At 51.5% G+C, this 57,671-nt stretch carries 51 protein-coding genes, 1 other RNA gene and 1 other annotated feature (2 of these 53 running past the window's edge); of the genes, 31 read left to right on the top strand and 21 right to left on the bottom strand.

All coding sequences use genetic code 11. The features are described 5' to 3' along the window. The 3 genes from cyoA to AB4H76_RS17275 all read right to left on the bottom strand — a co-directional run. A protein-coding gene (gene cyoA, locus AB4H76_RS17285) for a cytochrome o ubiquinol oxidase subunit II (RefSeq protein WP_001239434.1) crosses the window boundary here: on the bottom strand, nucleotides 1–742 show its 5' portion. Its footprint begins 206 nt before the window's first position; 742 of the gene's 948 nt are visible here — the first part of the coding sequence; the start codon lies at nucleotides 740–742; its stop codon lies off the left edge, out of view. 459 nt (nucleotides 743–1,201) lie between these two features. Further along, nucleotides 1,202–2,677 carry a muropeptide MFS transporter AmpG gene (gene ampG, locus AB4H76_RS17280; RefSeq protein ID WP_077492566.1) on the bottom strand — a complete coding sequence of 492 codons (1,476 nt, stop codon included), beginning with the start codon at nucleotides 2,675–2,677 and terminating at the stop codon, nucleotides 1,202–1,204. Nucleotides 2,678–2,720: 43 nt separating this feature from the next. After that, complete coding sequence (locus AB4H76_RS17275) at nucleotides 2,721–3,299, bottom strand: lipoprotein (RefSeq protein ID WP_001295326.1); 579 nt, start codon at nucleotides 3,297–3,299, stop codon at nucleotides 2,721–2,723. 304 nt (nucleotides 3,300–3,603) lie between these two features. Between AB4H76_RS17275 and bolA the strand changes: the two genes are divergently transcribed. The 9 genes from bolA (at nucleotide 3,604) to fadM (ending at nucleotide 13,932) form a co-directional block, all read left to right on the top strand. Next, nucleotides 3,604–3,921, top strand: a complete 318-nt coding sequence (bolA, locus tag AB4H76_RS17270) for a transcriptional regulator BolA (protein WP_000973448.1) — start codon at nucleotides 3,604–3,606, stop codon at nucleotides 3,919–3,921. Nucleotides 3,922–4,264: 343 nt separating this feature from the next. Further along, nucleotides 4,265–5,563, top strand: a complete 1,299-nt coding sequence (gene tig, locus AB4H76_RS17265) for a trigger factor (protein WP_001198386.1) — start codon at nucleotides 4,265–4,267, stop codon at nucleotides 5,561–5,563. A gap of 245 nt (nucleotides 5,564–5,808) precedes the next feature. Further along, nucleotides 5,809–6,432, top strand: a complete 624-nt coding sequence (gene clpP / locus AB4H76_RS17260; RefSeq protein WP_000122253.1) for an ATP-dependent Clp endopeptidase proteolytic subunit ClpP — start codon at nucleotides 5,809–5,811, stop codon at nucleotides 6,430–6,432. Nucleotides 6,433–6,557: 125 nt separating this feature from the next. Beyond that, a complete protein-coding gene (clpX, locus tag AB4H76_RS17255; protein WP_000130305.1) occupies nucleotides 6,558–7,832 on the top strand; it encodes an ATP-dependent protease ATP-binding subunit ClpX in 1,275 nt (424 codons plus the stop codon). 187 nt (nucleotides 7,833–8,019) lie between these two features. Further along, nucleotides 8,020–10,374 (top strand): endopeptidase La, encoded by a 2,355-nt coding sequence (gene lon, locus AB4H76_RS17250; protein WP_001295325.1) that lies wholly within the window; start codon nucleotides 8,020–8,022, stop codon nucleotides 10,372–10,374. A gap of 190 nt (nucleotides 10,375–10,564) precedes the next feature. Next, nucleotides 10,565–10,855, top strand: coding sequence for a nucleoid-associated protein HU-beta (hupB, locus tag AB4H76_RS17245; protein WP_254892905.1), 291 nt, complete (start codon nucleotides 10,565–10,567; stop codon nucleotides 10,853–10,855). 191 nt (nucleotides 10,856–11,046) lie between these two features. After that, nucleotides 11,047–12,918 (top strand): peptidylprolyl isomerase, encoded by a 1,872-nt coding sequence (gene ppiD / locus AB4H76_RS17240; protein ID WP_000969372.1) that lies wholly within the window; start codon nucleotides 11,047–11,049, stop codon nucleotides 12,916–12,918. Between the two features lie 150 nt (nucleotides 12,919–13,068). Further along, complete coding sequence (locus AB4H76_RS17235; protein WP_000680312.1) at nucleotides 13,069–13,440, top strand: helix-hairpin-helix domain-containing protein; 372 nt, start codon at nucleotides 13,069–13,071, stop codon at nucleotides 13,438–13,440. Between the two features lie 93 nt (nucleotides 13,441–13,533). After that, nucleotides 13,534–13,932 carry a long-chain acyl-CoA thioesterase FadM gene (gene fadM, locus AB4H76_RS17230; protein WP_001194534.1) on the top strand — a complete coding sequence of 133 codons (399 nt, stop codon included), beginning with the start codon at nucleotides 13,534–13,536 and terminating at the stop codon, nucleotides 13,930–13,932. 51 nt (nucleotides 13,933–13,983) lie between these two features. Here fadM and queC read toward each other — a convergent pair whose 3' ends face one another. After that, entirely contained in the window at nucleotides 13,984–14,679 is a 696-nt protein-coding gene (gene queC, locus AB4H76_RS17225; protein WP_000817229.1) for a 7-cyano-7-deazaguanine synthase QueC, read from the bottom strand. A 64-nt stretch (nucleotides 14,680–14,743) separates the two neighbouring features. Next, nucleotides 14,744–16,444, bottom strand: a complete 1,701-nt coding sequence (locus tag AB4H76_RS17220; protein ID WP_001238231.1) for an SgrR family transcriptional regulator — start codon at nucleotides 16,442–16,444, stop codon at nucleotides 14,744–14,746. Between the two features lie 99 nt (nucleotides 16,445–16,543). Here AB4H76_RS17220 and cof point away from each other — a divergent pair, with 99 nt between their 5' ends. The 6 genes from cof to amtB all read left to right on the top strand — a co-directional run bounded on the left by cof (nucleotide 16,544) and on the right by amtB (nucleotide 23,384). Then, nucleotides 16,544–17,362, top strand: a complete 819-nt coding sequence (gene cof, locus AB4H76_RS17215; RefSeq protein WP_000113027.1) for an HMP-PP phosphatase — start codon at nucleotides 16,544–16,546, stop codon at nucleotides 17,360–17,362. Nucleotides 17,363–17,514: 152 nt separating this feature from the next. After that, on the top strand, nucleotides 17,515–17,973 hold the full coding sequence (gene decR / locus AB4H76_RS17210; protein WP_000884589.1) for a DNA-binding transcriptional regulator DecR: 459 nt from the start codon (nucleotides 17,515–17,517) through the stop codon (nucleotides 17,971–17,973). A 29-nt stretch (nucleotides 17,974–18,002) separates the two neighbouring features. Beyond that, nucleotides 18,003–19,775, top strand: coding sequence for a SmdA family multidrug ABC transporter permease/ATP-binding protein (locus AB4H76_RS17205; RefSeq protein WP_001235579.1), 1,773 nt, complete (start codon nucleotides 18,003–18,005; stop codon nucleotides 19,773–19,775). Then, on the top strand, nucleotides 19,768–21,549 hold the full coding sequence (locus AB4H76_RS17200) for a SmdB family multidrug efflux ABC transporter permease/ATP-binding protein (RefSeq protein ID WP_075700091.1): 1,782 nt from the start codon (nucleotides 19,768–19,770) through the stop codon (nucleotides 21,547–21,549). The genes AB4H76_RS17205 and AB4H76_RS17200 overlap by 8 nt, the downstream gene beginning before the upstream one ends. A gap of 180 nt (nucleotides 21,550–21,729) precedes the next feature. Further along, entirely contained in the window at nucleotides 21,730–22,068 is a 339-nt protein-coding gene (gene glnK, locus AB4H76_RS17195; protein WP_000780338.1) for a P-II family nitrogen regulator, read from the top strand. A 29-nt stretch (nucleotides 22,069–22,097) separates the two neighbouring features. After that, nucleotides 22,098–23,384 carry an ammonium transporter AmtB gene (gene amtB, locus AB4H76_RS17190; RefSeq protein ID WP_000685029.1) on the top strand — a complete coding sequence of 429 codons (1,287 nt, stop codon included), beginning with the start codon at nucleotides 22,098–22,100 and terminating at the stop codon, nucleotides 23,382–23,384. A gap of 48 nt (nucleotides 23,385–23,432) precedes the next feature. Here amtB and tesB read toward each other — a convergent pair whose 3' ends face one another. Then, entirely contained in the window at nucleotides 23,433–24,293 is an 861-nt protein-coding gene (gene tesB / locus AB4H76_RS17185; RefSeq protein WP_000075876.1) for an acyl-CoA thioesterase II, read from the bottom strand. Nucleotides 24,294–24,510: 217 nt separating this feature from the next. Here tesB and AB4H76_RS17180 point away from each other — a divergent pair, with 217 nt between their 5' ends. Next, nucleotides 24,511–25,083, top strand: coding sequence for a YbaY family lipoprotein (locus tag AB4H76_RS17180; protein ID WP_000779826.1), 573 nt, complete (start codon nucleotides 24,511–24,513; stop codon nucleotides 25,081–25,083). Between the two features lie 30 nt (nucleotides 25,084–25,113). On the opposite strand, the gene AB4H76_RS17175 is transcribed toward AB4H76_RS17180, so the two are convergent. Beyond that, complete coding sequence (locus AB4H76_RS17175; protein WP_000409911.1) at nucleotides 25,114–25,425, bottom strand: MGMT family protein; 312 nt, start codon at nucleotides 25,423–25,425, stop codon at nucleotides 25,114–25,116. A gap of 162 nt (nucleotides 25,426–25,587) precedes the next feature. Here AB4H76_RS17175 and ffs point away from each other — a divergent pair. Beyond that, nucleotides 25,588–25,684: signal recognition particle sRNA small type (ffs, locus tag AB4H76_RS17170), an RNA gene on the top strand. 119 nt (nucleotides 25,685–25,803) lie between these two features. Further along, nucleotides 25,804–26,157: a DUF1428 domain-containing protein gene (locus tag AB4H76_RS17165; RefSeq protein WP_000878140.1), complete on the top strand. Its 354-nt coding sequence runs from the start codon at nucleotides 25,804–25,806 to the stop codon at nucleotides 26,155–26,157. A gap of 41 nt (nucleotides 26,158–26,198) precedes the next feature. On the opposite strand, the gene pdeB is transcribed toward AB4H76_RS17165, so the two are convergent. The 7 genes from pdeB to acrA all read right to left on the bottom strand — a co-directional run bounded on the left by pdeB (nucleotide 26,199) and on the right by acrA (nucleotide 34,751). Continuing rightward, a complete protein-coding gene (gene pdeB, locus AB4H76_RS17160) occupies nucleotides 26,199–27,749 on the bottom strand; it encodes a cyclic-guanylate-specific phosphodiesterase PdeB (RefSeq protein WP_001299455.1) in 1,551 nt (516 codons plus the stop codon). A gap of 163 nt (nucleotides 27,750–27,912) precedes the next feature. Then, complete coding sequence (locus AB4H76_RS17155; protein WP_000136192.1) at nucleotides 27,913–28,383, bottom strand: YlaC family protein; 471 nt, start codon at nucleotides 28,381–28,383, stop codon at nucleotides 27,913–27,915. A 115-nt stretch (nucleotides 28,384–28,498) separates the two neighbouring features. Continuing rightward, nucleotides 28,499–29,050, bottom strand: coding sequence for a maltose O-acetyltransferase (maa, locus tag AB4H76_RS17150; protein ID WP_000102564.1), 552 nt, complete (start codon nucleotides 29,048–29,050; stop codon nucleotides 28,499–28,501). 171 nt (nucleotides 29,051–29,221) lie between these two features. Further along, a complete protein-coding gene (locus AB4H76_RS17145; protein ID WP_001291435.1) occupies nucleotides 29,222–29,440 on the bottom strand; it encodes an HHA domain-containing protein in 219 nt (72 codons plus the stop codon). Between the two features lie 25 nt (nucleotides 29,441–29,465). Beyond that, complete coding sequence (gene tomB, locus AB4H76_RS17140) at nucleotides 29,466–29,840, bottom strand: Hha toxicity modulator TomB (RefSeq protein ID WP_000344800.1); 375 nt, start codon at nucleotides 29,838–29,840, stop codon at nucleotides 29,466–29,468. A gap of 545 nt (nucleotides 29,841–30,385) precedes the next feature. Further along, nucleotides 30,386–33,535: an efflux RND transporter permease AcrB gene (gene acrB / locus AB4H76_RS17135; protein WP_001132469.1), complete on the bottom strand. Its 3,150-nt coding sequence runs from the start codon at nucleotides 33,533–33,535 to the stop codon at nucleotides 30,386–30,388. Nucleotides 33,536–33,557: 22 nt separating this feature from the next. Continuing rightward, nucleotides 33,558–34,751 (bottom strand): multidrug efflux RND transporter periplasmic adaptor subunit AcrA, encoded by a 1,194-nt coding sequence (gene acrA / locus AB4H76_RS17130; RefSeq protein WP_001295324.1) that lies wholly within the window; start codon nucleotides 34,749–34,751, stop codon nucleotides 33,558–33,560. 141 nt (nucleotides 34,752–34,892) lie between these two features. Here acrA and acrR point away from each other — a divergent pair, with 141 nt between their 5' ends. Beyond that, nucleotides 34,893–35,540 carry a multidrug efflux transporter transcriptional repressor AcrR gene (gene acrR, locus AB4H76_RS17125; RefSeq protein WP_000101737.1) on the top strand — a complete coding sequence of 216 codons (648 nt, stop codon included), beginning with the start codon at nucleotides 34,893–34,895 and terminating at the stop codon, nucleotides 35,538–35,540. Between the two features lie 127 nt (nucleotides 35,541–35,667). After that, entirely contained in the window at nucleotides 35,668–39,030 is a 3,363-nt protein-coding gene (mscK, locus tag AB4H76_RS17120) for a mechanosensitive channel MscK (RefSeq protein WP_001399996.1), read from the top strand. Nucleotides 39,031–39,241: 211 nt separating this feature from the next. Here the strand turns inward: mscK and rsmS are convergent, their stop codons facing one another. Both rsmS and priC read right to left on the bottom strand, forming a co-directional pair. After that, complete coding sequence (rsmS, locus tag AB4H76_RS17115) at nucleotides 39,242–39,403, bottom strand: pleiotropic regulatory protein RsmS (protein WP_000051146.1); 162 nt, start codon at nucleotides 39,401–39,403, stop codon at nucleotides 39,242–39,244. 13 nt (nucleotides 39,404–39,416) lie between these two features. Beyond that, nucleotides 39,417–39,944 carry a primosomal replication protein N'' gene (gene priC / locus AB4H76_RS17110; protein ID WP_000844876.1) on the bottom strand — a complete coding sequence of 176 codons (528 nt, stop codon included), beginning with the start codon at nucleotides 39,942–39,944 and terminating at the stop codon, nucleotides 39,417–39,419. Nucleotides 39,945–40,013: 69 nt separating this feature from the next. Here priC and AB4H76_RS17105 point away from each other — a divergent pair, with 69 nt between their 5' ends. From AB4H76_RS17105 to hemH, 8 genes are all read left to right on the top strand, one after another. Continuing rightward, nucleotides 40,014–40,391 carry a DUF454 family protein gene (locus tag AB4H76_RS17105; RefSeq protein ID WP_001188905.1) on the top strand — a complete coding sequence of 126 codons (378 nt, stop codon included), beginning with the start codon at nucleotides 40,014–40,016 and terminating at the stop codon, nucleotides 40,389–40,391. A 152-nt stretch (nucleotides 40,392–40,543) separates the two neighbouring features. Next, nucleotides 40,544–41,095, top strand: a complete 552-nt coding sequence (apt, locus tag AB4H76_RS17100; RefSeq protein WP_000127356.1) for an adenine phosphoribosyltransferase — start codon at nucleotides 40,544–40,546, stop codon at nucleotides 41,093–41,095. A gap of 128 nt (nucleotides 41,096–41,223) precedes the next feature. Further along, complete coding sequence (gene dnaX, locus AB4H76_RS17095; RefSeq protein ID WP_000122010.1) at nucleotides 41,224–43,155, top strand: DNA polymerase III subunit gamma/tau; 1,932 nt, start codon at nucleotides 41,224–41,226, stop codon at nucleotides 43,153–43,155. After that, nucleotides 42,488–42,552 (top strand) — a sequence feature (DnaX frameshifting element). It overlaps the preceding gene by 65 nt. A gap of 52 nt (nucleotides 43,156–43,207) precedes the next feature. Continuing rightward, nucleotides 43,208–43,537: a YbaB/EbfC family nucleoid-associated protein gene (locus AB4H76_RS17090; RefSeq protein WP_000467098.1), complete on the top strand. Its 330-nt coding sequence runs from the start codon at nucleotides 43,208–43,210 to the stop codon at nucleotides 43,535–43,537. Continuing rightward, nucleotides 43,537–44,142, top strand: coding sequence for a recombination mediator RecR (gene recR / locus AB4H76_RS17085; RefSeq protein ID WP_001195025.1), 606 nt, complete (start codon nucleotides 43,537–43,539; stop codon nucleotides 44,140–44,142). Before AB4H76_RS17090 ends, recR begins: the two co-directional genes overlap by 1 nt. Nucleotides 44,143–44,251: 109 nt before the next feature. Further along, nucleotides 44,252–46,126 carry a molecular chaperone HtpG gene (gene htpG / locus AB4H76_RS17080; RefSeq protein ID WP_000678201.1) on the top strand — a complete coding sequence of 625 codons (1,875 nt, stop codon included), beginning with the start codon at nucleotides 44,252–44,254 and terminating at the stop codon, nucleotides 46,124–46,126. 180 nt (nucleotides 46,127–46,306) lie between these two features. Then, nucleotides 46,307–46,951: an adenylate kinase gene (gene adk, locus AB4H76_RS17075; protein WP_001220233.1), complete on the top strand. Its 645-nt coding sequence runs from the start codon at nucleotides 46,307–46,309 to the stop codon at nucleotides 46,949–46,951. 235 nt (nucleotides 46,952–47,186) lie between these two features. Continuing rightward, the gene (gene hemH / locus AB4H76_RS17070; protein WP_001250103.1) at nucleotides 47,187–48,149 is read left to right on the top strand and encodes a ferrochelatase; all 963 of its coding nucleotides are present in this window, start codon (nucleotides 47,187–47,189) and stop codon (nucleotides 48,147–48,149) included. On the opposite strand, the gene aes is transcribed toward hemH, so the two are convergent. Continuing rightward, nucleotides 48,146–49,105 carry an acetyl esterase gene (gene aes, locus AB4H76_RS17065; protein WP_000801813.1) on the bottom strand — a complete coding sequence of 320 codons (960 nt, stop codon included), beginning with the start codon at nucleotides 49,103–49,105 and terminating at the stop codon, nucleotides 48,146–48,148. The two genes, hemH and aes, sit on opposite strands and share 4 nt — an antisense overlap. A gap of 151 nt (nucleotides 49,106–49,256) precedes the next feature. Between aes and gsk the strand changes: the two genes are divergently transcribed. Beyond that, a complete protein-coding gene (gene gsk / locus AB4H76_RS17060) occupies nucleotides 49,257–50,561 on the top strand; it encodes an inosine/guanosine kinase (RefSeq protein ID WP_000671574.1) in 1,305 nt (434 codons plus the stop codon). 132 nt (nucleotides 50,562–50,693) lie between these two features. Here the strand turns inward: gsk and ybaL are convergent, their stop codons facing one another. Further along, the gene (gene ybaL, locus AB4H76_RS17055; protein WP_077491504.1) at nucleotides 50,694–52,370 is read right to left on the bottom strand and encodes a YbaL family putative K(+) efflux transporter; all 1,677 of its coding nucleotides are present in this window, start codon (nucleotides 52,368–52,370) and stop codon (nucleotides 50,694–50,696) included. A gap of 237 nt (nucleotides 52,371–52,607) precedes the next feature. Next, nucleotides 52,608–53,828 carry a fosmidomycin MFS transporter gene (gene fsr / locus AB4H76_RS17050; protein ID WP_001251608.1) on the bottom strand — a complete coding sequence of 407 codons (1,221 nt, stop codon included), beginning with the start codon at nucleotides 53,826–53,828 and terminating at the stop codon, nucleotides 52,608–52,610. Between the two features lie 217 nt (nucleotides 53,829–54,045). Between fsr and ushA the strand changes: the two genes are divergently transcribed. Continuing rightward, the gene (gene ushA / locus AB4H76_RS17045) at nucleotides 54,046–55,698 is read left to right on the top strand and encodes a bifunctional UDP-sugar hydrolase/5'-nucleotidase (RefSeq protein WP_000771748.1); all 1,653 of its coding nucleotides are present in this window, start codon (nucleotides 54,046–54,048) and stop codon (nucleotides 55,696–55,698) included. Between the two features lie 36 nt (nucleotides 55,699–55,734). On the opposite strand, the gene ybaK is transcribed toward ushA, so the two are convergent. Next, the gene (gene ybaK / locus AB4H76_RS17040; RefSeq protein WP_000186631.1) at nucleotides 55,735–56,214 is read right to left on the bottom strand and encodes a Cys-tRNA(Pro)/Cys-tRNA(Cys) deacylase YbaK; all 480 of its coding nucleotides are present in this window, start codon (nucleotides 56,212–56,214) and stop codon (nucleotides 55,735–55,737) included. A gap of 203 nt (nucleotides 56,215–56,417) precedes the next feature. Further along, entirely contained in the window at nucleotides 56,418–57,212 is a 795-nt protein-coding gene (locus AB4H76_RS17035; RefSeq protein WP_000365173.1) for a TraB/GumN family protein, read from the bottom strand. A gap of 137 nt (nucleotides 57,213–57,349) precedes the next feature. Between AB4H76_RS17035 and AB4H76_RS17030 the strand changes: the two genes are divergently transcribed. Further along, on the top strand, nucleotides 57,350–57,671 hold the 5' portion of the coding sequence (locus AB4H76_RS17030) for a HigA family addiction module antitoxin (protein ID WP_001338329.1). 20 nt of this gene lie beyond the right edge of the window; only the first 322 of its 342 coding nucleotides appear in the window; the start codon lies at nucleotides 57,350–57,352; the stop codon falls past the right edge of the window.

The raw sequence follows: 57,671 nt of genomic DNA, 5'->3' as shown, positions 1-57,671 counted from the left end.
TGTCAGACATGGAGTTCGGCGACTGTTTCGCTTTTGCGACCCATTGGTCGAATGCGGCGCGATCCGGTGTTGCAATAGCTTTGAACTTCATGCCTGAGAAGCCCGGGCCGCTGTAGCTGGCGGAGATACCGTCATAAGTGCCGGGTTCGTTGGCGATCAGATGCAGGCGAGTCTGCATACCGGCCATGGCATAAATCTGGCTACCCAGACGCGGAATGAAGAAGGAGTTCATCACGGAGTTGGAGGTCACTTTGAAGTACACCGGAGTGTTCGCCGGGAAAGCGATTTCATTCACGGTAGCAATGCCCTGTTCCGGGTAGATGAAGAACCATTTCCAGTCCATGGAAACCACTTCGATGGTAATGGGCTTCTCGTCGTGTGCCAGCGGCTTGCTAGGCTCAAGAGCGTGAGTGGTTTTCCAGGTCAGTACCGCAAGGAAGATGATGATTAAGATAGGTACCGTCCAGACCACAGCTTCCACTTTATTGGAGTGTGACCAGTTCGGGCTGTACTTAGCATCTTTATTGCTCGCACGGTACTTCCAGGCGAAACCAACAGCCATCAAGATTGCGGGAATAACGACAATCAACATCAGGCCAAATGCCGTCAGTATCAGTGAACGTTGCTCCAGACCAATCTGTCCTTTGGGATCTAACAGCGCAGAATTACAGCCACTGAGCAATACAGTGCCTGCAAATAATGACAACCATCCCAAACTTTTATTGTATTTCCTGAGTCTCATTTAACGACCTCAATTCCACGGGATCTGGTGGCGTTTAAAGTGTGTGGGCATTTTACGGGAAGGTTACATTGCTGTAAATATGATTAAATTCCTGTTACTTGGATTTGGCTGCCAGGTCACATATGTTGCAAAACATATCAGGTTGATTTTAAGAAGCTGTTGCAAAAGGGCGTTATAACAAAAGGGGAGTGCTGAAGGAGTCTGGGCGGGCAATTGGTATAACCAATGTGAAATAAAACAATTATTTAACAAATAATTATCATTAGAGTGACAACTGGGTGATGAGAAAATAAAGACTCATTAGCTGAATCGTGTAAGAAAAATAGAATTTATAAATGGCGCCAATAATTTCCAAACGCTAAGCCGCATAAAAGAACAAATATTAATAAGCGATGCTGATGTTTATTTAGCCGTAATAATTACGGCGAGTGATTACTACAGCTAAATAATATTTACAGATTACGTCAGATGCGTTTTTCGTAGCGCCAGATAATCCAGCAAACCACCAAGCACGACGCCAGAAAGGGCGACTAAAACCCCGACTTCCAGCAGAGCAGGCAGGAAAGAGAAGTGCGTCAAATCCAGCGCGTCCATCGTCAACAGCAGTAACCACACGGCCAACAGGCTGATGCCCGCCGCCAGTATCCACATGGCAAAGGCATAACCTGCCGGATATTCGGTACGGGAGATAAAGTTGTCATTTACTCGTGTATATTCAAGCGTCTGGCGGCAAACCAGCAGCAAAATAAGCCCCGGTACGGCAGCGGCGACGGAGAATAGATAGAATGTCGACCAGCCGTGTGCTTCAACAAACCAACCCGCCACGGGGCCGACATAAACTCGCCCTACAGCAGAAAGCGCTGAGAGCAGGGCAAATTGAGTAGCGGAAAATGACTTATTACATAGCGTCATTAACAGCGCGACAAAGGCTGATGTGCCCATCCCGCCACAGAGGTTTTCGAAAAAGACGGCTGCGCCCATGCTGTAGAGATGCTTATCAGTAATCGACAGCAGCCAGTAACCAGCGTTAGACGCACCTTGTAAAATGCCGAAAATCAGCAGTGCCCGGAATAGTGACAGGCGCTGCATCAAAATCCCACCGTACAATGCGCCCACAATGGTCGCCAGTAAGCCAAGCGTTTTGTTTACCACGCCTACTTCACCCGCATCAAACCCGACGCCGCGAATCAAAAACGTGGTTGTCAGGCTCATGGCGAATGCGTCGCCCAGCTTATACAGCACGATAAGAAGCAAAATAAGCCAGGCATTATTGCGACCAAAGAAATCTCGCAGAGGTGCAACAACCGCTTGTTCCAGCGTTTTGGGCACAGGAATGGTGTCGGTTGGTTCTGGTGCAAGCAACGTCGCGATAATACAGGGGATCAACAGCGCCGCCATCAACCAGTACATGCCCTGCCAGCCCAGCCATTTATCTGCCAGCCACAGGGCTAGGCCGCCGGAAACCAGCATCCCTAAACGGTAACCCAGAACGCTGATTGCCGCGCCCGCACCACGTTCTTCTGCCGGGAGCACATCGGTTTTCCACGCATCGAAGACAATATCCTGGGAGGCAGAGCAAAAAGCGATCACCACCGCCAGCGCCGCCATCCAGCGGAGTTGGGTGCCTGGTTCGAGAAAACCCATCGCCGCAATGGCGACTAATAACAGGATTTGCGTGGCGAGCAGCCAACCGCGCCGCCGCCCAAAAAATGGAGGCGTGTAGCGGTCCATCAGCGGTGACCAGAGGAATTTAAAAACGTAAGCCTGGCCTACCAGAGAGAAGAAACCAATGGTTTTGAGATCGATATTCTCGACCGTCATCCAGGCCTGTAAGGTGCCGGATGTCAGGGCGAGCGGTAGCCCGGAAGCAAAACCCAGGATCAGCAATATGGCTGAACGCGGCTGTTGAAGAATACGTAAATATTGACTGGACATGGGCGTCTACAGGCCCGGCTTGCACCGGGCCAGAGGGCAGAAATTAACGCGCGTTCTGCTTGATGAATTCGTGAATGCTGGTGTCCTGAGACATATCAGCGATGGTATCGGTCAGCACACTGTTAACCGCATCGGCGATATTTTTGTTGGAGGCCTGGAACGCACCTTCAACGTTGTAGCTGGCACGATAGTTTTTGGTCATTTTGTTGCCATTCTGCGCGGTAGCGATGATGGCGATATCCGCTTTGGTCGCGATGTTGTAGCGCACGTTGCCCTGGGACACGTCAGCATACAGTTGGCTAACGATGATTTGCAGATTAACCGGGCCATTCGGACCAACCATGTAACCACGCGCGGTCATCTGTTTTTCCAGCACTTCTTGCAGCAGGAAACGCAGATCGCGGGAGGCGGTCAGGGTAACGATTTGATTATCGCGGGTGACTTTTGCCAGCGCCTGATCGGTACGCTGATCGGCACCATTAATGCTTACGGTGACGCCCATCAGGCTTGGATCCTGCTGTGGCAGTGTAATCGTCGGGGAAACTTCAATAGTTGTTGGCGGTTTTGCGCATCCTGCAAGCATAAACAGAGCAACTAACGGGAAGAGGATTTTTTTGAACATGTTCGGGCTCTCAGAGACTCTTAAGCGTGTTTGGTAAAAATTCCCGCCATCATAACATTGCCAACGGCGAGGGGAAGTGGGTAAGGCATGTAAATTCATCATGTTGACGAAATAATCGCCCCTGGTAAAAGAAACGCTGATGCGAGGCCTGTGTTTCAATCTTTAAATCAGTAAACTTCATACGCTTGACGGAAAAACCAGGACGAAACCTAAATATTTGTTGTTAAGCTGCAATGGAAACGGTAAAAGCGGCTAGTATTTAAAGGGATGGATGACATCTCAGCGTTGTCGGAGGAGATATTTCATGATGATACGTGAGCGGATAGAAGAAAAATTAAGGGCGGCGTTCCAACCCGTATTCCTCGAAGTAGTGGATGAAAGCTATCGTCACAATGTCCCAGCCGGCTCTGAAAGCCATTTTAAAGTTGTGCTGGTCAGCGATCGTTTTACGGGGGAACGTTTTCTGAATCGTCATCGAATGATTTACAGTACTTTAGCGGAGGAACTCTCTACTACCGTTCATGCGCTGGCTCTGCATACTTACACTATTAAGGAGTGGGAAGGGTTGCAGGACACCGTCTTTGCCTCTCCTCCCTGTCGTGGAGCAGGAAGCATCGCGTAAAAACGCATTTGCAACTGTCGGCGCTTTTCCAGTATGTTGCTAAAGATTTTATGAAAAACGGCCTGCGGGCCGTTTTGTTTTGTCTGGATTTTGCGCTTTTTGCCCAGCATTCAGACGAAAATTGCCCGGGAATTGTGAAAAAATACGCGACAGCGCGCAATAACCGTTCTCGACTCATAAAAGTGATGCCGCTATAATGCCGCGTCCTATTTGAATGCTTTCGGGATGATTCTGGTAACAGGGAATGTGATTGATTATAAGAACATCCCGGTTCCGCGAAGCCAACAACCTGTGCTTGCGGGGTAAGAGTTGACCGAGCACTGTGATTTTTTGAGGTAACAAGATGCAAGTTTCAGTTGAAACCACTCAAGGCCTTGGCCGCCGTGTAACGATTACTATCGCTGCTGACAGCATCGAGACCGCTGTTAAAAGCGAGCTGGTCAACGTTGCGAAAAAAGTACGTATTGACGGCTTCCGCAAAGGCAAAGTGCCAATGAATATCGTTGCTCAGCGTTATGGCGCGTCTGTACGCCAGGACGTTCTGGGTGACCTGATGAGCCGTAACTTCATTGACGCCATCATTAAAGAAAAAATCAATCCGGCTGGCGCACCGACTTATGTTCCGGGCGAATACAAGCTGGGTGAAGACTTCACTTACTCTGTAGAGTTTGAAGTTTATCCGGAAGTTGAACTGCAGGGTCTGGAAGCGATCGAAGTTGAAAAACCGATCGTTGAAGTGACCGACGCTGACGTTGACGGCATGCTGGATACTCTGCGTAAACAGCAGGCGACCTGGAAAGAAAAAGACGGCGCTGTTGAAGCAGAAGACCGCGTAACCATCGACTTCACCGGTTCTGTAGACGGCGAAGAGTTCGAAGGCGGTAAAGCGTCTGATTTCGTACTGGCGATGGGCCAGGGTCGTATGATCCCGGGCTTTGAAGACGGTATCAAAGGCCACAAAGCTGGCGAAGAGTTCACCATCGACGTGACCTTCCCGGAAGAATACCACGCAGAAAACCTGAAAGGTAAAGCAGCGAAATTCGCTATCAACCTGAAGAAAGTTGAAGAGCGTGAACTGCCGGAACTGACTGCAGAATTCATCAAACGTTTCGGCGTTGAAGATGGTTCCGTAGAAGGTCTGCGCGCTGAAGTGCGTAAAAACATGGAGCGCGAGCTGAAGAGCGCCATCCGTAACCGCGTTAAGTCTCAGGCGATCGAAGGTCTGGTAAAAGCTAACGACATCGACGTACCGGCTGCGCTGATCGACAGCGAAATCGACGTTCTGCGTCGCCAGGCTGCACAGCGTTTCGGTGGCAACGAAAAACAAGCTCTGGAACTGCCGCGCGAACTGTTCGAAGAACAGGCTAAACGCCGCGTAGTTGTTGGCCTGCTGCTGGGCGAAGTTATCCGCACCAACGAGCTGAAAGCTGACGAAGAGCGCGTGAAAGGCCTGATCGAAGAGATGGCTTCTGCGTACGAAGATCCGAAAGAAGTTATCGAGTTCTACAGCAAAAACAAAGAACTGATGGACAACATGCGCAATGTTGCTCTGGAAGAACAGGCTGTTGAAGCTGTACTGGCGAAAGCGAAAGTGACTGAAAAAGAAACCACTTTCAACGAGCTGATGAACCAGCAGGCGTAATTTACGCAGCATAACGCGCTAAATTCGCACAAAGGCCCGTCACCGCCAGGTGGTGGGCTTTTTTTTGTCATGAATTTTGCATGGAACCGTGCGAAAAGCCTCTTTCGGTGTTAGCGTAACAACAAAAGATTGTTATGCTTGAAATATGGTGATGCCGTACCCATAACACAGGGACTAGCTGATAATCCGTCCATAAGGTTACAATCGGTACAGCAGGTTTTTTCAATTTTATCCAGGAGACGGAAATGTCATACAGCGGCGAACGAGATAACTTTGCACCCCATATGGCGCTGGTGCCGATGGTCATTGAACAGACCTCACGCGGTGAGCGCTCTTTTGATATCTATTCTCGTCTACTTAAGGAACGCGTCATTTTTCTGACTGGCCAGGTTGAAGACCACATGGCTAACCTGATTGTGGCGCAGATGCTGTTCCTGGAAGCGGAAAACCCAGAAAAAGATATCTATCTGTACATTAACTCCCCAGGCGGGGTGATCACTGCCGGGATGTCTATCTATGACACCATGCAGTTTATCAAGCCTGATGTCAGCACCATCTGTATGGGCCAGGCGGCCTCGATGGGCGCTTTCTTGCTGACCGCAGGGGCAAAAGGTAAACGTTTTTGCCTGCCGAATTCGCGCGTGATGATTCACCAACCGTTGGGCGGCTACCAGGGCCAGGCGACCGATATCGAAATTCATGCCCGTGAAATTCTGAAAGTTAAAGGGCGCATGAATGAACTTATGGCGCTTCATACGGGTCAATCATTAGAACAGATTGAACGTGATACCGAGCGCGATCGCTTCCTTTCCGCCCCTGAAGCGGTGGAATACGGTCTGGTCGATTCGATTCTGACCCATCGTAATTGATGCCAGAGGCGCAACTGTGCCGCTATACTTATCCAGGGCGGCACAACGCTGTAAGCGGCTTGCGCCTGAGAATGGCATTTGCGTCGTCGTGTGCGGCACAAAGAACAAAGAAGAGGTTTTGACCCATGACAGATAAACGCAAAGATGGCTCAGGCAAATTGCTGTATTGCTCTTTTTGCGGCAAAAGCCAGCATGAAGTGCGCAAGCTGATTGCCGGTCCATCCGTGTATATCTGCGACGAATGTGTTGATTTATGTAACGACATCATTCGCGAAGAGATTAAAGAAGTTGCACCGCATCGTGAACGCAGTGCGCTACCGACGCCGCATGAAATTCGCAACCACCTGGACGATTACGTTATCGGCCAGGAACAGGCGAAAAAAGTGCTGGCGGTCGCGGTATACAACCATTACAAACGTCTGCGCAACGGCGATACCAGCAATGGCGTCGAGTTGGGCAAAAGTAACATTCTGCTGATCGGTCCGACCGGTTCCGGTAAAACGCTGCTGGCTGAAACGCTGGCGCGCCTGCTGGATGTTCCGTTCACCATGGCCGACGCGACTACACTGACCGAAGCCGGTTATGTGGGTGAAGACGTTGAAAACATCATTCAGAAGCTGTTGCAGAAATGCGACTACGATGTCCAGAAAGCACAGCGTGGTATTGTCTACATCGATGAAATCGACAAGATTTCTCGTAAGTCAGACAACCCGTCCATTACCCGAGACGTTTCCGGTGAAGGCGTACAGCAGGCACTGTTGAAACTGATCGAAGGTACGGTAGCTGCTGTTCCACCGCAAGGTGGGCGTAAACATCCGCAGCAGGAATTCTTGCAGGTTGATACCTCTAAGATCCTGTTTATTTGTGGCGGTGCGTTTGCCGGTCTGGATAAAGTGATTTCCCACCGTGTAGAAACCGGCTCCGGCATTGGTTTTGGCGCGACGGTAAAAGCGAAGTCCGACAAAGCAAGCGAAGGCGAGCTGCTGGCGCAGGTTGAACCGGAAGATCTGATCAAGTTTGGTCTGATCCCTGAGTTCATTGGTCGTCTGCCGGTTGTCGCAACGTTGAATGAACTGAGCGAAGAAGCTCTGATTCAGATCCTCAAAGAGCCAAAAAACGCCCTGACCAAGCAGTATCAGGCGCTGTTTAATCTGGAAGGCGTGGATCTGGAATTCCGTGACGAGGCGCTGGATGCTATCGCTAAGAAAGCGATGGCGCGTAAAACCGGTGCCCGTGGCCTGCGTTCCATCGTAGAAGCCGCACTGCTCGATACCATGTACGATCTGCCGTCCATGGAAGACGTCGAAAAAGTGGTTATCGACGAGTCGGTAATTGATGGTCAAAGCAAACCGTTGCTGATTTATGGCAAGCCGGAAGCGCAACAGGCATCCGGTGAATAATTAACCATTCCCATACAATTAGTTAACCAAAAAGGGGGGATTTTATCTCCCCTTTAATTTTTCCTCTATTCTCGGCGTTGAATGTGGGGGAAACATCCCCATATACTGACGTACATGTTAATAGATGGCGTGAAGCACAGTCGTGTCATCTGATTACCTGGCGGAAATTAAACTAAGAGAGAGCTCTATGAATCCTGAGCGTTCTGAACGCATTGAAATCCCCGTATTGCCGCTGCGCGATGTGGTGGTTTATCCGCACATGGTCATCCCCTTATTTGTCGGGCGGGAAAAATCTATCCGTTGTCTGGAAGCGGCGATGGACCATGATAAAAAAATTATGCTGGTCGCGCAGAAAGAAGCTTCAACGGATGAGCCGGGTGTAAACGATCTTTTCACCGTCGGGACCGTGGCCTCTATATTGCAGATGCTGAAACTGCCTGACGGCACCGTCAAAGTGCTGGTCGAGGGGTTACAGCGCGCGCGTATTTCTGCGCTCTCTGACAATGGCGAACACTTTTCTGCGAAGGCGGAGTATCTGGAGTCGCCGACCATTGATGAGCGGGAACAGGAAGTGCTGGTGCGTACTGCAATCAGCCAGTTCGAAGGCTACATCAAGCTGAACAAAAAAATCCCACCAGAAGTGCTGACGTCGTTGAATAGCATCGACGATCCGGCGCGTCTGGCGGATACCATTGCTGCACATATGCCGCTGAAACTGGCTGACAAACAGTCCGTTCTGGAGATGTCCGACGTTAACGAACGTCTGGAATATCTGATGGCAATGATGGAATCGGAAATCGATCTGCTGCAGGTTGAGAAACGCATTCGCAACCGCGTTAAAAAGCAGATGGAGAAATCCCAGCGTGAGTACTATCTGAACGAGCAAATGAAAGCTATTCAGAAAGAACTCGGTGAAATGGACGACGCGCCGGACGAAAACGAAGCCCTGAAGCGCAAAATCGACGCGGCGAAGATGCCGAAAGAGGCAAAAGAGAAAGCGGAAGCAGAGTTGCAGAAGCTGAAAATGATGTCTCCGATGTCGGCAGAAGCGACCGTAGTGCGTGGTTATATCGACTGGATGGTACAGGTGCCGTGGAATGCGCGTAGCAAGGTCAAAAAAGACCTGCGTCAGGCGCAGGAAATCCTTGATACCGACCATTATGGTCTGGAGCGCGTGAAAGATCGAATCCTTGAGTACCTTGCGGTTCAAAGCCGTGTCAACAAAATCAAGGGACCGATCCTCTGCCTGGTAGGGCCGCCGGGGGTAGGTAAAACCTCTCTTGGTCAGTCTATTGCCAAAGCCACCGGGCGTAAATATGTCCGTATGGCGCTGGGCGGCGTGCGTGATGAAGCGGAAATCCGTGGTCACCGCCGTACTTACATCGGTTCTATGCCGGGTAAACTGATCCAGAAAATGGCGAAAGTGGGCGTGAAAAATCCGCTGTTCCTGCTCGATGAGATCGACAAAATGTCTTCTGACATGCGTGGCGATCCGGCCTCCGCACTGCTTGAAGTGCTGGATCCAGAGCAGAACGTAGCGTTCAGCGACCACTACCTGGAAGTGGATTACGATCTCAGCGACGTGATGTTTGTCGCGACGTCGAACTCCATGAACATTCCGGCACCGCTGCTGGATCGTATGGAAGTGATTCGCCTCTCCGGTTATACCGAAGATGAAAAACTGAACATCGCCAAACGTCACCTGCTGCCGAAGCAGATTGAACGTAATGCACTGAAAAAAGGTGAGCTGACCGTCGACGATAGCGCCATTATCGGCATTATTCGTTACTACACCCGTGAGGCGGGCGTGCGTGGTCTGGAGCGTGAAATCTCCAAACTGTGCCGCAAAGCGGTTAAGCAGTTACTGCTCGATAAGTCATTAAAACATATCGAAATTAACGGCGATAACCTGCATGACTACCTCGGTGTTCAGCGTTTCGACTATGGTCGCGCTGATAACGAAAACCGTGTCGGTCAGGTAACCGGTCTGGCGTGGACGGAAGTGGGCGGTGACTTGCTGACCATTGAAACCGCATGTGTTCCGGGTAAAGGCAAACTGACCTATACCGGTTCGCTCGGCGAAGTGATGCAGGAGTCCATTCAGGCGGCGTTAACGGTGGTTCGTGCGCGTGCGGAAAAACTGGGGATCAACCCTGATTTTTACGAAAAACGTGACATCCACGTCCACGTACCGGAAGGTGCGACGCCGAAAGATGGTCCGAGTGCCGGTATTGCTATGTGCACCGCGCTGGTTTCTTGCCTGACCGGTAACCCGGTTCGTGCCGATGTGGCAATGACCGGTGAGATCACTCTGCGTGGTCAGGTACTGCCGATCGGTGGTTTGAAAGAAAAACTCCTGGCAGCGCATCGCGGCGGGATTAAAACAGTGCTAATTCCGTTCGAAAATAAACGCGATCTGGAAGAGATTCCTGACAACGTAATTGCCGATCTGGACATTCATCCTGTGAAGCGCATTGAGGAAGTTCTGACTCTGGCGCTGCAAAATGAACCGTCTGGTATGCAGGTTGTGACTGCAAAATAGTGACCTCGCGCAAAATGCACTAATAAAAACAGGGCTGGCAGGCTAATTCGGGCTTGCCAGCCTTTTTTTGTCTCGCTAAGTTAGATGGCGGATCGGGCTTGCCCTTATTAAGGGGTGTTGTAAGGGGATGGCTGGCCTGATATAACTGCTGCGCGTTCGTACCTTGAAGGATTCAAGTGCGATATAAATTATAAAGAGGAAGAGAAGAGTGAATAAATCTCAATTGATCGACAAGATTGCTGCAGGGGCTGATATCTCTAAAGCTGCGGCTGGCCGTGCGTTAGATGCTATTATTGCTTCCGTAACTGAATCTCTGAAAGAAGGGGATGATGTAGCACTGGTAGGTTTTGGTACTTTTGCCGTTAAAGAGCGTGCTGCCCGTACTGGCCGCAACCCGCAGACCGGTAAAGAGATCACCATCGCTGCTGCTAAAGTACCGAGCTTCCGTGCAGGTAAAGCACTGAAAGACGCGGTAAACTAAGCGTTGTCCCCAGTGGGGATGTGACGAAGTTCAAGGGCGCATCTACTGATGTGCCTTTTTTATTTGTATTCGGTGACTTTCTGCGTCTTGTGGGCTGACAATTGCCCCCGTTTCTTGTCACAATAGGCCTTTGCGCGCATCGATACGTTGCGTGAGGTACACAGTCATCTACAGCGGAGTGTTGTTACACCATGATGGACAGCTTACGCACGGCTGCAAACAGTCTCGTGCTCAAGATTATTTTCGGTATCATTATCGTGTCGTTCATATTGACCGGCGTGAGTGGTTACCTGATTGGCGGAGGCAATAACTACGCCGCAAAAGTGAATGACCAGGAAATCAGCCGTGGGCAATTCGAGAACGCCTTCAACAGCGAGCGTAATCGCATGCAGCAACAGCTGGGCGATCAATACTCCGAGCTGGCAGCGAACGAAGGCTATATGAAAACCCTGCGTCAACAGGTGCTGAATCGTCTGATCGACGAGGCGCTGCTGGATCAGTACGCACGTGAGCTGAAACTGGGTATCAGCGATGAGCAGGTTAAACAGGCGATTTTCGCGACCCCAGCCTTCCAGGTTGACGGCAAATTTGATAACAGCCGCTATAACGGTATCCTCAACCAGATGGGGATGACCGCCGATCAGTACGCCCAGGCGCTGCGTAACCAGCTCACTACCCAACAGCTGATTAACGGCGTTGCCGGTACCGATTTTATGCTGAAAGGTGAAACCGACGAGCTGGCGGCACTGGTCGCGCAACAACGCGTGGTGCGTGAGGCGACTATCGATGTTAACGCGCTGGCGGCGAAGCAGCCTGTGACCGAACAGGAGATTGCCAGCTACTACGAACAAAACAAAAACAATTTCATGACGCCGGAACAATTCCGCGTGAGTTACATCAAGCTGGATGCCGCAACGATGCAGCAACCGGTTAGCGATGCGGATATCCAGAGCTACTACGACCAGCATCAGGATCAATTCACCCAGCCGCAGCGTACCCGCTACAGCATCATCCAGACCAAAACTGAAGATGAAGCGAAAGCGGTACTTGATGAGCTGAATAAAGGCGGTGATTTTGCTGCATTAGCCAAAGAAAAATCTGCCGATATTATCTCTGCTCGTAACGGCGGCGATATGGGTTGGTTAGAAGATGCCACTATCCCGGACGAACTGAAAAATGCTGGTCTGAAAGAAAAAGGCCAACTGTCTGGTGTCATCAAATCTTCGGTCGGTTTCCTGATTGTACGTCTGGACGACATTCAGCCAGCGAAAGTGAAATCGTTAGACGAAGTACGTGACGACATTGCGGCGAAAGTGAAACACGAAAAAGCCCTCGATGCGTACTACGCGCTGCAGCAGAAAGTGAGCGATGCGGCAAGCAACGACACCGAGTCTCTGGCCGGTGCAGAGCAAGCTGCCGGCGTTAAAGCCACTCAGACGGGTTGGTTCAGCAAAGATAACCTGCCGGAAGAGTTGAACTTCAAGCCGGTTGCCGACGCTATCTTTAACGGCGGTCTGGTAGGTGAAAACGGCGCGCCGGGCATCAACTCTGACATCATCACCGTAGACGGCGACCGCGCATTCGTGCTGCGCATCAGCGAGCACAAACCGGAAGCGGTGAAACCGTTGGCAGATGTTCAGGAACAAGTTAAGGCACTGGTTCAGCACAACAAAGCTGAACAACAGGCGAAAGTGGATGCTGAGAAACTGCTGGTTGATTTGAAAGCCGGCAAAGGTGCGGAAGCTATGCAGGCTGCCGGTCTGAAATTTGGCGAGCCGAAAACCTTAAGCCGTTCCGGTCGTGACCCGATTAGCCAGGCGGCGTTTGCACTGCCACTGCCAGCGAAAGACAAACCGAGCTACGGTATGGCGACCGATATGCAAGGTAATGTGGTTCTGCTGGCGCTGGATGAAGTGAAACAAGGTTCAATGCCGGAAGATCAGAAAAAAGCGATGGTGCAGGGTATCACCCAGAACAACGCACAAATCGTCTTTGAAGCTCTGATGAGTAACCTGCGTAAAGAGGCGAAAATCAAAATTGGCGATGCGCTGGAACAGCAATAATCCTGAAGCCGCCTCGCAAAAAAATGCGTTGCAGCTGTAACAAGAAAAGGTCGCTTTCGCGGCCTTTTCCATTTCTGAACATTGCCATTTGTTTACTGTTTTCACTGCCGTTAAGGTGATTCCACTGTTAACAAACAAGGAGAAAACAGTATGAAACACGGAATTAAAGCACTGCTCATTACCCTGTCCCTGGCCTGTGCCGGAATGTCTCATAGCGCGCTGGCGGCAGCTTCTGTGGCGAAACCGACGGCGGTAGAAACCAAAGCGGAAGCTCCTGCAGCACAAAGTAAAGCAGCAGTACCGGCGAAAGCCAGTGACGAAGAAGGCACCCGGGTCAGCATTAATAATGCCAGCGCGGAAGAGCTAGCCCGCGCGATGAATGGCGTTGGCCTGAAGAAAGCGCAGGCGATTGTCAGTTATCGCGAAGAGTACGGTCCGTTTAAAACTGTGGAGGATCTAAAGCAGGTGCCGGGGATGGGCAATTCGCTGGTGGAACGTAATCTGGCGGTATTAACCCTGTAATTAATTTGCATAGTGGCAATTTTTTGCCAGACTGAAGAGGTCATACCAGTTATGACCTCTGTACTTATAACAACAACGTAAGGTTATTGCGCTATGCAAACACAAATCAAAGTTCGTGGATATCATCTCGACGTTTACCAGCACGTCAACAACGCCCGCTACCTTGAATTTCTCGAAGAAGCCCGCTGGGATGGGTTGGAAAATAGCGACAGTTTTCAGTGGATGACGGCCCATAACATCGCCTTCGTCGTGGTCAATATCAATATTAACTATCGTCGCCCAGCGGTATTAAGTGACCTGTTAACTATTACCAGTCAGTTGCAGCAATTAAACGGTAAAAGCGGCATCTTAAGCCAGGTCATTACACTGGAGCCGGAAGGGCAGGTGGTAGCGGATGCGCTTATTACGTTTGTTTGTATTGATCTTAAAACGCAGAAAGCATTAGCTCTGGAAGGGGAATTGCGCGAAAAGCTGGAGCAGATGGTTAAGTAAACGTTTTGTGGTGCCGGATGCTCAAGCCGCATCCGGCGACACCCGGAATAATTACCTCAACCCGGTTTTCTGCTTCATCGCTGCCATCACCGTCGGTTTATCGGCCAGATAATGATTCAAACCGTTGGCGCGTAAATTACATGCCGCACAATGACCGCAACCGTCGCCTTTAATGCCGTTATAGCAGGTCAACGTTTCGTTACGGACTAAATCCAGTTTGCCGTAATAATCTGCCAGCGCCCAGGTTTCCGCTTTATCAATCCACATCAGCGGCGTTTCAAAACGAATATCTTTCGCCATGCCCAAACTGACGGCATGGTTTAGTGCTTTCACAAACTCATCGCGGCAATCCGGGTAGCCGGAGAAATCCGTTTCACAGACGCCGGTAATTACGGCTTCTGCTTTTACCTGATACGCATATATTGCCGCCAGCGTCAGGAACAAAATATTACGCCCTGGGACAAACGTATTCGGGATGCCATCGGCTTCAGGTTCATAATCAGGCACCGGAATGCTGTCACGTGTCAGGCTGCTGACCGCCAGCTCGTTGAGCAGCGTTACATCAAGAACCTTATGCGCGCGTGCTCCCAGTTTCAGCGCCAGTTCGCGTGCCACGTCGATTTCTGCGCGATGTCGCTGACCGTAATCGAACGTCACGCAATGGACTTCATCATATTGTTGTAATGCCTGCACCAGACAGGTGGTGGAATCCTGGCCTCCACTGAACACAACGACAGCACGTTTCATAGATAATCCTGCTTGAACAATAAAAGCGTTATGGTAACGCCTGCGATTAACCCGGACCAGCTATTCATTGCGACGGCGCGGGAAGCCAGGCTTCGGTAAATTCAAACCAGCCGCGCGGTGTCAGTCGCACACCGTTCACGCCGGGAGGGGCACTAATGCGATAGTGATAGTTGAACAGCGGCGTCAGCGTCGCGTCTGCCATTAACTGGCTAAAAACCGCTTTCAGGGCATTAAATCGGTTTTCCTCATCAGGCATTACTTGCACCGCGTCCAGCGTCGATTGCAGATGTGCATATGCTGGAGCGTCGAAAACATGTGGCCACAGTGGATCGCAACGTAGCCATTGCTCCAGAGTATATTCCGGTGCTTCGCCAATTAATCTGTCGCCCATCATGAGGTCTGCGTGTGCCAGTAGGGTCGTGTCGTCCCAGTTTTTTGCGTTATGAAAAATAATTGTGAGTTCACAGCCTTCCGCTGCCAGTGTCGCCTGTAGGCGTTCTGCCATGGTATGAAGTTCTATCGGTAGGTGATAAACCAGCGTCAAGGTTTTCGGTAGTTTGACTTCATCCGGTACTTGCCAGTGCGGAATAGTCCAGCCTGGCAGTAATGCATGACTGGCGGTGATCAGGTTTTCTCCGACTTCTAACGTTTGTAATAAACCGGATTGATGAATAATGGAGATCACTTTTCGCGCCTGCCAGAGGGAGAGTCGGGGACTTTTGCGCAACGTTAAATAGCAAAAACCTAAACTGATGCCACTACTGACCTGGCTGACCCGTTGCAGCTCCTCCGGTTTGCCGATGGTGATTTGCACGGGATGCCGACAACTGGTTCCCAAATCTTTTTCGAAAAGCGGCGGAGTTATCCAGTACTCAACCGCTTTAAGCAGCGGATGACGCAAATGGTAATAATCATGGCTCTCCAGGCGCACCAGCTCCGCTGTGAATTGTGTTAAGCGAAAAGGACCAGTGCCGATCAGTGGGAATTGCGGATGCGCCAGATGGCTGCAATAGCTCGCCAGCCGGTGCGCAAGCCAGTAATCGGGGCGATGTAAAAAGAAGGTCAGACACTGCGGATGGGTGACTTCAATACGCTTCACGCTAATAAATAATTGATCCAGTGCTGGCAGTTGTAACAGCATCAATAATCGCTGGTGTAAGTGTGAGGCTTTTACTGCATCGCCGTTATGCCAGTGTAGGGTTGAACGAAGATAAAAGTCCCAGCGTAACCCGTCAGTAGAGGTTTCCCAGTGATGCGCTAAATCGCCAATCGGGCGCTGAGTATTATTATCGAAGCGGGTCAGGCCGGAAAATATCTGCCCGGCGAGATGCTGCTCGGCACGGCCGGGCAAAAAGCCTGGTTGTAGCGGTTCGAGCGGGCGATAGTAGGGAATACGCAACGTGGGTGTATCGTTTTGCCATTGTCCGCCCATAAACGGCTGTAACAGAGTGCGCAGCTCACCTGGGGCCAGTTGCGCCAGCTCCAGCACATCTTGCTGCTTTCCGGTTTCCAGTGCCTGTTCCATCATCGCATTGCGTAGCGATTCCGGCGTGACCAGAAAGCGTAATTGTCCGCGCTTTCCGCGTCCTGACTGCGCCTGCCACTCCAGCCATCCCGCCTCCTGTGCCTGACGCAACAGCGTACGAACATGGCGTTCGCTGCAAAAACAGCGTTCGGCCAGTTCGCTGACGGTGACGGTTTGCGGCTTTCCGGCGGAAGGTTGCCACAGACGTTGATACTGGTTAAGACGGTTGAGCAATCGCATATAAACCCGGAACAATATTATTTAACTATTCACTATTACTTCCGTATATATCAGGTGATACTCAATCACCATTAACCGTGTCACAGAGTGGAGAAAGAAATGGCTCGTCTGGCAGCATTTGATATGGATGGCACTTTATTGATGCCTGACCATCATTTAGGTGAGAAAACCCTCTCTACTTTGGCGCGACTGCGTGAACGCGACATTACCCTCACTTTTGCCACGGGGCGTCATGCGCTGGAGATGCAGCATATTCTCGGGGCGCTATCGCTGGATGCGTATTTGATTACCGGCAACGGAACGCGCGTGCATTCTCTGGAAGGTGAACTTTTACATCGTGATGATTTACCTGCGGATGTCGCGGAGCTGGTGCTGTATCAGCAATGGGATACCCGAGCCAGCATGCATATCTTCAATGACGACGGTTGGTTTACCGGGAAAGAGATCCCTGCGTTGTTGCAGGCATTTGTCTATAGCGGTTTTCGTTATCAGATAATCGATGTCAAAAAAATGCCACTCGGCAGCGTCACCAAGATCTGCTTCTGTGGCGATCACGACGATCTTACACGCTTGCAGATCCAGCTATACGAAGCATTAGGCGAGCGTGCACATTTGTGTTTTTCCGCCACGGATTGCCTCGAAGTGCTGCCGGTGGGCTGCAATAAAGGCGCTGCATTGACGGTGCTGACCCAACATTTAGGTTTATCGTTGCGCGATTGCATGGCCTTTGGTGATGCGATGAACGATCGCGAAATGTTAGGCAGCGTCGGTAGCGGGTTTATTATGGGCAATGCGATGCCGCAACTGCGCGCGGAGCTCCCGCATTTACCGGTGATTGGACATTGCCGAAATCAGGCTGTCTCTCACTATTTGACGCACTGGCTGGACTATCCACATCTACCTTATTCCCCCGAATAACGAGATCCCTTCCAGCACCGGGCAATTGCCCGGTTTTTTTTGCGTTGAATTTGTCATTTTGTGCCGTGGTGTTTAAACCGCACAGAATAAATTGTCGCGATTTCACCTTTAAAATAGAATTAAAAGAGAAAAAAATTCTCCGTGGAAGGGCTATGTTAGATAAAATTGACCGTAAGCTGCTGGCCTTACTGCAGCAGGATTGCACCCTCTCTTTGCAGGCACTGGCTGAAGCCGTTAATCTGACAACCACCCCCTGCTGGAAGCGCCTGAAACGGCTGGAGGACGACGGTATCCTTATCGGCAAAGTCGCCCTGCTGGATCCGGAAAAAATAGGCCTCGGCCTGACCGCCTTTGTGCTGATAAAAACGCAACATCACAGCAGCGAATGGTATTGCCGCTTTGTCACGGTGGTTACCGAAATGCCAGAAGTGCTGGGGTTCTGGCGCATGGCTGGTGAATACGATTATCTGATGCGCGTCCAGGTTGCCGACATGAAACGCTACGACGAGTTTTATAAGCGTCTGGTAAACAGCGTGCCGGGGCTGTCGGACGTCACTTCCAGCTTCGCGATGGAACAGATTAAATACACCACTTCTTTACCCATCGAATAAATATCCAGAATCAGGTCAGGACACAACGCGTGCGATTATTTGCTCAATTAAGCTGGTATTTCCGTCGGGAATGGCGTCGCTATCTCGGGGCTGTCGCCTTGCTTGTCATTATCGCGATGCTGCAACTGGTTCCGCCAAAAGTGGTTGGTATTGTTGTCGATGGCGTGACAGAACAACACTTTACTACCGGGCTGATCCTGATGTGGATCGCCACCATGGTGCTGATTGCCGTTGTGGTTTATCTCCTGCGTTATGTCTGGCGCGTATTGCTGTTTGGCGCGTCTTACCAACTGGCTGTTGAACTGCGTGAAGATTATTACCGTCAGCTAAGCCGGCAGCACCCGGAGTTTTACCTGCGTCATCGCACGGGTGATCTCATGGCTCGTGCGACCAATGACGTCGATCGCGTCGTGTTTGCCGCCGGAGAAGGGGTGCTGACGCTGGTGGATTCACTGGTAATGGGCTGCGCTGTGTTGATTATGATGTCTACGCAAATTAGCTGGCAGTTGACCTTATTTGCCCTGTTACCGATGCCAGTGATGGCGATCATGATTAAGCGCAACGGCGATGCCTTGCATGAACGCTTTAAGCTGGCACAGGCGGCGTTTTCCAGTCTTAATGACCGCACCCAGGAAAGCCTCACCAGTATCCGCATGATCAAAGCCTTTGGTCTGGAAGATCGCCAGTCGGCGTTATTTGCCGCGGATGCCGAAGATACCGGCAAAAAAAACATGCGGGTGGCGCGTATTGATGCTCGTTTCGACCCGACAATCTATATCGCGATTGGTATGGCGAACTTGCTGGCGATTGGCGGCGGTAGTTGGATGGTGGTGCAGGGCAGTTTAACGCTGGGCCAGCTCACCAGTTTTATGATGTATTTAGGTCTGATGATTTGGCCAATGCTGGCGCTGGCATGGATGTTTAACATTGTGGAACGTGGTAGTGCTGCGTACAGCCGTATTCGTGCGATGCTGGCGGAAGCGCCGGTGGTGAACGATGGTAGCGAACCCGTGCCGGAAGGGCGTGGCGAACTTGATGTAAATATTCACCAGTTCACGTATCCGCAGACTGACCATCCTGCGCTGGAAAACGTCAATTTCGCCCTGAAACCCGGTCAGATGCTGGGTATCTGCGGGCCGACTGGTTCCGGCAAAAGTACCCTGTTGTCGCTCATTCAGCGTCATTTCGACGTCAGCGAGGGGGATATTCGCTTTCATGATATTCCTCTGACGAAGTTACAACTCGATAGCTGGCGTAGCCGCCTGGCGGTAGTTAGCCAGACACCGTTCCTTTTTTCCGACACCGTAGCGAACAACATCGCGTTGGGTTGCCCGAATGCCACCCAGCAAGAGATTGAGCATGTCGCGCGGTTAGCCAGCGTACATGACGATATTTTGCGTTTACCGCAAGGTTACGATACAGAGGTGGGCGAGCGCGGCGTGATGCTTTCCGGCGGGCAAAAACAGCGTATCTCTATTGCTCGTGCGTTATTAGTCAACGCGGAAATCCTCATCCTTGATGATGCGCTTTCGGCGGTGGACGGACGCACAGAGCACCAGATCCTGCATAACCTGCGTCAGTGGGGACAGGGTAGAACGGTAATCATCAGTGCCCATCGCCTTTCGGCACTGACGGAAGCCAGTGAAATTATTGTGATGCAGCACGGACATATCGCCCAGCGTGGCAATCATGATGAGCTGGCGCAACAAAGCGGCTGGTATCGCGATATGTATCGCTATCAACAACTGGAGGCGGCGCTCGACGACGCTCCGGAAATTCGCGAGGAGGCCGTCGATGCGTAGTTTTAGCCAACTGTGGCCGACTCTCAAGCGTCTGTTAGCGTACGGTTCGCCGTGGCGTAAACCGCTGGGGATTGCGGTCCTGATGATGTGGGTTGCGGCAGCGGCAGAAGTCAGTGGGCCGCTGCTTATCAGCTATTTTATCGACAATATGGTAGCGAAAAATAACCTGCCGTTGAAAATGGTTGCAGGGCTGGCTGCGGCGTATGTTGGGCTACAACTGTTTGCCGCCGGGCTACATTACGCGCAGTCGCTGCTGTTTAATCGGGCGGCAGTAGGCGTAGTGCAACAGTTGCGTACCGACGTGATGGATGCCGCATTGCGCCAGCCATTAAGCGAGTTTGATACCCAACCCGTCGGGCAGGTGATTTCCCGCGTCACTAATGACACTGAAGTGATCCGCGATCTCTACGTTACCGTAGTGGCAACTGTCCTGCGTAGCGCCGCACTGGTGGGCGCGATGCTGGTGGCGATGTTCAGCCTCGACTGGCGAATGGCGCTGGTGGCGATAATGATTTTCCCGGTGGTGCTGGTGGTAATGGTGATATACCAGCGTTACAGCACGCCGATTGTCCGTCGTGTGCGCGCCTATCTAGCGGATATCAACGACGGCTTTAACGAAATCATCAATGGCATGAGCGTTATCCAGCAGTTCCGTCAGCAGGCGCGATTTGGCGAACGTATGGGGGAGGCCAGTCGTTCACACTATATGGCCAGGATGCAAACCCTGCGCCTCGACGGTTTTCTGCTGCGTCCGCTGCTGAGTCTGTTTTCATCGCTCATTCTTTGTGGCTTGTTGATGCTGTTTGGCTTCTCCGCTAGCGGCACCATTGAAGTGGGCGTGCTGTATGCGTTTATCAGCTATCTTGGGCGACTTAACGAACCATTAATCGAACTGACCACGCAACAGGCGATGCTGCAACAGGCTGTTGTTGCTGGTGAGCGCGTGTTTGAACTGATGGACGGACCGCGCCAGCAATATGGCAATGATGATCGCCCGTTACAGAGTGGCACCATCGAAGTCGATAACGTGTCATTTGCTTATCGCGATGACAATCTGGTGCTAAAGAACATTAATCTCTCTGTGCCTTCGCGTAACTTTGTGGCACTGGTCGGGCATACCGGCAGTGGCAAAAGCACCCTCGCCAGTTTATTGATGGGCTATTACCCGCTAACGGAAGGTGAGATTCGCCTTGATGGTCGTCCATTAAGTTCGCTAAGTCACAGCGCGCTGCGCCAGGGCGTGGCAATGGTGCAGCAAGATCCGGTGGTGCTGGCGGATACCTTCCTCGCCAACGTGACGCTGGGGCGTGATATCTCCGAAGAACGCGTCTGGCAGGCGCTGGAAACCGTGCAACTGGCGGAGCTGGCACGCAGTATGAGCGACGGGATTTATACGCCGCTGGGCGAGCAGGGAAATAATCTCTCAGTCGGGCAAAAGCAACTGCTGGCACTGGCACGCGTGTTGGTGGAGACGCCGCAAATCCTGATCCTTGATGAGGCAACCGCCAGCATTGACTCCGGTACTGAACAGGCGATTCAATATGCTCTGGCGGCGGTGCGTGAACATACCACGCTGGTGGTGATTGCTCACCGCTTATCGACCATTGTTGATGCCGACACCATTCTGGTGCTTCATCGTGGGCAAGCCGTGGAGCAGGGCACTCACCAGCAACTGCTGGCGGCCCAGGGACGCTACTGGCAGATGTATCAACTGCAACTTGCGGGCGAAGAGCTGGCAGCCAGCGTGCGTGAAGAGGAATCATTGAGCGCCTGAATAGCGCAATATTTCATCGTTGGTGCAAAAATGTAACGCACTGTGCACTGTCATAGTGCGTTTTCATTTTCAAACTTCTTAACTTCCTGCTCTCTTTCTCGTTTTTCATTTCTGGCACACCGCTTGCAATACCTTCTTCGTGTAGCAGAACCATTACCGAATTCTGACCGGAGGGGATCTATGAAGCTGGTGACCGTGATAATCAAACCATTCAAGCTGGAAGACGTTCGTGAAGCGTTATCTTCCATTGGTATTCAGGGCCTGACCGTCACCGAAGTGAAAGGTTTCGGGCGTCAGAAAGGGCATGCCGAGCTGTACCGGGGGGCGGAATACAGCGTCAACTTCCTGCCAAAAGTAAAAATTGATGTGGCGATTGCTGATGACCAACTCGATGAAGTGATCGATATCGTCAGTAAGGCGGCTTACACCGGAAAAATTGGCGACGGCAAAATCTTCGTCGCTGAATTGCAACGCGTCATTCGTATTCGTACCGGCGAAGCCGACGAAGCGGCGCTGTAATCTCTGGCACACAGCAACAGGAACGAAAAATGAAGATAGCGACGATAAAAACTGGGCTTGCTTCACTGGCGATGCTGCCGGGACTGGTAATGGCTGCACCTGCGGTGGCCGATAAAGCCGACAATGCGTTTATGATGATTTGTACTGCGCTGGTGCTGTTTATGACTATTCCGGGGATTGCCCTGTTTTACGGTGGGTTGATTCGCGGCAAAAACGTGCTGTCGATGCTGACGCAGGTGACGGTGACGTTTGCACTGGTCTGTATTCTCTGGGTGGTTTACGGTTACTCGCTGGCGTTTGGTGAGGGCAACAACTTCTTCGGCAACATTAACTGGTTGATGCTAAAAAACATCGAACTGACGGCGGTGATGGGCAGCATTTATCAGTATATCCACGTGGCGTTTCAGGGCTCGTTTGCCTGCATTACCGTCGGCTTGATCGTTGGGGCGCTGGCGGAACGAATCCGCTTCTCAGCTGTGTTGATTTTCGTGGTGGTATGGCTGACGCTCTCTTACATTCCGATTGCGCATATGGTGTGGGGCGGTGGTTTGCTGGCTTCTCACGGTGCGCTGGATTTCGCGGGTGGCACGGTGGTGCATATTAACGCCGCAATCGCCGGTCTGGTGGGCGCGTATCTGATAGGCAAACGCGTGGGCTTCGGCAAAGAGGCGTTTAAACCGCACAACCTGCCAATGGTCTTCACCGGTACTGCCATTCTCTATATTGGTTGGTTTGGCTTTAACGCCGGGTCAGCGGGCACGGCGAATGAAATCGCGGCACTGGCATTTGTGAATACTGTGGTCGCAACGGCGGCGGCAATTCTTGGCTGGATCTTCGGTGAATGGGCGCTGCGTGGTAAGCCTTCTCTGCTGGGAGCGTGTTCTGGCGCGATTGCCGGTCTGGTCGGCGTGACGCCAGCGTGTGGCTACATTGGGGTTGGCGGCGCGTTGATTATCGGCGTGGTAGCTGGTCTGGCGGGCTTGTGGGGCGTTACTATGCTCAAACGCTTGCTGCGGGTGGATGATCCCTGCGATGTCTTCGGTGTGCACGGCGTTTGTGGCATTGTCGGCTGTATCATGACTGGGATTTTTGCCGCCAGTTCGCTGGGTGGCGTGGGCTTCGCTGAAGGCGTGACGATGGGCCATCAGTTGCTGGTACAGCTGGAAAGCATCGCCATTACGATCGTCTGGTCCGGTGTGGTGGCATTTATTGGCTACAAACTGGCGGATCTGACGGTTGGTCTGCGTGTACCGGAAGAGCAGGAGCGAGAAGGGCTGGATGTCAACAGTCACGGCGAGAATGCCTATAACGCGTAACAAGCACTGCAAAAAACAGCCGGACGGTTTTCACCTCCGGCTATTTTTTTAATTGTGATTACGCATCACCCCTTCCTGAACGGTCGAGGCAACCAGTACGCCGTCCTGGGTATAAAACTCACCGCGCACAAAGCCACGTGCGCTGGACGCCGAGGTGCTCTCCACGCTATACAGCAGCCATTCATTCAAATTAAACGGGCGATGGAACCACATGGAATGGTCAATGGTGGCAATCTGAATCCCCGGTTCGAGAAAACCGATGCCGTGCGGCTGTAGAGCTACCGGCAGGAAGTTAAGATCAGAAGCGTAACCGAGCAGATACTGATGAACGCGCAGGTCATCCGGCACGCTACCATTTGCGCGGATCCACACCTGACGATGTGGTTCTGCGACGTGACCTTTCAGTGGGTTATGAAACTCCACCGGACGGACTTCCAGCGGACGATCGCAGATGAATTTATCTTTAAGCACTGGCGGCAGCAGGTGCGCCAGCGATTGGGCGATTTGCGTTTCCGAAGGCAGGCCATCAGGCGCTGGCGCGGACGGCATTGTTTTTTGATGTTCGAAACCCGCTTCTGGTGCCTGGAAAGAGGCCGTCATATAAAAAATCGGTTTGCCGTTTTGAATAGCAGCAACCCGGCGGGCGCTGAAGCTGTTACCGTCACGCAGCGTTTCGACATCATAAATAATCGGTTTCTTACTATCGCCTGGGCGAAGAAAGTAGCTGTGAAACGAATGTACCAGCCGCTCTTCCGGGACGGTCTCTTTTGCAGCATACAAGGCCTGACCCACGACCTGGCCGCCAAACACCTGGCGTAAACCTAAATCTTCACTCTGGCCGCGAAAGAGTCCTTCCTCAATTTTTTCCAGATTTAACAATGTCAGTAAATTTTTGAGCGCCTGACTCATATAACTCTCCAGTAACAAAGCTGCCGCAGCAAGCCAAAGTGAGTTGAGTATAACGCAAATTTGCCACTGGTCCGATGGGTGCAATAATCTGAATTACGGGCTAATTACAGGCAGAAATGCGTGATGTGTGCCACACTTATTGACGTTACTATTTTGTTAACCACTCTTCCGGCGAGGAAAGTTAGCCCGCTGGTGCATTGATAATAAGGAGAAATGAATGAAACTCGTGCACATGGCCAGTGGTTTAGCGGTTGCGATTGCGTTGGCGGCTTGCGCAGATAAAAGCGCGGATATTCAGACGCCAGCCCCGGCTGCAAATACGTCTATTTCAGCAACACAACAACCTGCTATCCAGCAACCGAATGTCTCCGGTACCGTCTGGATCCGGCAGAAAGTCGCACTGCCGCCTGATGCTGTGCTGACCGTGACACTTTCTGACGCGTCGTTAGCCGATGCACCGTCAAAAGTGCTGGCGCAGAAAGCGGTGCGTACCGAAGGTAAACAGTCACCATTCAGCTTTGTTCTGCCATTTAATCCGGCAGATGTTCAGCCGAACGCGCGTATTCTGTTGAGTGCGGCGATTACCGTGAATGACAAACTGGTATTTATTACCGATACCGTTCAGCCGGTGATCAACAAGGGCGGAACTAAAGCCGACCTGACATTGGTGCCGGTGCAGCAAACCGCCGTGCCGGTTCAGGCCAGCGGTGGTGCAACGACTACCGTACCTTCGACTTCACCAACTCAGGTGAATCCGTCTTCGGCAGTTCCAGCTCCTACGCAATATTAAGCGACGTTAACCCTCTCCGCCCGGAGAGGGTTAGTAGTTCCAGCGATAACGCTGCAAGTCGATTTGCCCGCTTCCCGATACCATCACACCTTCTGCCAGTAATGCCTGTCGCTGACGCTGTAAATCCGGTCCGGTTAGCGAAATTGTGCCGTGGCGATTAACCACCCGGTGCCAGGGTAAGGTGCTGCCTTCAGGGAGACGCTTTAACACACCGCCCACCTGGCGCGCGGCGCGGGGCGATCCCGCCAGTTTCGCCACATCACCGTAAGTGGTGACATAGCCTTCGGGAATAGCGGCGACGATTTGCCAGACGCGTTGGGGAAATGAATCTTCTTTTTCCATCTTTTCTTCCTGAGGTAATTTTTCAGCATAATCTGGAAAAACGCCCGAGTGAAGTCGCATTGCGCAAGAAACCAGCATCTGGCACGCGATGGGTTGCAATTAGCCGGGGCAGCAGTGATAATGCGCCTGCGCGTTGGTTCTCAACGCTCTCAATGGGGGCTCTGTTGGTTCTCCCGCAACGCTACTCTGTTTACCAGGTCAGGTCCGGAAGGAAGCAGCCAAGGCAGATGACGCGTGTGCCGGGATGTAGCTGGCAGGGCCCCCACCCATTTCTGCCTCCCACCGTTTCGTCAAAAAAAACCAACATGGCTAAACTTTAACCACAACTGACGTCGCAAGAATTGTCTGGCTGCGCAGTACGCTTCGGAGGTATGTCTGATGAAGTATGTTGATGGTTTTGTGGTTGCCGTTCCTGCCGATAAAAAGGATGCCTATCGGGAAATGGCCGCTAAGGCTGCGCCATTGTTTAAAGAGTTTGGCGCGCTTCGTATTGTCGAATGCTGGGCCAGCGATGTACCGGATGGCAAAGTGACCGATTTTCGTATGGCGGTGAAAGCGGAAGAGAATGAAGAGGTTGTCTTTAGCTGGATTGAATACCCTTCAAAAGAGGTCCGCGACGCTGCTAATCAAAAGATGATGTCGGACCCACGGATGAAAGAGTTCGGCGAGTCCATGCCGTTTGACGGCAAGCGAATGATCTATGGCGGATTCGAGTCAATCATCGACGAATAGGTAGCGTGACGGGCTGTGCGGCGTGCCGTCAGCCCAAAAATTCACAAATGTTGCTCGGCCCAGCGTAAGAAATCTTCTTTCGGTAATGCCTTGCTGTAGAGCCAGCCCTGACCGTAGTGCACGCCATGCTGGCGTAGCCACTCTTCTTGTTTACTGGTTTCGATTCCCTCCGCTACCATTTTCAGTTTCAGTGTTTTTGCCATTTCGATGATATGCGGCGTGACATTTTTATATTCCAGCGCATCAACGAAAGATTTATCGATCTTCAGAATGTCGACATCCAGATCCTGTAAATAACTTAAACTTGAATATCCCGTACCAAAATCATCAAGATAAATTTCATGGCCCGCCTCCCGGTAGCGAGAAATTATCGGGGCGCTGGTTTTCGGATCGGCAAACTCGCGTTCAGTGAGTTCAAGCGCGATCTGTCTGGGATTAACCTGATAGTGATTGATCATTTCACGCAGCAATTGCGGGATTTTTTCCGAGGTGAGCACGGTGGATTCAAGATTGATCGAAATATGCTGCTGTGGATGCTGACGCAGCCAGTCGCCCATATCTTCAAAGACGCTTCTTATAATCAGTAGCGTCAATGGCTCAGAAAGGCCCGTTTGCTGTGCCAGCGGAATAAAACTATCTGGTGACAACCAACTACCGTCTGTCTGCGGCCAGCGCGCCAGTGCCTCAGCACCGACAATTTTGCCATTGGCTAAGGAGACAATCGGCTGATAGTGCACGCAAATATCACGATTTTCGATAGCATCCTGCAGCCGATGATGCGGTGACTGGATACGGCGCAAAATACGCAGCACAAACATCGCTGCCAGCAGGCCAATCACCAACCCGAGCGGTAACCAAATAAAGACTTGCCGATGCCAGCCTTTCTGCAACATTTTCGTTGAAGCCCAGGTGATGATCGAAATATTCATCTCCGGGAAGGGCAGGATATCGTAAATGATTCCATTATTTTCGATATGCTCACCGGGTGTTTTTTGTAGCCTGGTAATAATTCCCTGAGCAATTTCATCGCTGCTGGTTATGACAACGTTATGGGCATTGCCAATAATGGCGGCATCAATTTGCCATGAGCTATAGGGAATGACATCAATAAAGGAAGCGGGGTCGATCATGACGACATAATGTGCCGTTCCCATGGCGACCATGTAACGGATAATGCCTAAATCGTTATGCGATGTTAACCAGACACGATAACCATCTTTCGAAATTTTACCTGGCTCGGGGAAGGTATCGGGCGGACTTTCATGCTCCAGAGACGAACACTGGGGAACGTTGTTATCGATATAAACCACTTCCTGAATATAGCGATAACTGTAAGATACCCGACGCATTTCCATGAGATGGGCTTCGCTACAGGCAGCGCCTTGCCATCTTTCCAGCTCTTGCAGCGCATCTTTCCCTTGTGTCGCCACCTTATTGGCCCGAATAGCGACGCGGGAGGAATAGGTATCCAGCTCTTCAATAAACGATGTTTCTACCTGCTGATGGGCCAGCCAGATGCTTAAGCCGACAGGCAGCAATACTGAAAGAATCAGTACTCCCGAAATAAGACCGACCAGATGTCGTGTTCTCACCAGCATATCCTTATTAACACAGTGTAGGGAAAGTATATCTGATTGTGGAAAAAGGCTGGCAGGAGATAAGGAGGTAGAGCTGGTATTTCATGAAGTGATGGGTGGAAACGATCATTGTCATTTGACCAGGCGCAGAGCTTTACGCCTGGTATGTAACCCTAACTTAAGATGTTGATTCGGCGCGAGCGAGGGTAAAAATATCGTAAAAAGACAGTTCACCTTTACGGACGATCATTTTTTGCAGTTGTTCCTTATGAACATCCGCGACACGCGGAGAGTTCAAGATGGCTTCAACCAGCGCGGCAGGTACAAAGCGCGTGTTGTACCATTCGCCGTTATAGCAAACGCGGAAATCCAGCACGTCGATATCTTCATAGCGGTAGCGTGGGTAGACATCGAAAAAGAAGAAACCATTAAGCAGGATAAATAATACAACCAGTAGCCAGACAGAGCCTGACAGCGTTTCGGACTGCAACATCACCGCCAGGGTGGCAAAAAAAGCAACGTACATACCGATAAACAGCCCCGGATGTTTACGGATAAAACTGATACTAAAGCGGGGTTTGTTGTCGCGTTTTTCGCGGGTATTCAGAGACTCAATCGTTTCGGTCAGCAGGCGTTGTATTTCGGTCATCGTTTGCCTTCGTGGTATCTGCAACTTTCCAGGGAACACCCTATTTTAACGTGGGAATAGTAGAGAGGAAGTAACAGATTTACCACAATTTTGCATAACAGTTGCGAAAAACCGATTACAATTTTTTAATTATTCTGGCTGGATTACCGCCCACGACAACGTTGTCCGGGACATCTTTTGTGACAACTGCACCTGAGGCTACCACGACGTTATCACCAATGGTCACACCAGGGTTAATGACCGCGCGTCCGCCAATCCAGACGTTATTACCGATGGTGACGGGTTTCCCCAGTTCAGCACCGCTATTACGTGCTACAGGGTCGATGGGATGTGTTGCCGTGTAGATATGAACGCCTGGTGCCAACATACAGTTATCACCGATGCGAATAGGGCAGACATCAAGCATCACGCAATCGAAGTTGGCGAAAAAATTATTACCGAGAAAAATGTTATAGCCATAGTCACAGCGAAACGTTGGCTCAATATAAGCCTCTGTCACCTGACCGAATAGATCAGCGAGAATTTGCTGGCGTAATGTGTGCTCTTCCGCCAGGGAATGATTGTATCGGTGAATAAGCTGACGAGCGCGCAGGCGATCGCGAGATAACGTCTCATCTGCCGAGCGATACAACTCACCAGCAATCATCTTTTCTTTTTCTGTGCTCATTACTGACCTCCGGTTGCTGAAAATGCGGCAACACAGTAAGACGAAAAGTCAGTGAAGAGAACGTTCCCATTACATCTGTGTGATAAAGATCACATAGGGTATGTCTTCATGGCGAAAAAGTATAAAATTCTTAATAAACAGCCGGTTATAGCTCCGAAAGCGAATTATTTATTAGCGAATAAATTTCCATACTGAGGAAGGGATCTTGTCGTACAGTTTATTCATGGTCAATTCGGCGAGGCGGTGATCTGCGGCTGAGTAAAATACCGCCAGTTCATTATCTGATAATTCGTATTTATTTTTCTCGATAACACGCTCCAGCGTGTCAATTGTCTGGCAACGACGTAAACGCATTAAATAATCGGTTTTCGTTAAAGGTTTTTCGGACATACTTCTACCCATGGTTGTAATAATTCTAACAAGATAAACTCGCAGGATTCTCTTTCGTCGCATTGACAAAACAACGGAATAGTCGATTACCTGACTTCCGCCATTTCTGAAGATCCTGCATATTAATACCATAACTACTGAACAACATAAAGGTGTCATCCAGATATTCGTCGATCTGCTCAATGAGCTTATTGTCTTCATTATACTTAATTTTGTAATTAAGTGCGAAGGTCGCAATATGCTCAATCAGTTCATTCAACTGGAGGTTGATCGCCGAGGTTGGGTCGTTTACCCAGCCATGATTGCTTTCTTCAAGGTTTGCAAGGCAGTCATGATACAGGGTTTCACAGAGAAACTTAAGCTGTGCGATATCATGTCTTTTGGGTGAGTATTCATCCATAACGCGTCCCCTTCTTAGCGGTTGAACTAACGGACACCTTTCGGGATGGAAAAAACTTACTGACCTGGACTTGCCCTCTCGTTTGTTAGCTTAACTATAAGCCACTCTTTGCAGGTTTTCATCGCATTATTACGAAAAATTACAATTAGGAAGGAAGCGGGACAGGACTCACTTTTTCATACTAGCACTAACCCGCAGCAGGTAAAAGCAGTTTGCTCGAACTATTCATAACATTTCAGGATTATCGCCAGATGAAATTGGTGACACTAATACCAGGATTGCTCTGAATATGACGTAATAACCGAGGAATGAATAAAGAATTACCGCAAATAATTAAGAATAGCCTCTAAATGATTATGGATTATTAAATCTATTAGCGCTACTTAATATAAATTAACTAACAATCAGTATTTTTTATGAATTTTATCCGTGGTTAATACAGGTTTTCGTATGAGATCCTGAGTTGGTGGTTCAATTACTCCTTAATGTTCGTAGGTTATGCATAAAAAAGGCCGCTTACGCGGCCTTAGTGATTACACGTTGTATCAATGATGATCGACAGTATGGCTGTGCTCGATATCTTCATTCTTGCGGCTAAAGCGGCGGCGAACCACCACAAAGAATACCGGAACGAAGAAGATTGCCAGTACCGTTGCGGTCACCATCCCGCCCATTACACCGGTACCTACTGCGTTCTGCGCGCCGGAACCAGCACCAGTACTGATAACCAGCGGCATAACGCCGAGGATAAACGCCAGCGAGGTCATCAGGATCGGACGTAAACGCATCCGCACCGCATCAAGCGTCGCTTCAATCAGACCTTTACCTTCTTTATCCATCAAGTCTTTGGCGAATTCGACGATAAGTATCGCGTTCTTCGCCGACAACCCAATGGTTGTGAGCAGGCCTACCTGGAAGTAAACGTCATTGGTCAGGCCACGGAAGGTGGCAGCCAGCAACGCACCGATAACCCCCAGCGGAACGACCAACATAACGGAGAACGGAATCGACCAGCTCTCGTACAGCGCCGCCAGACACAGGAACACGACAATCAACGAAATCGCGTACAGTGAAGGTGCCTGGTTGCCGGAGAGGCGTTCCTGATAGGACATCCCCGTCCAGTCATAGCCAACACCGGTAGGCAGTTTGCTCGCCAGTTGTTCCATCAGCTCCATTGCTTCACCGGTACTTTTACCCGGTGCCGCCTGGCCTAAGATTTCCATAGATGGCAGGCCGTTGTAACGTTCCAGACGCGGCGAACCGTACTCCCAACGAGAAGAGGAGAACGCCGAGAACGGCACCATCTGACCATCAGCAGCACGAACATACCAGTCGCCGATATCATCCGGCAGCATACGGTATTTCGCTTCTGACATGACGTAAACTTTCTTCACACGACCGCGGTCGATAAAGTCGTTCACATAGCTGCCGCCCCATGCAGCGCCCAGAGTGGTGTTAATGTCGTTGATAGAAACACCCAGCGCCTGCGCTTTTTCCTGGTCGATATCAATCTTAAACTGCGGGGTATCTTCCAGACCGTTTGGACGTACGCTGGTCAACATATCAGGGTGCTTCGCTGCTTCTGCAAGCAACTGGTTACGCGCCTGAGTCAGTTTTTCGTGACCAAGGCCAGCCTGGTCAATCAGCTCAAAGTCAAAGCCGGTTGCGGTACCCAGTTCCACGATTGCGGGCAGGTTAAAGGCGAAAACCATCGCATCTTTGATTTGCGAGAAAGCGCGTGTTGCACGCATGGTAATCGCTTCAACTTTGTTTTCTTCGCCCGGACGATCGGCCCAGTCCTTCAAGGAAACGAACGCAATACCGGTATTCTGACCACGTCCCGCAAAGCCGAAGCCGTTAACGGCGAACACCGACTCAACGTTGTTCTTTTCTTTGGTCAGATAGTAATGCGTTACCTCATTGAGCACTTTCTGCGTACGTTCCTGCGTTGCACCTGCTGGCAGCTGAACCATGGTCATAAATACGCCCTGGTCCTCATCTGGCAAGAAGGAGCTTGGCAGACGCACGAACAGATAGGCCATGCCGACCACGATGATCAGATACAGCACCAGGTAACGCCCCGTACTGCGCAGAATACCGCCTACGCTGTCGGTGTAGTGGTGCGTGCTCTTCTCGAACATGCGGTTAAACCAGCCGAAGAAGCCTTTTTTACCTTCCCCGTGATCGCCTTTGGCAATCGGTTTCAGCATGGTGGCACAAAGAGCCGGAGTCAGGATCAACGCTACCAGTACCGACAGCGCCATTGCTGAAACAATGGTAATAGAGAACTGACGATAGATAGCACCAGTAGAACCGCCAAAGAAGGCCATCGGTACGAATACCGCTGACAGTACCATCGCGATACCGACCAGAGCGCCCTGAATCTGCCCCATCGACTTACGGGTAGCTTCTTTTGGCGGCAAACCTTCTTCCGCCATAACACGCTCCACGTTTTCTACCACAACGATAGCGTCATCCACCAACAAGCCGATGGCGAGCACCATCCCGAACATTGTTAGCGTGTTTATCGAGAAGCCAAAGGCGGCAAGGACGGCAAAGGTCCCGAGCAATACCACCGGTACGGCAATGGTCGGAATCAACGTCGCGCGGAAGTTCTGCAGGAACAGATACATAACCAGGAACACGAGGATGATCGCTTCGACCAGCGTTTTAACCACTTCGTGAATAGAGATTTTCACGAACGGCGTGGTGTCGTACGGGTAAACAATTTTCAGACCCGACGGGAAGAACGGTTCCATCTTCGCCAGTTCAGCACGGATTGCCGCAGCGGTATCCAGCGCGTTTGCACCGGTCGCCAGCTTGATCCCCAGACCGGAAGCCGGTTGGCCGTTAAACTCTGCGATGATGTCGTAGTTCTCACCACCCAGCTCAATCTTCGCGACGTCACGCAGCAGCACGCGGGAACCATCCTGATTCACTTTCAGCAGGATTTTGCCGAACTCTTCAGTAGAGGTCAGACGCGTCTGAGCAATAATAGAGGCGTTAAGCTGTTGGCCTTTCACCGGCGGCGTACCACCGAGCTGACCCGCCGCAACCTGGGCGTTCTGCGCTTTGATGGCGGTAATGACATCAACCGGCGTTAGCTGGAATTTGTTCAGCTCATTCGGGTTCATCCAGATACGCATCGCGTACTGTGAACCGAACAACTGAACATCACCCACGCCCGACGTACGGCTGATGGCATCTTTCATATTCGCCGCCACGTAGTCGGAGATATCCTCCTGCGTCATGGTGCCATCGGTGTTGATAACGCCGACAACCATCAGGAAGCTGCTGGATGATTTCTCAACGCTCACCCCTTGCTGCTGAACTTCTTGCGGCAGCAACGGCATCGCCAGCTGCAGTTTGTTCTGCACCTGAACCTGCGCGATATCCGCATCAGTACCAGACTCAAAGGTCAGGGTGATCTGCACGGTACCCGTGGAGTCACTGTTAGAGGACATGTACATCAGGTTATCGATACCGTTCATATTCTGTTCGATAACCTGTGTCACCGTGTCCTGCACTGTTTTCGCATCAGCGCCGGGGTAGGAGGCGGAGATCGTTACTGCCGGCGGTGCAATCGTAGGATATTGCGCCACCGGCAGTTTGAGGATCGCCAGCCCCCCTGCCAACATGATGATAATGGCGATCACCCACGCAAAAATCGGGCGATCGATAAAGAAATTAGGCATGTCTTAACGGCTCCTGTTTAAGTTAAGACTTGGACTGTTCAGGCTGAGCACCGCTTGCGGCTTGCTGGTTATTATCAGCGGTAACTTCTTGTGCTTTTACCTGGACACCAGGACGCACTTTCTGCAGCCCACTTATTACTACGCGATCGCCTGCTTTCAGACCTTCTGTCACCAGCCACTTATCGCCAATAGCCTGGCTTGCAACGATCGGACGGGTTTCCACTTTGTCATCCGCGCCAACTACCAGTACGGTGGCATCGCCACGCGGCGTACGGGTTACGCCCTGTTGCGGGACTAAAATAGCGTTTGGATTAAGCCCTTCTTCCAGACGTGCGCGCACGAACATACCCGGCAGCAGAGTGTGATCCGGGTTCGGGAAGATAGCGCGTAGGGTGATAGACCCAGTGGTCTGATCAACGGTAACGTCAGAGAATTCCAGCGTACCGTCCTGCGGGAACTTAATGCCGTCACTGGTGATCAGTGACACTTTGGCTTTGCCGTTCTCTTGTTTCAGCGTGCCATTCGCCAGTTCCTGTTTCAGGCGCAGGAAGTCGTTGCTGGACTGGGTCACATCAACGTAGATCGGATCAAGTTGCTGCACGGTTGCCAGCGCAGTCGCCTGACCGTTCTGTACCAATGCGCCTTCCGTCACGTTCGACTTACCAATGCGACCGCTAATCGGAGAGGTGACTTTGGTGTAAGCCAGATTGATCCGCGCAGTTTCAACGGCAGCTTTCGCCGCAGTTACCGCAGCATTCGCCTGTTGCGCATCAGCCAGAGCCTGATCGTACTCTTGCTTACTGATGTACTGAGTACCGAGCAGTTTCTGATAACGATTCACCGTCAATTGCGCGATATTGGCTGCAGCCTGGGCTTTCGCCAGATCACCTTTCGCACTGTCGTATGTCGCCTGATAGGTCGCAGGATCAATCTGATAGAGAGAGACACCTGCTTCGATGTCGCTACCTTCTTTGAAATTACGCTTCAGGATAATCCCGCTAACTTGAGGACGAACTTCTGCGATCCGGTAGGCACTGGTGCGACCCGGAAGCTCGGTTGTGATCTGCAGAGGTTCAGTTTTGACTGTTACTACGCCAACGGCGGGCATCTGCTGGCCACCTTGTTGGGCCTGTTTGTCGTCACATCCTGTTAGGGCTAAGCTGCCTGAGAGCATCAGAACGACCGCCAGAGGCGTAAACCCTCTGTTTTTGTTCATATGTAAACCTCGAGTGTCCGATTTCAAATTGGTCAATGGTCAAAAGTTAATAAACCCATTGCTGCGTTTATATTATCGTCGTGCTATGGTACATACATTCACAAATGTATGTAAATCTAACGCCTGTAAATTCACGAACATATGGCACGAAAAACCAAACAAGAAGCGCAAGAAACGCGCCAACACATCCTCGATGTGGCTCTACGTCTTTTCTCACAGCAGGGGGTATCATCCACCTCGCTGGGCGAGATTGCAAAAGCAGCTGGCGTTACGCGCGGTGCAATCTACTGGCATTTTAAAGACAAGTCGGATTTGTTCAGTGAGATCTGGGAACTGTCAGAATCCAATATTGGTGAACTAGAGCTTGAGTATCAGGCAAAATTCCCTGGCGATCCACTCTCAGTATTAAGAGAGATATTAATTCATGTTCTTGAATCCACGGTGACAGAAGAACGGCGTCGATTATTGATGGAGATTATATTCCACAAATGCGAATTTGTCGGAGAAATGGCTGTTGTGCAACAGGCACAACGTAATCTCTGTCTGGAAAGTTATGACCGTATAGAACAAACGTTAAAACATTGTATTGAAGCGAAAATGTTGCCTGCGGATTTAATGACGCGTCGCGCAGCAATTATTATGCGCGGCTATATTTCCGGCCTGATGGAAAACTGGCTCTTTGCCCCGCAATCTTTTGATCTTAAAAAAGAAGCCCGCGATTACGTTGCCATCTTACTGGAGATGTATCTCCTGTGCCCCACGCTTCGTAATCCTGCCACTAACGAATAACCCTGAATCTGACTCCAGGATTTTTCCTGGACATTTTCGTCGTTGCTATTCTGGTTCACTGCGTCGTGATATTCTTGCGGTTTGACTTTTTCAGGTCGTTCTTCAGGTTCAGAAACCTTCATTCATCATGACTATGTTCCAGTATTACAAACGATCACGGCATTTTGTTTTTTCAGCATTTATTGCTTTTGTTTTTGTCTTGTTATGCCAGAACACGGCGTTTGCGCGGGCGTCATCGAATGGTGATCTGCCGACAAAAGCGGACCTGCAGGCGCAACTTGACTCACTAAATAAACAAAAAGATCTTTCTGCTCAGGACAAACTGGTGCAGCAGGATCTGACAGATACATTAGCCACCCTCGATAAAATCGATCGCATAAAAGAAGAGACAGTTCAGCTACGGCAAAAAGTCGCTGAAGCGCCGGAAAAAATGCGCCAGGCGACCGCGGCGTTAACAGCACTTAGCGATGTCGATAACGACGAAGAAACGCGCAAAATTCTGAGCACGCTGTCGTTGCGCCAGCTGGAAACTCGCGTTGCCCAGGCGCTGGACGATTTGCAAAACGCACAAAACGATCTGGCGTCTTATAACAGCCAGCTGGTTTCGTTACAGACGCAGCCCGAACGCGTGCAAAATGCGATGTATAACGCTTCGCAGCAGCTGCAACAAATTCGCAGTCGTCTGGATGGGACTGATGTCGGCGAGACAGCCTTACGTCCCAGCCAGAAAGTGTTAATGCAGGCCCAGCAGGCGTTGCTGAATGCGGAGATTGACCAGCAGCGTAAAAGCCTGGAAGGGAACACCGTCTTGCAGGATACCTTGCAAAAGCAACGTGATTACGTGACGGCGAACAGCGCTCGTCTGGAGCACCAGTTACAACTGTTGCAAGAAGCGGTAAACAGCAAGCGCCTGACTTTAACCGAAAAAACGGCGCAGGAAGCCGTCTCCCCGGATGAAGCCGCGCGTATTCAGGCTAATCCGCTGGTGAAGCAGGAACTGGAAATTAACCAGCAGTTAAGTCAGCGTCTGATTACCGCGACTGAAAACGGTAATCAGTTGATGCAGCAAAACATTAAAGTCAAAAACTGGCTGGAGCGGGCGCTGCAATCGGAACGCAATATTAAAGAGCAGATTGCCGTCCTGAAGGGCAGCCTGCTGTTGTCTCGTATCCTTTACCAGCAACAACAAACGCTGCCCTCGGCGGATGAACTGGAAAACATGACCAACCGCATCGCGGATTTGCGTCTCGAACAGTTTGAAGTTAACCAGCAGCGTGATGCACTCTTCCAGAGCGATGCGTTCGTCAACAAACTGGAAGAAGGTCACACCAACGAAGTCAACAGCGAAGTTCACGATGCGTTATTGCAAGTGGTTGATATGCGTCGCGAATTGCTGGATCAACTCAACAAACAGTTGGGTAACCAGCTGATGATGGCCATTAACCTGCAAATCAACCAGCAGCAGTTAATGAGTGTGTCGAAAAACCTGAAATCCATCCTGACTCAGCAAATCTTTTGGGTGAACAGTAACCGTCCAATGGACTGGGACTGGATCAAAGCATTCCCGCAAAGCCTGAAAGATGAATTTAAGTCGATGAAAATTACGGTGAACTGGGAAAAAGCCTGGCCCGCCGTTTTTATCGCTTTCCTCGCTGGTTTGCCGCTGCTGTTGATTGCCGGGCTGATCCACTGGCGTCTGGGGTGGCTGAAAGCGTATCAACAAAAACTGGCTTCCGCTGTGGGTTCCCTGCGTAACGACAGCCAGCTCAACACACCAAAAGCGATCCTTATCGACCTGATCCGTGCACTGCCGGTGTGCCTGATTATTCTCGCGGTTGGCCTGATTCTGTTGACCATGCAGCTCAACATCAGCGAACTGCTATGGTCGTTCAGTAAAAAACTGGCGATTTTCTGGCTGGTGTTTGGCCTGTGCTGGAAGGTACTGGAGAAAAATGGCGTTGCCGTGCGTCACTTCGGCATGCCGGAGCAGCAGACCAGCCACTGGCGTCGGCAAATTGTCCGCATCAGTCTCGCGTTGCTGCCTATCCATTTCTGGTCTGTGGTGGCAGAACTTTCCCCGCTGCATCTGATGGATGATGTGCTGGGGCAGGCGATGATTTTCTTCAACCTGCTGCTGATTGCCTTCCTGGTATGGCCAATGTGCCGCGAAAGCTGGCGTGATAAAGAGTCGCACACCATGCGACTGGTCACCATTACCGTGCTGTCGATTATCCCGATTGCATTGATGGTGCTGACTGCCACGGGTTATTTCTACACCACGCTGCGCCTCTCCGGGCGTTGGATTGAAACCGTTTATCTGGTGATCATCTGGAACTTGCTCTACCAGACGGTATTGCGCGGCTTAAGCGTAGCGGCGCGGCGTATCGCCTGGCGTCGTGCGCTGGCGCGTCGGCAGAATCTGGTGAAAGAGGGCGCAGAAGGTGCCGAACCGCCGGAAGAACCCACCATTGCACTGGAACAGGTTAACCAGCAGACGCTGCGTATTACCATGTTGCTGATGTTTGCGCTGTTCGGTGTCATGTTCTGGGCAATTTGGTCCGATTTGATCACCGTGTTCAGCTATCTCGACAGCATCACGCTCTGGCATTACAACGGCACTGAAGCTGGCGCTGCGGTGGTGAAAAACGTCACCATGGGTAGTTTGTTGTTTGCGATTATCGCCTCAATGGTGGCCTGGGCGTTGATTCGCAACCTGCCTGGTTTGCTGGAAGTGCTGGTGCTCTCGCGACTGAATATGCGCCAGGGCGCGTCGTATGCCATTACTACCATCCTTAACTACATCATTATTGCTGTTGGTGCGATGACGGTGTTCGGATCGCTGGGCGTCTCTTGGGATAAACTCCAGTGGCTGGCCGCAGCATTATCCGTAGGTCTTGGTTTTGGTTTACAAGAAATTTTCGGTAACTTCGTCTCCGGTTTGATTATTCTGTTCGAACGTCCGGTGCGTATTGGCGATACGGTAACCATTGGTAGCTTCTCGGGGACGGTAAGTAAGATCCGTATTCGTGCGACAACGATTACCGATTTCGATCGCAAAGAAGTGATCATCCCGAACAAAGCGTTTGTTACCGAGCGTTTGATCAACTGGTCGTTGACTGACACTACTACGCGTCTGGTGATCCGTATCGGCGTGGCCTATGGCTCCGATCTGGAAAAAGTGCGTAAAGTGTTACTGAAGGCGGCGACTGAGCACCCAAGGGTGATGCACGAACCAATGCCGGAAGTCTTCTTTACGGCATTTGGTGCCAGCACGTTGGATCATGAGCTGCGTCTGTATGTGCGTGAACTGCGTGACCGTAGCCGTACTGTCGATGAGCTGAACCGTACTATCGATCAGCTGTGCCGTGAAAACGACATCAACATTGCCTTTAACCAGCTTGAAGTGCATCTGCACAACGAGAAGGGCGATGAGGTGACGGAAGTAAAACGCGACTACAAAGGCGACGATCCGACACCAGCGGTTGGGTAATAACCAAAGGGGGCGACATTTAGTTGCCCCGAGATTACTGACAAAGTGCGCGTTGTTCATGCCGGATGCGGCGTGACCGCCTTATCCGGCCTACGAAACCGCAAGAATTCAATATATTGCAGGAGCGGTGTAGGCCTGATAAGCGTAGCGCATCAGGCAGTTTTGCGTTTGCCCACAATCTTAGGGGACATTTAGCGGCCCCATTTATTTCTCACTTTTCCGCCTCATCATCGCGCGTTAATTTCTTTTCATAATCGCGTTTTACAATATCCAGCGCGCGCAGCACGGTGCGGGCTGGGATCTGATTTTCTTCCAGCAGCACAATCAAATCGACAGCCAGTTTGACATCGTCAGGGGCATTTTCAAGTGACATACTCTCTCCATTGCTAGCGGGTTAAGCGCGCTAGCCTGTTTTCGATTTTTTCCAGCGCATGGCGGCAGCGTGCCAGGCGCGCTTCATAGGCTTCCACTTCACGATGCAGCGTTTGCTGTTCCACGAGATCGGTCACCCGCACCAGGCGGGCTCTGCGTTCGGCAACCATCTCACGTAGCCGCCGCTCAAAATCCTGATGCTGAATACGTTTACGCTGCCAGCGGGCAATTTTCGGTGGCGCACTGTCCCACTCGCGCAATGACCAGGCGGAGGCTTCACGCGCGATGGCTTCCAGTTGTGCCGCCAGATGTTCCGCCAGCCAGGCCACTTGCGGCAGCTGTTGCTGCTCAACTGCATGACGAAGCGCAGCCAGATTATCGCCCGCCTCGTCGAGACAAGCCTGTAGTGTTGTCGCACGAGTCTGAAAAAGATGCCTGTCGAAACGAGCACTTAGCGTGGCGAACTGTGACACCGGGGCACAACGCTGACGCAGCGTAGCGAGCTGTCCTTCCAGTTTTTCCAGCAGCAGGGCGGTTTTCACGATAAGACCTCAATGAAAATGATAATTGTTATGCTAAAGTAGCCACTCTGTAAGCTGACAACACTCAATATGCAACGAATCATTTTAATCATCATTGGCTGGCTGGCGGTAGTGCTGGGTACGCTGGGCGTGGTATTACCGGTATTACCGACGACGCCGTTTATCCTGCTGGCGGCCTGGTGCTTTGCCCGTTCTTCCCCGCGCTTTCACGCCTGGTTGCTGTACCGCTCATGGTTTGGCAGCTATCTACGTTTCTGGCAGAAACATCATGCGATGCCGCGCGGCGTCAAACCGCGGGCGATTTTGCTTATTTTGCTCACGTTTGCCATTTCTCTGTGGTTCGTCCAGATGCCATGGGTGCGCATCATGTTGCTGGTAATTCTCGCCTGTTTGCTTTTCTATATGTGGCGAATTCCGGTGATTGATGAAAAGCAAGAAAAGCACTGAAGCACAACAATCGCAGTTGCAATTATTGCGTACAGCCAGTACATTCTGGCGTTTTCGAGCACAGGCGCAGGCGGTCAAAGGTTAAACAACTGTTACTTTTGATACGTTTAAAACGCGCCGTGAGTACCACCGTAACAAGCAGGCATACACTTATGACCGCGACTGCACAGCAGCTTGAGTATCTCAAAAATAGCATCAAAAGCATTCAGGACTACCCAAAACCCGGCATTCTTTTCCGCGATGTCACCAGCTTACTGGAAGACCCGAAAGCTTACGCTCTCAGCATCGACTTGCTGGTTGAGCGTTACAAAAATGCGGGCATTACCAAAGTTGTCGGCACCGAAGCGCGTGGCTTCTTGTTTGGCGCTCCGGTAGCTCTGGGTCTGGGCGTTGGCTTTGTGCCGGTCCGTAAACCGGGCAAACTGCCGCGTGAAACTATCAGTGAAACTTACGATCTGGAATACGGCACCGATCAGCTGGAGATCCACGTTGATGCCATCAAACCGGGCGACAAAGTTCTGGTGGTGGACGATCTGCTGGCAACCGGCGGCACTATCGAAGCGACCGTTAAACTGATCCGTCGTCTGGGTGGTGAAGTGGCTGACGCTGCGTTCATTATCAACCTGTTCGATCTCGGCGGCGAACAGCGTCTCGAAAAACAGGGCATTACCAGCTACAGCCTTGTCCCGTTCCCGGGCCATTAATTATCGCCAGTCTTGTGCTGCCCACGCTACGGACAGCACAAGATGTGCATTCAGCCTCGCCGTTCTGACGGGGCTGTGTTAGCATTACCCCTTCGTGAATCCACCTTCCAGCGTTTCAGAGCCTGCCAATGAGTTATCAGGTCTTAGCCCGAAAATGGCGCCCACAAACCTTTGCTGACGTCGTCGGCCAGGAACATGTGCTGACCGCACTGGCGAACGGCTTGTCGTTAGGGCGTATTCATCATGCTTATCTTTTTTCCGGCACCCGTGGCGTCGGAAAAACCTCTATCGCCCGACTGCTGGCGAAGGGGCTAAACTGCGAAACCGGCATTACCGCGACGCCGTGCGGCGTGTGCGATAACTGTCGTGAAATCGAGCAGGGGCGCTTTGTCGATCTGATTGAAATCGACGCCGCCTCGCGCACCAAAGTTGAAGATACCCGCGACCTGCTGGATAACGTCCAGTACGCTCCGGCGCGTGGTCGTTTCAAAGTTTATCTGATCGACGAAGTGCATATGCTGTCGCGCCACAGCTTTAACGCACTGTTAAAAACCCTTGAAGAGCCGCCGGAGCACGTTAAGTTTCTGCTGGCGACGACCGATCCACAGAAATTGCCGGTGACGATTTTGTCACGCTGTCTGCAATTTCATCTCAAGGCGCTGGATGTCGAGCAAATTCGCCATCAGCTTGAGCACATCCTCAACGAAGAACATATCGCTCACGAGCCGCGGGCGTTGCAATTGCTGGCGCGCGCCGCTGAAGGCAGCCTGCGAGATGCCTTAAGTCTGACCGACCAGGCGATTGCCAGCGGTGACGGCCAGGTTTCAACCCAGGCGGTCAGTGCGATGCTGGGTACGCTTGACGACGATCAGGCGCTGTCGCTGGTTGAAGCGATGGTCGAGGCCAACGGCGAGCGCGTAATGGCGCTGATTAATGAAGCCGCTGCCCGTGGTATCGAGTGGGAAGCGTTGCTGGTGGAAATGCTCGGTCTGTTGCATCGTATTGCGATGGTACAACTTTCGCCTGCTGCACTTGGCAACGACATGGCCGCCATCGAGCTGCGGATGCGTGAACTGGCGCGCACCATACCGCCGACGGATATTCAGCTTTACTATCAGACGCTGTTGATTGGTCGCAAAGAATTACCGTATGCGCCGGACCGCCGCATGGGCGTTGAGATGACGCTGCTGCGCGCGCTGGCATTCCATCCGCGTATGCCGCTGCCTGAGCCAGAAGTGCCACGCCAGTCCTTTGCACCTGTCGCACCAACGGCAGTAATGACGCCAACCCAGGTGCCGCCGCAACCGCAATCAGCGCCGCAGCAGGCTCCGACTGTACCGCTCCCGGAAACCACCAGCCAGGTGCTGGCGGCGCGCCAGCAGTTGCAGCGCGTGCAGGGAGCAACCAAAGCAAAAAAGAGTGAACCGGCAGCCGCTACCCGCGCGCGGCCGGTGAATAACGCTGCGCTGGAAAGACTGGCTTCGGTCACCGATCGCGTTCAGGCGCGTCCGGTGCCATCGGCGCTGGAAAAAGCGCCAGCTAAAAAAGAAGCGTATCGCTGGAAGGCGACCACTCCGGTGATGCAGCAAAAAGAAGTGGTCGCCACGCCGAAAGCGCTGAAAAAAGCGCTGGAACATGAAAAAACGCCGGAACTGGCGGCGAAGCTGGCGGCAGAAGCCATTGAGCGCGACGCGTGGGCGGCACAGGTTAGCCAACTTTCGCTACCAAAACTGGTCGAACAGGTGGCCTTAAATGCCTGGAAAGAGGAGAGCGACAACGCAGTATGTCTGCATTTGCGCACCTCTCAGCGGCATTTGAACAACCGCGGTGCACAGCAAAAACTGGCTGAAGCGTTGAGCACGTTAAAAGGTTCAACGGTTGAACTGACTATCGTTGAAGATGATAATCCCGCGGTGCGTACGCCGCTGGAATGGCGTCAGGCGATATACGAAGAAAAACTTGCGCAGGCGCGCGAGTCCATTATTGCGGATAATAATATTCAGACCCTGCGTCGATTCTTCGATGCGGAGCTGGATGAAGACAGTATCCGCCCCATTTGATCGTAAGCACAGCTTACGTTCGTCATCCTTAACGTGATTGAGAGAGAAACCTATGTTTGGTAAAGGCGGTCTGGGTAACCTGATGAAGCAAGCCCAGCAGATGCAAGAAAAAATGCAGAAAATGCAGGAAGAGATCGCGCAGCTGGAAGTTACCGGCGAATCTGGCGCAGGTCTGGTAAAAGTGACCATCAACGGTGCACACAACTGCCGTCGCGTAGAGATCGACCCGAGCCTGCTGGAAGACGACAAAGAGATGCTGGAAGACCTGGTGGCTGCAGCATTCAACGACGCAGCACGTCGTATTGAAGAAACGCAGAAAGAAAAAATGGCCTCTGTATCCTCCGGAATGCAGCTGCCGCCTGGCTTTAAGATGCCGTTCTGATGCAAACCAGCCCGCTGTTAACACAGCTTATGGAAGCACTGCGCTGTCTGCCGGGCGTTGGCCCGAAGTCGGCGCAGCGTATGGCGTTCACGCTGCTTCAGCGCGATCGTAGCGGCGGGATGCGTCTGGCGCAGGCGCTCACCCGGGCGATGTCGGAAATCGGCCACTGCGCCGATTGCCGCACTTTCACCGAACAGGAAGTCTGTAACATCTGTTCGAATCCGCGTCGTCAGGAAAACGGTCAAATCTGCGTGGTGGAGAGTCCGGCGGACATCTACGCCATTGAGCAGACGGGGCAGTTTTCAGGTCGTTATTTTGTGTTGATGGGGCATCTGTCACCGCTGGACGGCATCGGTCCGGATGATATCGGGCTTGATCGTCTGGAACAGCGTCTGGCAGAGGAAAAAATCACTGAAGTGATCCTCGCCACCAACCCCACGGTTGAAGGTGAAGCTACCGCTAACTACATTGCCGAGCTTTGCGCGCAATATGACGTGGAAGCCAGCCGAATCGCTCATGGCGTTCCGGTTGGCGGCGAGCTGGAAATGGTCGACGGCACCACGTTGTCACACTCCCTTGCCGGGCGTCATAAGATTCGTTTTTAAGCAAACGAGAGCAGGATCACCTGCTCTCGCTTGAAATTATTCTCCCTTGTCCCCATCTCTCCCACATCCTGTTTTTAACCTTAAAATGGCATTATTGAGGTAGACCTACATGAAAGGACAAGAAACTCGTGGTTTTCAGTCAGAAGTGAAACAGCTTCTGCACCTGATGATCCATTCTCTCTATTCCAATAAAGAAATCTTCCTGCGTGAGCTTATCTCTAACGCCTCCGATGCGGCGGACAAGCTGCGTTTCCGTGCGCTCTCTAACCCGGACCTGTACGAAGGTGATGGCGAACTACGCGTTCGTGTCTCTTTCGATAAAGACAAGCGTACGCTGACCATCTCCGATAACGGCGTGGGGATGACCCGCGACGAAGTGATTGACCATCTGGGGACTATCGCTAAATCCGGTACCAAATCATTCCTCGAATCCCTGGGTTCTGACCAGGCGAAAGACAGCCAGCTGATCGGTCAGTTTGGTGTTGGTTTCTACTCTGCGTTTATCGTGGCCGACAAAGTGACCGTGCGTACTCGCGCGGCAGGCGAAAAACCAGAAAACGGCGTCTTCTGGGAATCGGCTGGCGAAGGTGAATATACCGTTGCCGACATCACCAAAGAAGATCGTGGTACTGAAATCACCCTGCATCTGCGTGAAGGCGAAGACGAGTTCCTCGATGACTGGCGCGTGCGTTCCATCATCAGCAAATACTCCGACCATATCGCGCTGCCGGTAGAGATCGAAAAACGCGAAGAGAAAGACGGCGAAACCGTTATCTCCTGGGAGAAAATCAACAAAGCGCAGGCGCTGTGGACTCGTAACAAGTCGGAAATCACCGATGAAGAGTACAAAGAGTTCTACAAACACATCGCCCACGACTTTAATGATCCGCTGACCTGGAGCCACAACCGTGTTGAAGGTAAGCAGGAGTACACCAGCCTGCTGTACATCCCGTCCCAGGCTCCGTGGGATATGTGGAACCGCGATCATAAACACGGCCTGAAACTGTATGTTCAGCGTGTGTTCATCATGGACGACGCAGAACAGTTCATGCCGAACTATCTGCGCTTCGTGCGTGGTCTGATTGACTCCAGCGATCTGCCGCTGAACGTTTCCCGTGAAATCCTCCAGGACAGCACGGTAACGCGTAACCTGCGCAATGCGCTGACCAAGCGTGTGCTGCAAATGCTGGAAAAACTGGCGAAAGACGACGCGGAAAAATACCAGACCTTCTGGCAACAGTTTGGCCTGGTACTGAAAGAAGGTCCGGCGGAAGATTTCGCTAACCAGGAAGCGATCGCCAAACTGCTGCGTTTTGCTTCTACCCATACCGATTCTTCTGCGCAGACCGTATCTCTGGAAGACTACGTTTCCCGCATGAAAGAAGGGCAGGAGAAAATCTACTACATCACCGCAGACAGCTATGCGGCAGCGAAGAGCAGCCCGCACCTGGAACTGCTGCGTAAGAAAGGCATCGAAGTTCTGCTGCTTTCCGACCGCATCGATGAGTGGATGATGAACTATCTGACTGAGTTCGACGGTAAACCGTTCCAGTCGGTGTCTAAAGTTGACGAGTCGCTTGAAAAACTGGCTGACGAAGTTGATGAGAGCGCGAAAGAAGCGGAGAAAGCACTGACTCCGTTCATCGACCGTGTGAAAGCCCTGCTCGGCGAGCGCGTGAAAGATGTCCGTCTGACTCACCGTCTGACCGATACGCCAGCGATCGTTTCGACCGACGCGGACGAAATGAGCACTCAGATGGCGAAACTGTTCGCTGCGGCGGGCCAGAAAGTGCCAGAAGTGAAATACATCTTCGAACTGAACCCGGATCACGTACTGGTGAAACGTGCGGCAGATACTGAAGATGAAGCGAAGTTCAGCGAGTGGGTAGAACTGCTGCTGGATCAGGCGCTGCTGGCAGAACGCGGCACGCTGGAAGATCCGAACCTGTTTATTCGTCGTATGAACCAGCTGCTGGTTTCCTGATGTCATGCCGGATGACCTTTGTGTCATCCGGCATTTTTCTTTTCATCATCTGCACTTTCCGCAAATTATCTCGCCATTAACCGTTTCAGCCTCAGGTGCCTTTCTTGAGGCAATCGCCTGTTGGTGGTATCGTTTATCGCTTTTTCAAAAAATTCGACACATTTTAAGGGGATTTTCGCAATGCGTATCATTCTGCTTGGCGCTCCGGGCGCGGGGAAAGGGACTCAGGCTCAGTTCATCATGGAGAAATATGGTATTCCGCAAATCTCCACTGGCGATATGCTGCGTGCTGCGGTCAAATCTGGCTCCGAGCTGGGTAAACAAGCAAAAGACATTATGGATGCTGGCAAACTGGTCACCGACGAACTGGTGATCGCGCTGGTTAAAGAGCGCATTGCTCAGGAAGACTGCCGTAATGGTTTCCTGTTGGACGGCTTCCCGCGTACCATTCCGCAGGCAGACGCGATGAAAGAAGCGGGCATCAATGTTGATTACGTTCTGGAATTCGACGTACCGGACGAACTGATCGTTGACCGTATCGTCGGTCGCCGCGTTCATGCGCCGTCTGGTCGTGTTTATCACGTTAAATTCAATCCGCCGAAAGTAGAAGGCAAAGACGACGTTACCGGTGAAGAACTGACTACCCGTAAAGATGATCAGGAAGAGACCGTACGTAAACGTCTGGTTGAATACCATCAGATGACAGCACCGCTGATCGGCTACTACTCCAAAGAAGCAGAAGCGGGTAATACCAAATACGCGAAAGTTGACGGCACCAAGCCGGTTGCTGAAGTTCGCGCTGATCTGGAAAAAATCCTCGGCTAATTCGAAAGCGCGCACGGACAGTCCCCTCGCCCCCTCGGGGAGAGGGTTAGGGTGAGGGGAACAGGCCCGCACAAGCAAACTTATCAGCAATCTCAGGCCGGATATTCATTCGGCCTTTTACAAAAACCTCAATCTGCGCTATTCCTTTTTCTGATTTGACCTCTCACAGCAATTAGTTCTTCTTCCTCACTTTTCCGCTACAATTATCAACAAGTTGAATCGATAAGAGGCGGTAATGCGTCAGACTAAAACCGGTATCCTGCTGGCAAACCTGGGTACGCCCGATGCCCCCACACCTGAAGCGGTAAAACGCTATCTGAAACAATTTTTAAGCGACAGACGCGTGGTTGATACCTCACGGTTGTTATGGTGGCCATTGCTGCGCGGCGTGATTTTGCCGCTGCGCTCGCCGCGTGTGGCGAAGCTGTATGCCTCTGTCTGGATGGAAGGTGGCTCGCCGCTGATGGTTTACAGCCGCCAGCAACAGCAGGCGCTGGCACAACGTTTACCGGAGATGCCCGTAGCGCTGGGAATGAGCTACGGCTCGCCATCACTGGAAAGCGCCGTAGATGAACTCCTGGCAGAGCATGTAGATCATATTGTGGTGCTGCCGCTTTATCCGCAATTCTCCTGTTCTACGGTCGGTGCGGTATGGGATGAACTGGCACGCATTCTGGCGCGCAAACGTAGCATTCCGGGGATATCGTTTATACGTGATTACGCCGATAACCACGATTACATTAATGCACTGGCGAACAGCGTACGCGCTTCTTTTGCCAAACATGGCGAACCGGATCTGCTACTGCTCTCTTATCATGGCATTCCCCAGCGTTATGCAGATGAAGGCGATGATTACCCGCAACGTTGCCGCACAACGACTCGTGAACTGGCTTCCGCATTGGGGATGGCACCGGAAAAAGTGATGATGACCTTTCAGTCGCGCTTTGGTCGGGAACCCTGGCTGATGCCTTATACCGACGAAACGCTGAAAATGCTCGGAGAAAAAGGCGTAGGTCATATTCAGGTGATGTGCCCGGGCTTTGCTGCGGATTGTCTGGAGACGCTGGAAGAGATTGCCGAGCAAAACCGTGAGGTCTTCCTCGGTGCCGGCGGGAAAAAATATGAATATATTCCGGCGCTTAATGCCACGCCGGAACATATCGAAATGATGGCTAATCTTGTTGCCGCGTATCGCTAAAGCTGAGCGGTAAAGAACTGAGCGCCGTCGCGAAGAGCCTCGTCGGCGGTTTTCATCATCCGTGAATAATGCAAAAAGGCGTGCAGCGTGCCTGGGTAGAGTTTGAACTCACAGGGCTGCTGATGCGCCGCTAACGTCTGGTAAAGCAGACGGCTGTCATCCAGCAGCGGATCGAACTCCGCCCCGGCAATAAAACAGGGCGGAACTTCGCGAGTGAGATCATTATTAAACAGACAGTAATACGGCGACTCGCGGTCCGCGTCGTTGCTTAAATATGCCTCTTCGTACATCTGCAAATCCTGTTGCGTTAAGCCATCCCAGACACCGCCCAACAGACGACGAGTCACGGAATCCCGTAATCCGTAAAGCCCATACCACAGCAAAACGCCCGCAACTTTACCGCAATCGATCTGTTTATCACGCAACCACAACGCACTGGCGAGCGCCAGCATGGCACCTGCGGAATCACCGGCAAAGCCAATGCGGGACATATTGATTTGATAATCCTCCGCCTGCTGGTGGAAATAACAACAAGCAGCCACAATTTCCTCTATCGCTTGCGGAAAACGCGCTTCAGGTGAAAGGGTGTAATCAATACCAATCACCGTACATTGGCTGTAGCTTGCCAGCAGGCGCATGATGCGATCGTGGGTATCGAGATTGCCGAGAATAAAACCGCCTCCATGCAAATAAAATAGCGTCGCTGGGCTATCTGGCTGCGGACAAAAGAGACGTGTTTCCACCTGCCCATATTTTGTTGGAACCATGTAAGCTCTGGTTGCCATTTCTGGAGCGCCCGCATTCCAGAATCGGCGCTCAAGCGTGTAATACTGTCGTTGCTCAGCAATCGTTCCCGTTGCGGGCCAGGGCGGTAAATCCGGCTGAAGAGTATTCACAACGGTCTTCATTTCAGCAGAAATAAGGTCCAGAACAGGTAGTTTGTTTTCCGGCTTCATACAAAAACTCCTTTCAAATTACGTCATTGTAAGGAACCACTGCCATGAAAATGCGATCCCGCCTGCTGATATTGAAACTGGCTGCGTCTCGCGCGCTCCCGTCAGATTGTGTTAACATTCGCCGCTCAGTTAACCACCCGTAAAAACAACCATGAAATTTCCCGGTAAACGTAAATCCAAACATTACTTCCCCGTAAACGCACGCGATCCGCTGCTTCAGCAATTCCAGCCAGAAAACGAAACCAGCGCTGCCTGGGTAGTGGGTATCGATCAAACGCTGGTCGATATTGAAGCGAAAGTGGATGATGAATTTATTGAGCGTTATGGATTAAGCGCCGGGCATTCACTGGTGATTGAGGATGATGTAGCCGAAGCGCTTTATCAGGAACTAAAACAGAAAAACCTGATTACCCATCAGTTTGCGGGTGGCACCATTGGTAACACCATGCACAACTACTCGGTGCTCGCGGACGACCGTTCGGTGCTGCTGGGCGTCATGTGCAGCAATATTGAAATTGGCAGTTATGCCTATCGTTACCTGTGTAACACTTCCAGCCGTACCGATCTTAACTATCTACAAGGCGTGGATGGCCCGATTGGTCGTTGCTTTACGCTGATTGGCGAGTCCGGGGAACGTACCTTTGCTATCAGTCCAGGCCACATGAACCAGCTGCGGGCTGAAAGCATTCCGGAAGATGTGATTGCCGGAGCCTCGGCACTGGTTCTCACCTCATATCTGGTGCGTTGCAAGCCGGGTGAACCCATGCCGGAAGCAACCATGAAAGCCATTGAGTACGCGAAGAAATATAACGTACCGGTGGTGCTGACGCTGGGCACCAAGTTTGTCATTGCCGAGAATCCGCAGTGGTGGCAGCAATTCCTCAAAGATCACGTCTCTATCCTTGCGATGAACGAAGATGAAGCCGAAGCGTTGACCGGAGAAAGCGATCCGTTGTTGGCATCTGACAAGGCGCTGGACTGGGTAGATCTGGTGCTGTGCACCGCCGGGCCAATCGGCTTGTATATGGCGGGCTTTACCGAAGACGAAGCGAAACGTAAAACCCAGCATCCGCTGCTGCCGGGCGCTATAGCGGAATTCAACCAGTATGAGTTTAGCCGCGCCATGCGCCACAAGGATTGCCAGAATCCGCTGCGTGTATATTCGCACATTGCGCCGTACATGGGCGGGCCGGAAAAAATCATGAACACTAATGGAGCGGGGGATGGCGCATTGGCAGCGTTGCTGCATGACATTACCGCCAACAGCTACCATCGTAGCAACGTACCAAACTCCAGCAAACATAAATTCACCTGGTTAACTTATTCATCGTTAGCGCAGGTGTGTAAATATGCTAACCGTGTGAGCTATCAGGTACTGAACCAGCATTCACCTCGTTTAACGCGCGGCTTGCCGGAGCGTGAAGACAGCCTGGAAGAGTCTTACTGGGATCGTTAAGTTATCGTCGGTTCGTAGGCCAGATAAGGCGTTCACGCCGCATCTGGCATTTGGCTCTCGATGCCTGATGCGACGCTGGCGCGTCTTATCATGCCTACATATTTTTCATATTTTACATCCGGCAACCACCGTTTACCCCGTCACCACCTCACCCGCCGGTGGCGTTTCCAGCAGTTCCAGCATGGTACGGGCGATTTCACGCTCGCCCATCACTACCTGATTCGCACCACGTTCGGTGATATACGCCACTTCATCGTCATAATGGGCGCGGGCAATAATCGCAATATCCGGATTTTTCGCGCGGGCAGATGCCACAATCTCACCCGCTTCATAACCGTTGGGAATCGTCAGGATCAGCCATTTTGCACATTCCAGATGCGCCAGTTGCATAATTTCTTCGTTCGCCGCATTGCCCAATACTGCGCGGACCCCGCGCTCTCGCAGCTCATCAACACGGGTTCGTGACGTCTCAATCACCACCAGCGGAATATCAGAGGCGAGCAATTTCTCCCCCAGCAGGCTGCCTACACGACCGTAACCCACCAGTAGCGCATGGTTGCAAATATCCACTGGGATCTGCTTCTCTTCTTCGATTGCCTCTTCCAGCGTCTGCTCTTCCAGCGTTTCGGTCTTCGCCAGATATTTCTCCAGTAGTGCGAACAGTACCGGGTTGAGCATAATCGACAGGATCGCCCCTGCCAGTACCAGGTTTTGTCCGGCCTGCGGCAGTAAATTCAATGCCATTCCCAGTCCCGCCAGGATAAACGCGAACTCACCAATCTGCGCCAGGCTGGCGGCGATGGTTAATGCCGTACGTTGGGAGTGACCAAACAGTCGCACCAGGAAAAATGCGGCTAACGACTTACCAAACAGAATAATCGCCAGCGTCGCCAGCACTGCCAGCGGTTGCTGAATCAGAATTAACGGATCAAACAACATCCCGACGGAGACAAAAAACAGCACCGCAAACGCGTCGCGCAATGGCAGCGTATCGTGGGCGGCACGGTGACTCAGTTCAGACTCGTTCAGTACCATCCCGGCAAAGAACGCACCGAGTGCAAAGGAGACATCAAACAGCTCTACCGCACCAAAGGCAACCCCTAACGCCAGCGCCAGCACCGACAGGGTAAACAGCTCGCGAGAACCGGTTGCCGCGCTGCGTGCCATAATCCACGGCACCAGACGGCGACCTACCAGCATCATAATGGCGATAAATGCGATCACTTTGCCGATGGTGATCCCCATATCGACTGCAAGAGTGGCAAAGCCCACATCGCCCTGTTCCATCATTCCTGCCACTGCGGGCAGCAACACCAGCGTCAGAACCATTACCAGGTCTTCCACAATCAACCAACCGATGGCGATTTGCCCACGCTGACTGTCAATTAATTGCCGTTCTTCAAGTGCGCGCAGTAACACCACGGTACTGGCGGTGGAAAGACATAAACCGAACACGATACCGGTCATTAACGACCAGCCCAGCACGGCAGAGAGCGCCATACCCAGCAGCGTCGCCACGGCTATCTGGGCGATCGCACCGGGAATGGCGATGGCCTTTACCGCCATCAAATCCTTCAGCGAAAAGTGCAAACCGACGCCAAACATCAACAGAATGACGCCCAGTTCAGCCAGTTCCGGGGCAAGCTTGGTATCGGCAACAAAGCCCGGAGTGAATGGTCCTGCCAGCACACCCGCTAACAGATATCCCACCAGAGGAGAAATACGTAGTTTATTGGCCAGCATGCCGAGGATAAAGGCGAGCACAAGGCCGCCAACAATGGTGGTGATAAGCGGGGTGGCGTGATGCATTCCGTCTCCTTTTCCTGGTGGTTATTGTCCATTTTTGGCCGGGAAAACCAAAATTACAGGTAATAGTTTATGACAATTTCATTGATGATGTTCATGAATAATTATTGAATTTTGCAGAAAAATGGAATTAGCTGCAAAAAAAGCACGGATCGGAAAACAGAAGGCGGTTTAACAGAGGAAAGGCTTATGGCGACTGTAAAACGATGCAGCCAAAGTTTGCCTTTGGCTGCAATGAAATCAGTCTTTATGCCGGTTATCAGGCAGGAATATGGTCAACATCCCCAATAGTGGCAGGAAAGCACAGATTTTATAGACTAACTCGATGCTGGTGTGATCGGCGATAAGCCCCAGAACTGCCGCTCCCAGACCTCCCATGCCAAAAGCAAAACCGAAAAAGAGTCCAGAAACCATACCGATACGTCCTGGAAGCAGCTCCTGAGCGTAGACCAGAATGGCAGAGAATGCCGAAGCGAGGATAAATCCAATAATCACCGTTAAAACCCCCGTCCAGTGCAGGCTGGCGTAGGGTAAAATCAGCGTAAACGGCGCAACGCCGAGGATAGAGCCCCAAATCACATATTTCCGCCCAATTTTATCCCCTACAGGCCCGCCGATCACCGTACCTGCCGCAACGGCAAACAGGAAGGCAAACAGATGAAGCTGAGCATTCTGGATAGATAATCCGAATTTTTGCATCAGATAAAAGGTGTAATAGCTGCTGATGCTCGCCATATAGAAATATTTCGAGAAAATGAGGATTAACAGAATGCTGACCGCCAGTACAACTTTATTGCGCGGCAGTGGATTGATAATCGTCGCTTTGGGTTTTCCTTTATTCATTCGGTGCTGTGCCGAGTACCAACGGCTGATTTGCGCCAACACCACGATCGCCAGCAGTGCCGCAAGCACAAACCAGGCAACGTTGCCTTTGCCATAAGGCGCGATAATCACCGCCGCCAGCAAGGGTCCCAGGGAACTGCCAAAGTTGCCGCCGACCTGAAAGATAGATTGCGCCAGGCCATGCCGCCCGCCGGAAGCCATACGGGCCACGCGAGAAGATTCCGGATGAAAGACCGATGAACCGGTACCGACCAGCGCCGCCGCCAGCAGAACTGCGCCAAAACTGCCCGCCAGCGCAAGCAGCACCAGACCGCTTAAGGTAAAGCACATGCCAATTGGCAACGACCATGGCATCGGATATTTATCGGTCCAGTAGCCGACCACTGGTTGCAGTAGCGAAGAGGCGAGCTGGAAGGTGAGGGTTATCATGCCAATCTGCATAAATGTCAGAGAAAATTCTGACTGAAGCAGCGGATAAATCGCCAGAATCAGCGATTGGATCATGTCGTTCAGCAGATGTGAGAGGCTGATAGCACCTAAAATACCAAACGATGTTCGGGCCTTGGTCGTTGACGCAGCCGCGCCCGCCACAGGCTGGGGTTGTTCACTCATTGCCATAGGAAAGTCACTTTTTCAGGGTTGCGATGTAAAGAATGATCTTATTTGTGATTATTACCAGACTAACATACCTGTATGCGTCGTCTGAAGGAAGTCTCAACGCCGAATACAGAATTTCTAATCTGGATGCAGATTTATCTTCACCGGACGCAGACTTGTCTATGATGTCGCGTCATACTATTTTTCAACACGTTGAAATCAGGTCAGGGAGAGAAGTATGAAATTATTGCAGCGGGGCGTGGCGTTAGCGCTGTTAACCACATTTACACTGGCGAGTGAAACTGCTCTGGCGTATGAGCAGGATAAAACCTACAAAATTACAGTTCTGCATACCAATGATCATCATGGGCATTTTTGGCGCAATGAATATGGCGAATATGGTCTGGCGGCGCAAAAAACGCTGGTGGATGGTATCCGCAAAGAGGTTGCGGCTGAAGGCGGTAGCGTGCTGCTACTTTCCGGTGGCGACATTAACACTGGCGTGCCCGAGTCTGACTTACAGGATGCCGAACCTGATTTTCGCGGTATGAATCTGGTGGGCTATGACGCGATGGCGATCGGTAATCATGAATTTGATAATCCGCTCACCGTATTACGCCAGCAGGAAAAGTGGGCCAAGTTCCCGTTGCTTTCCGCGAATATCTACCAGAAAAGTACTGGCGAGCGCCTGTTTAAACCGTGGGCGCTGTTTAAGCGTCAGGATCTGAAAATTGCCGTTATTGGGCTGACAACCGATGACACAGCAAAAATTGGTAACCCGGAATACTTCACTGATATCGAATTTCGTAAGCCCGCCGATGAAGCGAAGCTGGTGATTCAGGAGCTGCAACAGACAGAAAAGCCAGACATTATTATCGCGGCGACCCATATGGGGCATTACGATAATGGTGAGCACGGCTCTAACGCACCGGGCGATGTGGAGATGGCACGCGCGCTGCCTGCCGGATCGCTGGCGATGATCGTCGGTGGTCACTCGCAAGATCCGGTCTGCATGGCGGCAGAAAACAAAAAACAGGTCGATTACGTGCCGGGTACGCCATGCAAACCAGATCAACAAAACGGCATCTGGATTGTGCAGGCGCATGAGTGGGGCAAATACGTGGGACGGGCTGATTTTGAGTTTCGTAATGGCGAAATGAAAATGGTTAACTACCAGCTGATTCCGGTGAACCTGAAGAAGAAAGTGACCTGGGAAGACGGGAAAAGCGAGCGCGTGCTTTACACTCCTGAAATCGCTGAAAACCAGCAAATGATCTCGCTGTTATCACCGTTCCAGAACAAAGGCAAAGCGCAGCTGGAAGTGAAAATAGGCGAAACCAATGGTCGTCTGGAAGGCGATCGTGACAAAGTGCGTTTTGTACAGACCAATATGGGGCGGTTGATTCTGGCAGCCCAAATGGATCGCACTGGCGCCGACTTTGCGGTGATGAGCGGAGGCGGAATTCGTGATTCTATCGAAGCAGGCGATATCAGCTATAAAAACGTGCTGAAAGTGCAGCCATTCGGCAATGTGGTGGTGTATGCCGACATGACCGGTAAAGAGGTGATTGATTACCTGACCGCCGTCGCGCAGATGAAGCCAGATTCAGGTGCCTACCCGCAATTTGCCAACGTTAGCTTTGTGGCGAAAGACGGCAAACTGAACGACCTTAAAATCAAAGGCGAACCGGTCGATCCAGCGAAAACTTACCGTATGGCGACATTAAACTTCAATGCCACCGGCGGTGATGGATATCCGCGCCTTGATAACAAACCGGGCTATGTGAATACCGGCTTTATTGATGCCGAAGTGCTGAAAGCGTATATCCAGAAAAGCTCGCCGCTGGATGTGAGTGTTTATGAACCGAAAGGTGAGGTGAGCTGGCAGTAATCCGAAAGTGCCGGATGTTTGCATCCGGCACAATGCTTAATCGCGGCGGGCGATATCAGCAAATTTGGCGTCGAGGATCTTTGCCAGATCGCCTGCCGCCAGTTCGATATCCAGTCCGCGCTTGCCGCCGGAAACATAAATAGTGGCAAATTCTTGTGCGGGGGCGTCGATAATCGTTGGCAGACGTTTTTTCTGCCCCAGTGGGCTAATCCCTCCAACCAGGTATCCCGTCGAACGCTGCGCGACCATCGGATCGGCCATCTCAACTTTCTTGGCACCCAGCGCTTTTGCTACTTTTTTAAGATCCAGTTGACCTGCGACCGGCGTAACGGCCACGGCAAGGTGTTTCATATCACCGTTCACTGCCACCAGCAGCGTTTTGTAGACCTGATCCGGATTCAAACCTAATTTTTTGACGACTTCATCGCCAAAATTGGTTTCAGCCGGATCGTGCTCGTAGGTATGGATTTGAAACGAAATCTTGTTTTTTTCGAGTAATTTAACTGCGGGTGTCATGGTAATTTTCCTGCCTTAAACAAAAAAACGAAGCAAGCATACGCCTGATGGCGGTCCAAAAAAAAGAGTCATCTTGCCTAAGAGTATTGGCAGGATGGTGAGATTGAGCGACAATCGAGTTACACCGTCGCTTAAAGTGACGGCATAATAATAAAAAAATGAAATTCCTCTTTGACGGGCCAATAGCGATATTGGCCATTTTTTTAGCGCAACATTTGCGGCAAATTCCCTTCTCCATACAGGTGTAGTGCACCGACCGCGACCACATATCGCCCCGGCGGCATGGCGCGTAATTTATCCCGCCAGGCGAGATTTCGCTGATGCATCAGCACATCGTACAGCGACTGACTGAACGTATTGGGCAGCGTTATATCATTATTTTGCGGAGGTGCATTCAGCCACCAGCTCATCATTTGTTGCAGCAACCGTGCGTTGGTATGCCAGTGGGTCAGCGTATCGTCCAGCAGCGCCAGTCCTTTGTCAGGGAGCTGGAGCAACATGGCAATCTGGTTTTCAGCCCCTTCCAGTTCAATCACGGGTTTATGTTGTTGTTTCGCCGCCTGCAATAGCTGGTAATCGATACCGTATTCTGCCCGCAGCCCCAGTTTTTGTGCCTGCGTCGCCTGAAGAACCATCGCGATTTGCCACAGCGGTTGGGTAGAAAAGAGCGAGGGAGAAATGCCCATCTCCTGGCTAATGTGCTGCAGGTTTTGGAGTTGCTCCTCGCTAATGCGCTCTTCCAGCGCCTCGCAGGCAGGCAAATTAGCAAAAGGCGTATCGCTGGTGGAAACATCCGCCTCGACGATCAGCGCATCGGCGTTTTTGAGCTTTTTGAGCAAACGGGTGGGCAGGGGAGCCATATCGTGGCTACCCATATGAATACTGCCAATCAGATGAAAATGGCGATTGCCGGGAAGGGTGATATCGATGGCAGGCCAGGTGTAATGATTACCGCGCAGCGCGGCCCAAAGCGTTTTTACCCGGTACAACAGATCCATACGACCTCCCTTTGTGAAATATCATGCTAGCGCGCGGGGAGGGATGGCGCAAATGGAGTTGGGGACTTGTTTAATGTGTTTGTATGATTCAGTATGTTCTTGTATCGCTATTCACAGGGAAGCAACAGTTAAAAACTATGAAACAGGCAACAAGAAAACCGACGACACCCGGAGATATTCTTCTCTATGAATATCTGGAACCGCTCGATTTGAAAATCAATGAGTTAGCAGAGTTGCTGCATGTTCATCGTAATAGCGTCAGTGCACTGATCAATAACAATCGTAAACTCACTACTGAGATGGCATTTCGTCTGGCGAAAGTTTTTGATACCACAGTCGATTTTTGGCTAAACCTCCAGGCGGCGGTTGATCTTTGGGAAGTTGAAAACAACATGCGCACCCAGGAAGAATTGGGACGGATTGAAACAGTGGCTGAATATTTAGCACGCCGTGAAGAGC

It is taken from the genome of Escherichia sp. UTM R2, assembly GCF_048593455.1.
GTDB lineage: Bacteria > Pseudomonadota > Gammaproteobacteria > Enterobacterales > Enterobacteriaceae > Escherichia > Escherichia coli.
Note: the sequence above shows the minus strand (reverse complement) of the source record. Positions and strands in the feature narration are given on the sequence as shown.

What these genes read in the sequence shown, in the direction of transcription:
- AB4H76_RS17235 (WP_000680312.1), top strand. Translation starts at nt 13,069, where the DNA reads ATGAAACACGGAATTAAAGCACTGCTCATTACCCTGTCCCTGGCCTGT.
- AB4H76_RS17090 (WP_000467098.1), top strand. Translation starts at nt 43,208, where the DNA reads ATGTTTGGTAAAGGCGGTCTGGGTAACCTGATGAAGCAAGCCCAGCAG.
- acrA (WP_001295324.1), bottom strand. Translation starts at nt 34,751, where the DNA reads ATGAACAAAAACAGAGGGTTTACGCCTCTGGCGGTCGTTCTGATGCTC.
- hemH (WP_001250103.1), top strand. Translation starts at nt 47,187, where the DNA reads ATGCGTCAGACTAAAACCGGTATCCTGCTGGCAAACCTGGGTACGCCC.
- AB4H76_RS17175 (WP_000409911.1), bottom strand. Translation starts at nt 25,425, where the DNA reads ATGGAAAAAGAAGATTCATTTCCCCAACGCGTCTGGCAAATCGTCGCC.
- bolA (WP_000973448.1), top strand. Translation starts at nt 3,604, where the DNA reads ATGATGATACGTGAGCGGATAGAAGAAAAATTAAGGGCGGCGTTCCAA.
- fsr (WP_001251608.1), bottom strand. Translation starts at nt 53,828, where the DNA reads ATGGCAATGAGTGAACAACCCCAGCCTGTGGCGGGCGCGGCTGCGTCA.
- tesB (WP_000075876.1), bottom strand. Translation starts at nt 24,293, where the DNA reads ATGAGTCAGGCGCTCAAAAATTTACTGACATTGTTAAATCTGGAAAAA.
- AB4H76_RS17035 (WP_000365173.1), bottom strand. Translation starts at nt 57,212, where the DNA reads ATGGATCTGTTGTACCGGGTAAAAACGCTTTGGGCCGCGCTGCGCGGT.
- acrR (WP_000101737.1), top strand. Translation starts at nt 34,893, where the DNA reads ATGGCACGAAAAACCAAACAAGAAGCGCAAGAAACGCGCCAACACATC.
- AB4H76_RS17220 (WP_001238231.1), bottom strand. Translation starts at nt 16,444, where the DNA reads ATGCGATTGCTCAACCGTCTTAACCAGTATCAACGTCTGTGGCAACCT.
- cof (WP_000113027.1), top strand. Translation starts at nt 16,544, where the DNA reads ATGGCTCGTCTGGCAGCATTTGATATGGATGGCACTTTATTGATGCCT.
- dnaX (WP_000122010.1), top strand. Translation starts at nt 41,224, where the DNA reads ATGAGTTATCAGGTCTTAGCCCGAAAATGGCGCCCACAAACCTTTGCT.
- aes (WP_000801813.1), bottom strand. Translation starts at nt 49,105, where the DNA reads ATGAAGCCGGAAAACAAACTACCTGTTCTGGACCTTATTTCTGCTGAA.
- ushA (WP_000771748.1), top strand. Translation starts at nt 54,046, where the DNA reads ATGAAATTATTGCAGCGGGGCGTGGCGTTAGCGCTGTTAACCACATTT.
- AB4H76_RS17145 (WP_001291435.1), bottom strand. Translation starts at nt 29,440, where the DNA reads ATGTCCGAAAAACCTTTAACGAAAACCGATTATTTAATGCGTTTACGT.
- AB4H76_RS17275 (WP_001295326.1), bottom strand. Translation starts at nt 3,299, where the DNA reads ATGTTCAAAAAAATCCTCTTCCCGTTAGTTGCTCTGTTTATGCTTGCA.
- decR (WP_000884589.1), top strand. Translation starts at nt 17,515, where the DNA reads ATGTTAGATAAAATTGACCGTAAGCTGCTGGCCTTACTGCAGCAGGAT.
- gsk (WP_000671574.1), top strand. Translation starts at nt 49,257, where the DNA reads ATGAAATTTCCCGGTAAACGTAAATCCAAACATTACTTCCCCGTAAAC.
- tomB (WP_000344800.1), bottom strand. Translation starts at nt 29,840, where the DNA reads ATGGATGAATACTCACCCAAAAGACATGATATCGCACAGCTTAAGTTT.
- ybaL (WP_077491504.1), bottom strand. Translation starts at nt 52,370, where the DNA reads ATGCATCACGCCACCCCGCTTATCACCACCATTGTTGGCGGCCTTGTG.
- AB4H76_RS17200 (WP_075700091.1), top strand. Translation starts at nt 19,768, where the DNA reads ATGCGTAGTTTTAGCCAACTGTGGCCGACTCTCAAGCGTCTGTTAGCG.
- ampG (WP_077492566.1), bottom strand. Translation starts at nt 2,677, where the DNA reads ATGTCCAGTCAATATTTACGTATTCTTCAACAGCCGCGTTCAGCCATA.
- AB4H76_RS17155 (WP_000136192.1), bottom strand. Translation starts at nt 28,383, where the DNA reads ATGACCGAAATACAACGCCTGCTGACCGAAACGATTGAGTCTCTGAAT.
- maa (WP_000102564.1), bottom strand. Translation starts at nt 29,050, where the DNA reads ATGAGCACAGAAAAAGAAAAGATGATTGCTGGTGAGTTGTATCGCTCG.
- clpX (WP_000130305.1), top strand. Translation starts at nt 6,558, where the DNA reads ATGACAGATAAACGCAAAGATGGCTCAGGCAAATTGCTGTATTGCTCT.
- AB4H76_RS17105 (WP_001188905.1), top strand. Translation starts at nt 40,014, where the DNA reads ATGCAACGAATCATTTTAATCATCATTGGCTGGCTGGCGGTAGTGCTG.
- ppiD (WP_000969372.1), top strand. Translation starts at nt 11,047, where the DNA reads ATGATGGACAGCTTACGCACGGCTGCAAACAGTCTCGTGCTCAAGATT.
- AB4H76_RS17180 (WP_000779826.1), top strand. Translation starts at nt 24,511, where the DNA reads ATGAAACTCGTGCACATGGCCAGTGGTTTAGCGGTTGCGATTGCGTTG.
- AB4H76_RS17165 (WP_000878140.1), top strand. Translation starts at nt 25,804, where the DNA reads ATGAAGTATGTTGATGGTTTTGTGGTTGCCGTTCCTGCCGATAAAAAG.
- rsmS (WP_000051146.1), bottom strand. Translation starts at nt 39,403, where the DNA reads ATGTCACTTGAAAATGCCCCTGACGATGTCAAACTGGCTGTCGATTTG.
- ybaK (WP_000186631.1), bottom strand. Translation starts at nt 56,214, where the DNA reads ATGACACCCGCAGTTAAATTACTCGAAAAAAACAAGATTTCGTTTCAA.
- recR (WP_001195025.1), top strand. Translation starts at nt 43,537, where the DNA reads ATGCAAACCAGCCCGCTGTTAACACAGCTTATGGAAGCACTGCGCTGT.
- fadM (WP_001194534.1), top strand. Translation starts at nt 13,534, where the DNA reads ATGCAAACACAAATCAAAGTTCGTGGATATCATCTCGACGTTTACCAG.
- mscK (WP_001399996.1), top strand. Translation starts at nt 35,668, where the DNA reads ATGACTATGTTCCAGTATTACAAACGATCACGGCATTTTGTTTTTTCA.
- acrB (WP_001132469.1), bottom strand. Translation starts at nt 33,535, where the DNA reads ATGCCTAATTTCTTTATCGATCGCCCGATTTTTGCGTGGGTGATCGCC.
- queC (WP_000817229.1), bottom strand. Translation starts at nt 14,679, where the DNA reads ATGAAACGTGCTGTCGTTGTGTTCAGTGGAGGCCAGGATTCCACCACC.
- amtB (WP_000685029.1), top strand. Translation starts at nt 22,098, where the DNA reads ATGAAGATAGCGACGATAAAAACTGGGCTTGCTTCACTGGCGATGCTG.
- lon (WP_001295325.1), top strand. Translation starts at nt 8,020, where the DNA reads ATGAATCCTGAGCGTTCTGAACGCATTGAAATCCCCGTATTGCCGCTG.
- adk (WP_001220233.1), top strand. Translation starts at nt 46,307, where the DNA reads ATGCGTATCATTCTGCTTGGCGCTCCGGGCGCGGGGAAAGGGACTCAG.
- htpG (WP_000678201.1), top strand. Translation starts at nt 44,252, where the DNA reads ATGAAAGGACAAGAAACTCGTGGTTTTCAGTCAGAAGTGAAACAGCTT.
- clpP (WP_000122253.1), top strand. Translation starts at nt 5,809, where the DNA reads ATGTCATACAGCGGCGAACGAGATAACTTTGCACCCCATATGGCGCTG.
- glnK (WP_000780338.1), top strand. Translation starts at nt 21,730, where the DNA reads ATGAAGCTGGTGACCGTGATAATCAAACCATTCAAGCTGGAAGACGTT.
- apt (WP_000127356.1), top strand. Translation starts at nt 40,544, where the DNA reads ATGACCGCGACTGCACAGCAGCTTGAGTATCTCAAAAATAGCATCAAA.
- tig (WP_001198386.1), top strand. Translation starts at nt 4,265, where the DNA reads ATGCAAGTTTCAGTTGAAACCACTCAAGGCCTTGGCCGCCGTGTAACG.